This is a genomic window from Cupriavidus sp. CPT47-8839-RL05A (assembly GCF_058792255.1).
On sequence record NZ_JBYTEG010000036.1, the window covers coordinates 1,969 to 45,113 of the forward strand.

34 protein-coding genes are annotated in these 43,145 nt (G+C 67.8%); 8 read left to right on the forward strand and 26 right to left on the reverse strand.

Going from position 1 to position 43,145, the window contains the following annotated elements; genetic code table 11:
* Positions 1 to 270: 270 nt before the first annotated feature.
* The 16 genes from ftsZ to coq7 all read right to left on the reverse strand — a co-directional run bounded on the left by ftsZ (position 271) and on the right by coq7 (position 18,879).
* Positions 271 to 1,464, reverse strand: a complete 1,194-nt coding sequence (ftsZ, locus tag AC3WVS_RS30165; RefSeq protein WP_316151592.1) for a cell division protein FtsZ — start codon at positions 1,462 to 1,464, stop codon at positions 271 to 273.
* A 178-nt stretch (positions 1,465 to 1,642) separates the two neighbouring features.
* Positions 1,643 to 2,875, reverse strand: a complete 1,233-nt coding sequence (gene ftsA / locus AC3WVS_RS30170; RefSeq protein WP_010814765.1) for a cell division protein FtsA — start codon at positions 2,873 to 2,875, stop codon at positions 1,643 to 1,645.
* The gene (locus tag AC3WVS_RS30175) at positions 2,872 to 3,795 is read right to left on the reverse strand and encodes a cell division protein FtsQ/DivIB (protein WP_492321575.1); all 924 of its coding nucleotides are present in this window, start codon (positions 3,793 to 3,795) and stop codon (positions 2,872 to 2,874) included. The genes ftsA and AC3WVS_RS30175 overlap by 4 nt, the downstream gene beginning before the upstream one ends.
* 27 nt (positions 3,796 to 3,822) lie before the next feature.
* A complete protein-coding gene (locus AC3WVS_RS30180) occupies positions 3,823 to 4,806 on the reverse strand; it encodes a D-alanine--D-alanine ligase (RefSeq protein ID WP_492321576.1) in 984 nt (327 codons plus the stop codon).
* Positions 4,803 to 6,236 carry a UDP-N-acetylmuramate--L-alanine ligase gene (gene murC, locus AC3WVS_RS30185; protein WP_492321577.1) on the reverse strand — a complete coding sequence of 478 codons (1,434 nt, stop codon included), beginning with the start codon at positions 6,234 to 6,236 and terminating at the stop codon, positions 4,803 to 4,805. Before murC ends, AC3WVS_RS30180 begins: the two co-directional genes overlap by 4 nt.
* A 22-nt stretch (positions 6,237 to 6,258) precedes the next feature.
* The gene (gene murG / locus AC3WVS_RS30190) at positions 6,259 to 7,329 is read right to left on the reverse strand and encodes an undecaprenyldiphospho-muramoylpentapeptide beta-N-acetylglucosaminyltransferase (protein ID WP_492321578.1); all 1,071 of its coding nucleotides are present in this window, start codon (positions 7,327 to 7,329) and stop codon (positions 6,259 to 6,261) included.
* Positions 7,326 to 8,567 carry a putative lipid II flippase FtsW gene (gene ftsW, locus AC3WVS_RS30195; protein WP_010814770.1) on the reverse strand — a complete coding sequence of 414 codons (1,242 nt, stop codon included), beginning with the start codon at positions 8,565 to 8,567 and terminating at the stop codon, positions 7,326 to 7,328. Before ftsW ends, murG begins: the two co-directional genes overlap by 4 nt.
* Positions 8,564 to 10,075, reverse strand: coding sequence for a UDP-N-acetylmuramoyl-L-alanine--D-glutamate ligase (murD, locus tag AC3WVS_RS30200; RefSeq protein ID WP_492321579.1), 1,512 nt, complete (start codon positions 10,073 to 10,075; stop codon positions 8,564 to 8,566). Before murD ends, ftsW begins: the two co-directional genes overlap by 4 nt.
* A gap of 69 nt (positions 10,076 to 10,144) precedes the next feature.
* On the reverse strand, positions 10,145 to 11,314 hold the full coding sequence (gene mraY, locus AC3WVS_RS30205) for a phospho-N-acetylmuramoyl-pentapeptide-transferase (RefSeq protein ID WP_010814772.1): 1,170 nt from the start codon (positions 11,312 to 11,314) through the stop codon (positions 10,145 to 10,147).
* A 13-nt stretch (positions 11,315 to 11,327) separates the two neighbouring features.
* Entirely contained in the window at positions 11,328 to 12,728 is a 1,401-nt protein-coding gene (locus tag AC3WVS_RS30210) for a UDP-N-acetylmuramoyl-tripeptide--D-alanyl-D-alanine ligase (RefSeq protein ID WP_492321580.1), read from the reverse strand.
* On the reverse strand, positions 12,725 to 14,287 hold the full coding sequence (locus AC3WVS_RS30215) for a UDP-N-acetylmuramoyl-L-alanyl-D-glutamate--2,6-diaminopimelate ligase (protein ID WP_492321599.1): 1,563 nt from the start codon (positions 14,285 to 14,287) through the stop codon (positions 12,725 to 12,727). The genes AC3WVS_RS30210 and AC3WVS_RS30215 overlap by 4 nt, the downstream gene beginning before the upstream one ends.
* Entirely contained in the window at positions 14,284 to 16,089 is a 1,806-nt protein-coding gene (locus AC3WVS_RS30220) for a peptidoglycan D,D-transpeptidase FtsI family protein (protein ID WP_010814775.1), read from the reverse strand. Before AC3WVS_RS30220 ends, AC3WVS_RS30215 begins: the two co-directional genes overlap by 4 nt.
* Positions 16,086 to 16,403, reverse strand: a complete 318-nt coding sequence (gene ftsL / locus AC3WVS_RS30225; RefSeq protein WP_011616092.1) for a cell division protein FtsL — start codon at positions 16,401 to 16,403, stop codon at positions 16,086 to 16,088. Before ftsL ends, AC3WVS_RS30220 begins: the two co-directional genes overlap by 4 nt.
* A complete protein-coding gene (gene rsmH / locus AC3WVS_RS30230; RefSeq protein WP_492321581.1) occupies positions 16,400 to 17,401 on the reverse strand; it encodes a 16S rRNA (cytosine(1402)-N(4))-methyltransferase RsmH in 1,002 nt (333 codons plus the stop codon). Before rsmH ends, ftsL begins: the two co-directional genes overlap by 4 nt.
* 7 nt (positions 17,402 to 17,408) lie before the next feature.
* Positions 17,409 to 17,837 (reverse strand): division/cell wall cluster transcriptional repressor MraZ, encoded by a 429-nt coding sequence (gene mraZ / locus AC3WVS_RS30235; protein WP_010814778.1) that lies wholly within the window; start codon positions 17,835 to 17,837, stop codon positions 17,409 to 17,411.
* A gap of 418 nt (positions 17,838 to 18,255) precedes the next feature.
* Complete coding sequence (coq7, locus tag AC3WVS_RS30240) at positions 18,256 to 18,879, reverse strand: 2-polyprenyl-3-methyl-6-methoxy-1,4-benzoquinone monooxygenase (protein WP_492321582.1); 624 nt, start codon at positions 18,877 to 18,879, stop codon at positions 18,256 to 18,258.
* A gap of 338 nt (positions 18,880 to 19,217) precedes the next feature.
* Between coq7 and AC3WVS_RS30245 the strand changes: the two genes are divergently transcribed.
* The 4 genes from AC3WVS_RS30245 (at position 19,218) to AC3WVS_RS30260 (ending at position 22,610) form a co-directional block, all read left to right on the forward strand.
* Positions 19,218 to 20,357: a porin gene (locus AC3WVS_RS30245; RefSeq protein WP_492321583.1), complete on the forward strand. Its 1,140-nt coding sequence runs from the start codon at positions 19,218 to 19,220 to the stop codon at positions 20,355 to 20,357.
* 174 nt (positions 20,358 to 20,531) lie between these two features.
* Positions 20,532 to 21,533 (forward strand): Bug family tripartite tricarboxylate transporter substrate binding protein, encoded by a 1,002-nt coding sequence (locus AC3WVS_RS30250; RefSeq protein WP_492321584.1) that lies wholly within the window; start codon positions 20,532 to 20,534, stop codon positions 21,531 to 21,533.
* Between the two features lie 130 nt (positions 21,534 to 21,663).
* Positions 21,664 to 22,167, forward strand: coding sequence for a MarR family winged helix-turn-helix transcriptional regulator (locus AC3WVS_RS30255; RefSeq protein ID WP_492321585.1), 504 nt, complete (start codon positions 21,664 to 21,666; stop codon positions 22,165 to 22,167).
* Positions 22,164 to 22,610 carry a hypothetical protein gene (locus AC3WVS_RS30260; protein ID WP_492321586.1) on the forward strand — a complete coding sequence of 149 codons (447 nt, stop codon included), beginning with the start codon at positions 22,164 to 22,166 and terminating at the stop codon, positions 22,608 to 22,610. Before AC3WVS_RS30255 ends, AC3WVS_RS30260 begins: the two co-directional genes overlap by 4 nt.
* Positions 22,611 to 22,682: 72 nt before the next feature.
* On the opposite strand, the gene AC3WVS_RS30265 is transcribed toward AC3WVS_RS30260, so the two are convergent.
* Both AC3WVS_RS30265 and AC3WVS_RS30270 read right to left on the reverse strand, forming a co-directional pair.
* Positions 22,683 to 24,365 (reverse strand): long-chain fatty acid--CoA ligase, encoded by a 1,683-nt coding sequence (locus AC3WVS_RS30265; RefSeq protein ID WP_492321587.1) that lies wholly within the window; start codon positions 24,363 to 24,365, stop codon positions 22,683 to 22,685.
* Between the two features lie 188 nt (positions 24,366 to 24,553).
* On the reverse strand, positions 24,554 to 25,216 hold the full coding sequence (locus tag AC3WVS_RS30270; protein ID WP_492321588.1) for a TetR/AcrR family transcriptional regulator: 663 nt from the start codon (positions 25,214 to 25,216) through the stop codon (positions 24,554 to 24,556).
* A 213-nt stretch (positions 25,217 to 25,429) separates the two neighbouring features.
* Between AC3WVS_RS30270 and AC3WVS_RS30275 the strand changes: the two genes are divergently transcribed.
* Positions 25,430 to 28,738, forward strand: a complete 3,309-nt coding sequence (locus AC3WVS_RS30275) for an acetyl-CoA carboxylase family protein (RefSeq protein WP_492321589.1) — start codon at positions 25,430 to 25,432, stop codon at positions 28,736 to 28,738.
* Between the two features lie 13 nt (positions 28,739 to 28,751).
* On the opposite strand, the gene AC3WVS_RS30280 is transcribed toward AC3WVS_RS30275, so the two are convergent.
* Positions 28,752 to 29,885, reverse strand: coding sequence for an aminopeptidase (locus AC3WVS_RS30280; protein ID WP_492321590.1), 1,134 nt, complete (start codon positions 29,883 to 29,885; stop codon positions 28,752 to 28,754).
* The gene (locus tag AC3WVS_RS30285) at positions 29,882 to 31,990 is read right to left on the reverse strand and encodes a molybdopterin-containing oxidoreductase family protein (protein ID WP_492321591.1); all 2,109 of its coding nucleotides are present in this window, start codon (positions 31,988 to 31,990) and stop codon (positions 29,882 to 29,884) included. The genes AC3WVS_RS30280 and AC3WVS_RS30285 overlap by 4 nt, the downstream gene beginning before the upstream one ends.
* Positions 31,991 to 32,280: 290 nt before the next feature.
* Here AC3WVS_RS30285 and AC3WVS_RS30290 point away from each other — a divergent pair, with 290 nt between their 5' ends.
* On the forward strand, positions 32,281 to 33,483 hold the full coding sequence (locus AC3WVS_RS30290; RefSeq protein ID WP_492321592.1) for an ABC transporter substrate-binding protein: 1,203 nt from the start codon (positions 32,281 to 32,283) through the stop codon (positions 33,481 to 33,483).
* Between the two features lie 47 nt (positions 33,484 to 33,530).
* Here AC3WVS_RS30290 and AC3WVS_RS30295 read toward each other — a convergent pair whose 3' ends face one another.
* The 5 genes from AC3WVS_RS30295 to AC3WVS_RS30315 form a co-directional block, all read right to left on the reverse strand.
* Positions 33,531 to 34,562: an ABC transporter ATP-binding protein gene (locus AC3WVS_RS30295; protein ID WP_167686585.1), complete on the reverse strand. Its 1,032-nt coding sequence runs from the start codon at positions 34,560 to 34,562 to the stop codon at positions 33,531 to 33,533.
* Positions 34,563 to 34,588: 26 nt separating this feature from the next.
* A complete protein-coding gene (locus tag AC3WVS_RS30300) occupies positions 34,589 to 35,587 on the reverse strand; it encodes an ABC transporter ATP-binding protein (protein ID WP_010814791.1) in 999 nt (332 codons plus the stop codon).
* Positions 35,588 to 35,600: 13 nt separating this feature from the next.
* Positions 35,601 to 36,533, reverse strand: a complete 933-nt coding sequence (locus AC3WVS_RS30305; protein WP_492321593.1) for an ABC transporter permease — start codon at positions 36,531 to 36,533, stop codon at positions 35,601 to 35,603.
* Between the two features lie 3 nt (positions 36,534 to 36,536).
* Complete coding sequence (locus AC3WVS_RS30310) at positions 36,537 to 37,514, reverse strand: ABC transporter permease (protein ID WP_492321594.1); 978 nt, start codon at positions 37,512 to 37,514, stop codon at positions 36,537 to 36,539.
* Positions 37,515 to 37,669: 155 nt separating this feature from the next.
* Positions 37,670 to 39,256: an ABC transporter substrate-binding protein gene (locus AC3WVS_RS30315; RefSeq protein ID WP_492321595.1), complete on the reverse strand. Its 1,587-nt coding sequence runs from the start codon at positions 39,254 to 39,256 to the stop codon at positions 37,670 to 37,672.
* Between the two features lie 335 nt (positions 39,257 to 39,591).
* Between AC3WVS_RS30315 and AC3WVS_RS30320 the strand changes: the two genes are divergently transcribed.
* Positions 39,592 to 40,785 carry a M20 aminoacylase family protein gene (locus AC3WVS_RS30320; RefSeq protein WP_492321596.1) on the forward strand — a complete coding sequence of 398 codons (1,194 nt, stop codon included), beginning with the start codon at positions 39,592 to 39,594 and terminating at the stop codon, positions 40,783 to 40,785.
* Positions 40,786 to 40,836: 51 nt separating this feature from the next.
* Positions 40,837 to 41,862: a DUF2891 domain-containing protein gene (locus tag AC3WVS_RS30325; protein WP_492321597.1), complete on the forward strand. Its 1,026-nt coding sequence runs from the start codon at positions 40,837 to 40,839 to the stop codon at positions 41,860 to 41,862.
* A 16-nt stretch (positions 41,863 to 41,878) separates the two neighbouring features.
* Here the strand turns inward: AC3WVS_RS30325 and AC3WVS_RS30330 are convergent, their stop codons facing one another.
* On the reverse strand, positions 41,879 to 42,847 hold the full coding sequence (locus AC3WVS_RS30330) for a DUF3047 domain-containing protein (protein ID WP_492321598.1): 969 nt from the start codon (positions 42,845 to 42,847) through the stop codon (positions 41,879 to 41,881).
* Positions 42,848 to 43,145 lie beyond the last annotated feature (298 nt).

The window sequence follows — 43,145 nt, forward strand, 5'->3', positions numbered from 1 at the left end:
GCGCACCTCTTGGGTGCGCCGCGCGGACGCTGATACATCCCGACCGGGAAGGCGGGAAACCAGTCCGGGGAGGCGGCCAGCGGCACGCCCGTCCCGGCAACGGGATGCGGGTGAAGCCCAGTCCGGCGCAGGCGCGGCGCCGCCAGCAGCCCGGCGGTTCACGTCAATCCATGCAAGGCACGCGCGGATGGGGAGCGCACGTGCATCGCGACAAGGCGACGCGTTCCGTCAGGCGGCCGGTGGAGGCACCGATGCCGCGCCAGGCAGGGCTCAGTCTGCCTGCTTGCGCAGGAAGGCCGGGATGTCGTACGTATCCACACCCTTTTCCTGCAGCGCCGCCACGTGGGCCGACGCCGACTCACGCGAGCTGCGCCACACTGCCGGCGTATCCAGGTTGCTGTAGTCCGGCGAGCTGTGCGTGGCCGCGGCGGCGGTCATGTTGGCCATCATCTGCACCGGCATGTTGTCCGTGCCGGTCTTGAGCAGGGTCATCGGCTGTTGCTTCTTGGCCGAGCGGCCCAGGCCCGTGGCCACCACCGTCACGCGCAGCGCATCGCTCATCGAGTCGTCGTACACCGTACCGAAGATCACGGTCGCATCTTCCGCGGCGTAGCTGCGGATGGTGTTCATGACTTCCTTGGTTTCCGACAGCTTCAGCGAACGGCTGGCGGTGATGTTGACCAGCACGCCGCGCGCGCCGGACAGGTCAACGCCTTCCAGCAGCGGGCTGGCAACGGCCTGCTCGGCCGCCAGGCGGGCGCGGTCCACGCCCGACACGGTGGCCGTCCCCATCATGGCCTTGCCCTGCTCGCCCATCACCGTCTTCACGTCTTCGAAGTCGACGTTCACCAGGCCGTCAACGTTGATGATCTCGGCAATGCCGGCCACCGCGTTGTGCAGCACGTCGTCGGCGCACTGGAAGCACTTGTCCATCTCGGCGTCGTCGCCCATCACTTCGAACAGCTTCTCGTTGAGCACCACGATCAGCGAGTCGACGCTCGATTCCAGCTCGCTGGAACCGTGTTCGGCCACCTTGGCGCGGCGCGCGCCTTCGAAGTCGAACGGCTTGCTGACCACGCCCACGGTCAGGATGCCCATCTCCTTGGCCACTTGCGCGACGATCGGCGCGGCGCCCGTGCCGGTGCCGCCGCCCATGCCGGCAGTGATGAAGACCATGTGCGCGCCGCGCAGCGCGTCGGCAATCTGCTCGCGGGCCTGATCGGCGCAACCGCGACCGACTTCCGGCTTGGCACCGGCGCCCAGGCCCGTATTGCCGAGTTGAAGCACGCGCGAAGCGGTGGAACGCTTGAGCGCCTGGGCGTCGGTATTCATGCAGATGAATTCGACGCCTTGGACGCCGCGGCTGATCATGTGCTGCACGGCATTGCCGCCCGCGCCGCCCACGCCGACCACCTTGATGATGGTGCCGTCCATCACTTCCGTTTCGATCATGTCAAAGTCCATCACTGCCTCCGAGAAGAATCAGTCCCCAGACGATGCAGCCTCCCCGCCGCAACCCCTGGTTTCTGAACAAGAAACCAATAAAAAGAAAACCAGAAAACTTCCATGGCACGCAGGCCTGTCCGGTAGACCGCCCTGCCCGTGCGCCGTTGCATCGTCAGCGCGTCAATTTCCGCATTGATCAGAAATTGCCGACAAACCATTCCTTCATGCGGGTCCACACCTGCTTGACCGAGCCGCTCTGCACGGCCACCTTGCGCCCGCGCATGCGTTGCACGCGGCCTTCCAGCAGCAGGCCCATCACAGTCGCGTAGCGCGGGCTCTTCACCACCTCGTGCAGGTTGCCGCGATACTCCGGTACGCCCACGCGCACAGGCTTGAGGAAGATGTCCTCGCCCAGCTCGACCATGCCCGGCATCATCGCGGTACCACCGGTGATGACCACGCCGGACGACAACAGTTCTTCATAGCCCGACTCGCGCACCACCTGGTGCACCAGCGAGTACAGCTCTTCGATGCGCGGCTCGATCACCGCGGCCAGTGCCTGGCGGCTGAGCGTGCGCGTGCCGCGGTCGCCCACGCCGGGCACCTCGATCATGTCGTCCGGGTCGGCGATCGCCTGCTTGGCGATGCCGTACTGGATCTTGATGTCCTCGGCATCGGGCGTCGGCGTGCGCAACGCCATGGCGATGTCGTTGGTGATCTGGTCGCCGGCGATGGGGATCACGGCCGTATGGCGGATCGCGCCTTCGCTGAAGATGGCGATGTCGGTGGTGCCGCCGCCAATGTCGACCAGCACCACGCCCAGTTCCTTCTCGTCCTCGGTCAGCACCGCCAGGCTGGAGGCCAGCGGCTGCAGGATCAGGTCGTGCACTTCCAGGCCGCAGCGGCGCACGCACTTGACGATGTTCTGCGCGGCGCTGACCGCGCCGGTGACGATATGCACCTTCACTTCCAGGCGGATGCCGCTCATGCCGATGGGCTCGCGCACGTCCTCCTGGCCGTCGATGATGAATTCCTGCGTCAGGATGTGCAGGATCTGCTGGTCGGTCGGGATATTGACCGCCTTGGCGGTCTCGATCACGCGCGCCACATCGGTCTGCGTGACCTCCTTGTCCTTGATCGCCACCATGCCGCTGGAGTTGAAGCTGCGGATGTGGCTGCCGGCAATGCCGGTGAAGACCTCCGAAATCTTGCAGTCGGCCATCAGCTCGGCCTCTTCCAGCGCCTTCTGGATCGACTGCACGGTGGCCTCGATATTGACCACGACCCCTTTCTTCAGACCCTTGGACTCTGACTGGCCCATCCCGATCACCTCGTAGCTGCCGTCGGGGCGCAGTTCTGCGACCACCGCCGCCACCTTCGAGGTGCCGATATCCAGACCGACCAACAGGTCCTTGTATTCCTTGCTCATCGGGTTTTCTCCGCGTTCTTGCTCTTCAGTCGCGTCGGATTGTTGTTGGAAGTACCTGAAACCGCTGCTGCCGCCGGCGCCGGCTTGGCCGCCTTCGCTGCTTTCGCCGCCTTCTCCGCCTTCTCCGCCCTGACCGCCGCTGCGATCTGCGCCTCGGTCAGGAAGCGGGCATTGGCGGCGCGGATTGCAAAGCCGTTGGGATAGCGCAAGTCGGCATACTCGATCTGGCTGCCCCATTGCTGGGTGACCTGCGGCCAGGCCGCGACGAAGCGCCGGACCCGCTGGTCCATCGCCACGCGATCCTCATCGTTCTGCTCGCGGCCCAGTTCGACCTCCATGCCGTTGGACAGCTTCGCGCGCCAGGCATAGCGGCCAGACAGGGCCACCGCCAGCGGCTCGGCCTTGAGCGGCTTGAACCACTGGCGCATGACCTCGAGCTTCTCGATCACATCGCCCTCGCTGTCCGGCGGCCCGTCCAGCGCCAGCAGCTGTGCGTCTTCTTCCGCCTCGGCGGTGTTGGCAACAAAAACCTCGCCATAGGTATTGATCAGGCGCCCGCTGTCGGGCGTACCCCAGGTGCCCAGCGCCTCGTGTTCCTCGACCTCGACCGCCAGGCCGTTGGGCCACTCGCGCCGCACGCTGGCGCGCCGCACCCAGGGCACCGACTCGAACGCCTGCCGGGCCGCGTTCAGGTCCAGCGTGAAGAAATTGCCGGTCAGCTTGCCCAGCGCGCTGGCACGCACGCTGGGCGCGTTCACGTGGCGCAGGGCGCCGCCGTCCAGCGGGCCGATCTCCACATGGGTGATGGCGAACACCGGCCGCTGCGCCAGCCACAGCAGGCCTGCCGCGAGCGCCATCAGCACCACCAGCGCGTACAGCGCGGAGGCGATCAGGTTGAGCAGGCGTGCGTTATGCCACATGGTCCGGTACGGTCCTGTTCGGTTGCGTTATTCGGGTTTCCAATGCTCGTTGGGATGCAGGTCCAGCGTGGCCGCGGCCACCACCTGCATCACGAAGTCCTCGTAGCTGATGCCAACCGCGCGCGCCGCCATCGGCACCAGCGAATGGCCGGTCATGCCGGGCGAGGTATTCATCTCGAGCAGGAAAGGCTTGCCGTCGGCGCGCAGCATCAGGTCGGCGCGCGCCCAGCCGCGGCAGCCCAGCACGCGGTAGGACTGCACCGCCAGTGCCCGGACCTCGCGTTCGACTTCTGGGTCCAGGCCCGACGGGCACAAGTATTGGGTATCGTCAGTAAAGTACTTATTTTGATAGTCGTAGTTGGCTTCGGGCGCGACGATGCGGATCACCGGCAGCGCTTCGGCGCTGTCGCCCTCGCCCACGATCGGGCAGGTCAGCTCGGCGCCGTCGATAAAGGTCTCGGCAATGACGTCGTTGTCCAGCGCCGCGGCCTTGTCGAAGGCCGCGCGCATCTGGTCGGCGGCAGTGACCTTGGTCAGGCCGATCGACGAACCCTCGCGCGCCGGCTTGACGATCAGCGGCAGGCCCAGGTCGGCCGCCACGGCATCAAAATCAGTGTCCGCATGCAGCATGGCAAAGCGCGGCGTGGCCAGGTCATAGGTCATCCACAAGCGCTTGGTGGCCTGCTTGTCCATGGCCATGGCTGATGCCAGCACGCCGCTGCCGGTGTACGGCACGCCCAGCTGCTCGAGCAGGCCCTGGATCGTGCCATCCTCGCCATAGCGGCCATGCAGCGCGATAAAGACGCGGTCAAAGCCGGCAGCGGCCAGCTCGGCCACGCTCTGCAGGCCCGGGTCGAAGCCGTGCGCGTCCACGCCGCGCGACTGCAGCGCGGCCAGCACGCCGTTGCCCGACATCAGCGAGATCTCGCGTTCGGCCGAGCGTCCGCCCAGCAGCACGCCGACCTTGCCCAGCGACTTGGGATCGATATTGGGATGGGCGACGAAGCTCATGCCTGGCCTCCCTGCGTTGATTGCGTCGATTGCTGGTGCGACACCAGCTGCCCCGGCACGGTCCCGATCGAGCCCGCGCCCATCGTCACGACCACATCGCCCGGCCGGACGGCATCCAGGATGGCCTGCGGCATTTCTTCCATCTGCTCCACGAAAACAGGTTCGACCTTGCCGGCCACGCGCAGCGCGCGGGTCAGCGCACGGCCGTCGGCGGCCACGATCGGGGCTTCGCCGGCGGCGTAGACCTCGGCCAGCAGCAGGGCATCGACGGTGCCCAGCACTTTGACGAAGTCCTCAAAGCAATCCCGCGTACGGGTAAAGCGGTGCGGCTGGAACGCCAGCACCAGGCGGCGCCCCGGGAACGCGCCGCGCGCGGCGGCCAGCGTGGCCGCCATCTCCACCGGGTGGTGGCCGTAGTCGTCCACCAGGGTGAAGGTGCCGGCGCCATCGGGCGTGGCCACCTCGCCGTAGCGCTGGAAGCGGCGGCCCACACCGTGGAACTCGCGCAGTGCCTTGACGATGGCGGCATCGGGCACCTCAAGCTCGGTGGCGATGGCGATCGCCGCCAGCGCGTTCTGCACGTTGTGCAGGCCGGGCAGGTTCAGCACGATCTCCAGCGGCGGCTCGGCATGGCCGTCGAGCTGGCGCAGCACGGTGAAGTGCATCTGGCCGTCGACCGCGCGCGCGTCCACGGCGCGGATCTGGGCATCCTCGGCAAAGCCGTAGCGCACCACCGGCTTGGACACGAACGGCAGGATCTCGCGCACGTTGGGGTCATCCACGCACAGCACCGCGATGCCGTAGAACGGCAGCCGCTGGGTGAATTCGATGAACGCCTGCTTGAGCCGGGCAAAGTCATGCCCGTAGGTGTCCATGTGATCGGCATCGATATTGGTAATGACCTCGATCACCGGGAACAGGTTCAGGAACGATGCGTCCGACTCGTCGGCCTCGGCCACGATGAAGTCGCCCGTGCCCAGGCGCGCGTTGGCGCCGGCCGAATTCAGGCGGCCGCCGATGACGAAGGTCGGGTCCAGCCCGCCTTCGGCCAGCACCGAGGCCACCAGGCTGGTGGTGGTGGTCTTGCCGTGCGTGCCGGCAATGGCCACGCCCTGCTTCAGGCGCATCAGTTCGGCCAGCATCACCGCGCGCGGCACCACCGGGATGCGCTTGCTGCGGGCGGCCAGCACTTCGGGGTTGTCGCCGCTGACGGCGGTCGACACCACCACCGCGTTGGCGCCGGTCACGTTGGCCGCGTCATGCCCGTGCATGACCGTGGCGCCCAGCGAAGCCAGGCGCCGCGTGGCGGCATTGTTGCCCACGTCCGAGCCCGAGACCTTGTATCCCAGGTTCAGCAGAACCTCGGCGATGCCGCTCATGCCGGCGCCGCCGATGCCCACGAAGTGGATGTTCTTGACGATATGCTTCATTCGATTGCTGCTTATATAGGCTTCAGTCCCTGGCCAGCTGACTGCAGATCTCGGCGACGCGCCGGGTTGCCTCAGGTTTGGCCAGTCCGCGCGCCAGGCGCGCCATGTCTTTCAGCTGCGGCCGGGTCAGGCTGGCGATGGTTTGCGCCAGCCCCTCGGCCGTCAGGTCTTTCTGCTGCACCAGCAGGGCCGCTCCCTGCTTCGACAAAAATTCCGCGTTGGTGGTCTGGTGGTCGTCCACCGCATGCGGGAACGGCACGAACATCGCCGCCACGCCTGCGGCAGCCACTTCCGACACCGTCATCGCGCCGGCGCGGCAGATCACCAGGTCCGCATCGGCGTAAGCGCGCGCCATGTCGTCGATAAACGGCAGGGTCTGCGCGGGCACCTGCGCGGCCGCGTAGTTGGTGCGCAGCGTGTCGATCTGCTTCGCGCCCGCCTGATGCGTGACCACCGGGCGCTCGCCCTCGGGCAGCCGCGCGATGGCCTTGGGCACCACCTCGTTCAGTGCCGCGGCGCCCAGGCTGCCGCCCACCACCAGGATGCGCAGCGGGCCGCTGCGCTGGTCATAGCGCGCTTCGGGCGCATCCAGGTGCGCCAGTTCCTCGCGCACCGGGTTGCCGGTCCATTCGCCGCCGGGCAGCGTGTCCGGGAACGCGCACAGCACGCGGTCGGCCACCTTGGCCAGCACCTTGTTGGCCAGTCCGGCGATCGAGTTCTGCTCGTGCAGCACCAGCGGGCGCCCCAGCAGCGACGCCATCATGCCGGCCGGGAAGGTGATATAGCCGCCCATGCCCAGCACCACGCTCGGGCGCACCCGGCGCAGCGCGGCTATGCTCTGCCAGAACGCGCGCAGCAGGTTCAGCGGCAGCAGGAACTTGGTCACCAGGCCCTTGCCGCGCAGCCCGCCGAACTGGATGAACTCCATCGGGATGTCGTGCTTGGGCACCAGCGTGGCCTCCATGCCGGTGCGGTTGCCCAGCCAGACCACTTTCCAGCCCTGCTCACGCAGCGCCTGCGCGACCGCCAGCCCCGGGAACACATGTCCCCCGGTGCCGCCGGCCATCACGAGCAAGGTGCGCGGTCCGGTCATACCTTCCCTCCGCGCATCAATACTCGATTTTCATAATCAATGCGCAGCAGGATCGCCAGCGCCACGCAGTTCATCAAGATCCCCGAGCCGCCATAGCTCACCAGCGGCAGCGTCAGCCCCTTGGTCGGCAGCAGGCCCAGGTTCACGCCCATATTGATAAAGGTCTGCCAGCCGATCCACACGCCGATGCCTTTGGCCACCAGGCCGGCAAAGGTGCGGTCCAGCTGCAGCGCGGTGCGGCCGATATTGAAGGCGCGCCGCACCAGCCAGTAGAACAGCACGATCACCACCAGCACGCCGACAAAGCCAAATTCCTCGCCGATCACCGCGAGGATGAAGTCGGTATGGGCCTCGGGCAGGTAGTGCAGCTTCTCGATGCTGCCGCCCAGCCCCACCCCGGTCCATTCGCCGCGGCCGAAGGCGATCAGCGAGTGCGTGAGCTGGTAGGCCTTGCCCAGTGCGTTGCTCTCTTCCCACGGGTTCAGGTAGGCGAAGATCCGCTCGCGCCGCCAGGGCGAAGCCGTGATCAGCAGCGCGAACGCGCCTATTGCCACGCCCACCAGCCCGGCGAACAGCTTGCCGTTGATGCCGCCCAGGAACAGGATGCCCATCGCCACCGCGGCGATCACCAGGAACGCGCCCATGTCGGGCTCGAGCAGCAGCAGCATGCCCACCACCACCACCGCCACGCCCATCGGCAAAAAGCCCTTGGACACGGTCTGCATCCACTCCTGCTTGCGCACGGTGTAGTTGGCCGCGTACAGCACCACCGCCAGCTTCATCAGCTCGGACGGCTGGAAGTTCATCACCCCCAGCGGAATCCAGCGCCGCGCGCCGTTCACGCCCTTGCCGACGAACGGCACCAGCACGATCACCAGCAGGATCAGCGCGAAGATAAAGAGCTTGGGCGCATAGCGGTCCCACACCTTGACCGGGACCTGGAACGACGCCAGCCCGACCGACAGCCCGATCCCAAGCGCGAACGCATGGCGCATCAGGAAGTGGCTCTCGCGGTAGTTGGCGTAGCGCGGCGAGTCCGGCAGCGCGATCGAGGCCGAATAGACCATCACCAGGCCGAGCGCGAGCAGCACGATCGACACCCACAGCATGGGCTGGTCGTACTCCATCATGCGCGAGCGGGTCGGCTTGACGCCCGACACGGCGTCGCGCAGGCCACCCCAGGCATTGCCGATGGTGGCGCCGATAAAGCCGCTGCGCTTGACCTGTGCTTCGCTCATGGCAGGATCCCCCGGGACAGCGCCAGTTCTTCCACCGCGCCGCGGAACACCTCGGCGCGATGCACGTAGTTGCGGAACATGTCGAGGCTGGCGCACGCCGGCGACAGCAGCACCACATCGCCGTTCTCGGCCAGTCGGGCAGCCTTGGTCACGGCCTCTTCCAGCGTGCCGGCGTCGACCAGGCTGGCACCGCTGCCCTGCAATGCATCGCGCAGTTCACCCGCGGCACGGCCGATCAGCACCACCGCGCGCGCGTACTGCGCCACCGGCGCGGCCAGCGGCGAGAAATCCTGGCCCTTGCCTTCGCCGCCGGCGATCAGCACCACGCGCTTGTCCAGCCCAGACAGCGCAGCCACGGTGGCGCCCACGTTGGTGCCCTTGCTGTCGTCGAAATACTCGACATCGTCGATGGTCGCGACCCACTCCACGCGGTGCGGCTCGCCGCGGTATTCGCGCAGGCCGTGCAGCAGTGCGTTCATCGGCAGGTCGATGGCGCGGCACAGCGCCAGCGCGGCCATCGCATTGGTGGCGTTGTGCATGCCGCGGATATGCAGCGCGTCGGCCGGCATCAGGCGCTTGTGGCGCACCGGCACGGCTTCCTGGACCACCTCGGCGGCCTTGCGGCGGCGCGGCTTGCCCTCCCCTTCCGCTTCCGGATCCGGTTCGGCCAGCACCAGCCAGGGCATGCCGCCCTCGCGCAGGATGCCGAAGCTGCCCGGCGTTTCCGGCAGGTCGGTGCCGAAGGTCAGCGGCGTGCTCCCGGGCCGCGCCATGTCCATGGTCAGGCGGTCGTTGCGGTTGAGCACCTGCACGCATTCGCTGCCGGCCGGCCCGAAGATGCGCGCCTTGGACGCGGCATAGGCTTCCATCGAGCCATGCCAGTCCAGGTGGTCCTGGGTGACGTTGAGCACAGTCGCCGCGGCGGGCGCCAGCGTGTGCGTGGTTTCCAGCTGGAAGCTGGACAGCTCAAGCACCCACACCTCCGGCAGCGATGCCGAGGCGATGCAGGCCGACAGCTTGTCCAGCGCCGACGGGCTGATATTGCCCGCCACTGCCACGCTCTTGCCGGCGCGCTCCACCAGCCGGCCGGTCAGCGCGGTGGTGGTGGTCTTGCCGTTGGTGCCGGTGATCGCCAGGATCTTCGGCACGTAGCCGGACTCGGCTTCCAGGTGGCGCAGCGCGCGCACGAACAGCTCGATCTCGCCCCACACCGGGATGCCGCGCGCCTGCGCCGCGGCCAGCAGCGCGCCAGTGGCGGCTTCCAGCGGCGACAGGCCCGGGCTGATCGCCACCAGGCCGATGCCGTCGAGCAGGCTGTCGGCGAACGGGCCGCCGACGAATTCGGCCGAAGTCAGCTCGGCCTGCAGGAAGACAAGGTTGGCGGGCGCCTCGCGCGTGTCTGCCACGCGCACCGCGCAGCCGTTCAGGCCACACCAGCGCGCCATGGCCAGGCCCGACTCACCAAGGCCCAGTACCAGCACATGAGGTTTTTGCAGCTCGCCAAACACTTCGATTTCCTGCCTTTGTTTTCCTGTATCTATATAGAAAGCGCCGTCAGTCCCTGACCCGCGCAACCATTAACGCAACTTCAGCGTCGACAACCCGATCAGCACCAGCAGCATGGTGATGATCCAGAAGCGCACCGTGACCTGGGTTTCCTTCCAGCCGCCCAGCTCGAAATGGTGGTGCAGCGGCGCCATCCGGAATAGCCGCCTGCCTTCGCCATAGCGGCGCTTGGTGATCTTGAACCACGTCACCTGCGCCATCACCGACAGTGTTTCCACCACGAAGATACCGCCCATTACGAACAGCACGATCTCCTGGCGCACGATCACCGCCACCGTGCCGAGCGCGCCGCCCAGCGCCAGCGCGCCCACGTCGCCCATGAAAACCTGCGCCGGGTGCGCGTTGAACCAGAGGAAGGCCAGCCCCGCGCCGGCCAATGCCGAGCAGAAGATCAGCAGTTCGCCCGCGCCCGGGATATGCGGGAACAGCAGGTACTTGCTGTAGACCGAGTTGCCCATCACGTACGCAAACACGCCCAGCCCGCCGCCAACCAGCACCACCGGCATGATCACCAGGCCGTCCAGGCCGTCGGTCAGGTTGACGGCGTTGCTCGAGCCCACGATCACCAGGTAGGTCAGCACGATGAAGCCGGCCACGCCCAGCGGGTAGCTGATCTCCTTGAAGAAGGGCACGATCAGGTTGGACTTGTACGGCATGTCCAGCGACAGCCCGCCCTCGACCCAGTTCAGGAACAGCTCCCACACCCGCACGTTGCTGCTTTCCGATACCGAAAACGCCAGGTAGACCGCGGCCACAAGGCCGATCAGCGTCTGCCAGAAAAATTTCTCGCGGCTCGACATGCCGCGCGGGTCGCGATACACCACCTTGCGGTAGTCGTCGACCCAGCCGATCGCGCCGTAGCCGAAGGTGACCAGCATCACCACCCAGATAAAACGGTTGCCCCAGTCGCACCACAGCAGCGTCGACACCGCGATCGAGACCAGCACCAGCACGCCGCCCATGGTCGGCGTGCCGGCCTTGACCAGGTGGGTCTGCGGGCCGATGGTGCGCACCGCCTGGCCGACCTTCAGCTCGGTCAGCTTGCGGATCACCCACGGACCGAACGCCAGCCCGATCAGAAGCGCGGTGAGGTTGGCCATCACCGCGCGGAAAGTCAGATAGTTGACGACCCGGAGGAAGCTGTAGTCGTTTTGCAGCCACTGGGCCAGAGCCAATAACATCGTGTTGTCTTATTTAATGTGCGGAAGTGTCTGCGACCAGCGCCGCGACCATCCGTTCCATGCGCATGAAGCGCGATCCCTTCACCAGCACGGCGCCCACTTGCGCCACCATGCCCCTGCTGTCTTCCTCCAGCGCCTTTGCCAGGGCTTCCGCGGTGCCGAAATGCCGGCCACCCGCGCCGAATGCCTGCACCGCATGCACGGCCAGTTCACCGGTCGCCCACAGCGTGCCAATGCCGCGCGCCTTGGCGTAGGCACCGATCTCTTGGTGGAATGCGGGGCCCTGGTCGCCCACTTCGCCCATGTCGCCCAGCACCAGCACACGCGGCGCGGCAAAGCCGGCCAGCACGTCGATGGCGGCGCGCATGGAGTCGGGGTTGGCGTTGTATGTGTCGTCGATGACTACCGTCCCACCCGGCGTGTACTTGACCTGCAGCCGGCCCTTGACCGCCTGGAACCCGGCCAGGCCCCGCTGGATCGCCGGCACGTGCACCCCCGCGGCCAGCGCGCAGGCGATGGCCGCCAGCGCGTTGCGCACGTTGTGCTCACCCAGCAGCGCCAGGCGCACGTCGAAGGCATGGCCAGGCGCGCGTACCTGCATCACCTGTGCGCCGTCGACCAGCGTCACGGTGGCGTGCACATCGGCGCGCTGCGAGGTGCCGAACGACAGCGCGCGGCGCGCGCCCGCGGCATTGCGCCACACCGGCGCGTAGGCGCCGCCGCTCTCCGCGTCGAGCGGGTACACCGCCACGCCGTTGGCAGGCAGCGCCGCAATCGCGGCAGCGTGCTCGTGGGCGACGGCTTCCACACTGACCATGAACTCCTGGTGCTCGCGCTGCGCGTTGGTGATCACCGCCACGGTGGGCTGGGCGATGCCGGCCAGGTAGACCGTCTCGCCCGGATGGTTCATGCCGAGCTCCAGCACCGCCAGCTTGTGCGTGGCGCGCAGGCGCAGCGCCGTCAGCGGCAGGCCGATATCGTTGTTCAGATTGCCGCCGGTGGCCAGGCGCTGCTCCTCGCCTACCGCCGCGGCGAAGATGGCCGCGATCATTTCCTTGACCGTGGTCTTGCCGTTGCTGCCGGTCACCGCCACCGCCGGCAGCGTGAACTGGCGGCGCCAGCCGGCGCCAAGCTCGCCCAGCGCAAGGCGCGTGTCCGGCGCGACGATGGCCGGCACGCCGGCATCGACCTCGCGGCTGACCAGCACGGCGACAGCGCCGCGCGCCACCACGTCGGCGATGAAATCATGCGCGTCGAAGCGCTCGCCCTTGAGGGCGATGAACAGGTCGCCGGGCTCGACGCTGCGGCTGTCGCTATGCACGCGCGAAAACTCCACGGCGCCGTCGCCGCAAACGCGCGCGCCGGCGATCCAGCCGGCGGCTTGCTGCAAGGTGGTCATTGGGGTCTGGCTCATGCCGATACTCCACGGGTGGCAAGCGCCAGTCGTACATGTTCGCGATCGGAGAACGGGCGCTTGCGCCCCTGGATCTCCTGGGTGGCCTCATGGCCCTTGCCCGCCACCAGCACCACGTCGGCCGGTGCCGCGTGCCTGACGGCATAGAGGATGGCGGCGGCGCGGTCTTCGATCTGGCGCGCGCGCGCGCGCTCGGCCATGCCGTCGGCAATGGCGTCCAGGATGTCCTGTGGGTCTTCGCTGCGCGGGTTGTCGCTGGTCAGGATGACCTCGTCGGCCTCGCGCTCGGCCACCGCGCCCATCAGCGGGCGCTTGATCGGGTCGCGGTCGCCACCGCAGCCGAACACGCACCACAGGCGGCCGTTGCGCGCCTGCGCCACCGGGCGCAGCGCGGCCAGCGTCTGTGCCAGCGCGTCCGGGGTATGGGCGTAGTCGACCACGGCCAGCGGCGCATCCGGGCCGCCGGCGGCACCGAACAACTCCATGCGCCCTTCGACCGGCGTCAGCGCGCGCAGCGCGGCGATGGCCGCGTCCCACGCCACGCCGTTGGCGAGCGCCGCACCCAGCACCGCCAGCAGGTTGCTGACGTTGAAGGCGCCGATCATCGGCGTGGCCATCTCGGCGCTGCCGAAGCTGCCGTCGATATGGAAGGCGGTGCCGGTGGGCGTGGCGCGCACCTTGGTGGCGCGCAGCCACTCGCCGCGCGGGCGGCGCACCGTGGCCGCGCCGGGGCCGTCGATGCCGTATTCGATCACGTGCGGCGCGCCGATGGCGGCGGCGTCCGCCGCCAGCAGGCGCTGGCCCATGGCGTCGTCGCGGTTGACCACCGCTGTGCGCAGGCCGTCCCAGCGGAACAGGCTCACCTTGGCGGCCTCGTACTCGGCCATCGAGCCGTGGTAGTCGAGGTGGTCCTGGGTCAGGTTGGTCAGCACCGCCACCGAGAAATGCGTGCCGGCCACGCGCTCCTGCTCCAGGCCGTGCGAGGACACCTCCATCGCCACTGCGCGCGCGCCGGCGTCGTGCAGGGACGCCAGGCTGGCCTGCAGCTGCACCGCGTCGGGCGTGGTGAAGCCGGTAGCCTGCAGCGCGCCCGGGAAGCCGGAGCCCAGCGTGCCAATGGTCGCGCAGGGCGTGCCGGCGGCCTGCAGCACCCGTGCCAGCCACTGGCTGCACGAGGTCTTGCCGTTGGTGCCGGTGATGCCGGTCACGGCCAGGCCGCGCACCGGGTTGCCATGCCAGCCGGCGGCGATCGGGCCAGCCAGCTGGTGCAGGCGGCTCACCGCGAGATGCGGCACGACGTCGCCGAAGGGCCAGTCGAAGCCGTCGGCCTCATAGACGATGGCCCCCGCGCCGGCGGCGATCGCCTGGGCGATATAGGGCCGGCCATCGGTGGCCAGGCGCGCGTTGCCGAGCACGTAGGCGAAGAACACATCGCCACGCGCCAGGCGCCGGGTATCTCCGGTCAACTGCGCGGCGGCGGCCACGTTGGTACGCAGCCAGGCCAGCGCGTTGCTGGCCTGGGCGGTGACCTCGAGCGGGAGCAGTGGCTTGGCCGTCATTGGGTCGAGCTCCACGGTTCGCTCTCCTGCACCTTGTCGCTGACCACCAGCTGGCGGATCGGCGAGTCGGGCTGCACATTCAGTGCGCGCAGCGTGCCGCCGGTGATGGCCGCGAACGCCGGGCCGGCCACCAGGCCGCCGTAGTGGCTGCCCGCGGTGGGTTCGTCCACGCTGACGGCCACGATGATGCGCGGATTCGACATCGGCGCCAGGCCGATGAACGAGGCGCGGTACTTGCTGCGGTTGTAGCCGCGGCCTTCATGCTTGTAGGCGGTACCGGTCTTGCCGCCGACGCGGTAGCCCATCACCTGCGCCTCGGGGGCGGTGCCGCCGGGCGCGGTCACGGTCTCCATCATGGCGCGCACGTCGCGCGCCACCTGGGGCGACAGGATGCGCTCGCCGGTGGCGGGGCCGCTGGTGCGGAACATCGACACCGGGATCAGCTCGCCGTCATGCGCGAAGATGGTGTAGGCATGCGCCATCTGGAACAGCGACACCGACAGGCCGTAGCCGTATGACATGGTGGCCTGCTCGATCGGGCGCCAGCTCTTGAACGGGCGCACGCGGCCGGCCACGGCGCCGGGGAAGCCGATCTTGGGCGCCTGGCCGAGGCCGATGCTGGTGTACATGTCCCACATCTCCTGCGGCTTCATCATCATCGCGATCTTGGTCGTGCCGATGTTGCTCGACTTCTGGATCACGCCGCTCACCGTCAGCGCCCCGTAGTTGTGGGTATCGCTGATGGTGGCGCCTTCGAAGTTGTACTTGCCGGTGGTGGTGATCACCGTGGACGGCGTCACGCGCTTGAGCTGCAGCGCCAGGCCGACCGTGATCGGCTTCATCATCGAGCCGGGCTCGAAGGTGTCGGTCAGCACACGGTTGCGCAGCTGCTCGCCGGACAGCCGGGTACGGTCGTTGGGGTTGTAGGTGGGCCAGTTGGCCAGCGCCAGCACTTCGCCGGTCTGGGCGTCGAGCACCACCGCGCTGGCGGCCTTGGCCTTGTGCTTTTCGACCACGGCCTTGAGCTCGTTGTAGGCCAGGTACTGGATCTTGGCGTCGATCGACAGCTGGATGTCCTCGCCGTCGCGCGGGGTCTTCAGCACGCCGACGTCCTCGACCACGCGGCCCAGGCGGTCCTTGATCACCTGGCGCGCGCCGGCCCGGCCGGCCAGGCCTGGCTCGCGCGCCAGCTCCACGCCTTCCTGGCCGCGGTCTTCCACGTTGGTGAAGCCGACGATGTGGGCCATCGCCTCGCCTTCCGGGTAGAAGCGCTTGTATTCGCGGGTCTGGTGGATGCCCTCGATCTTCAGCGCGGCGATCTTGTCGGCGACGTCAGGCAGCACCTGGCGCTTCAGGTAGACGAAGCCCTTGTCCTCGGACAGCTTCTTGCCCAGGTCTTTCTCGGACATGCCGAGCAACTTCGCCAGCTGGCGGATCTTGGCGGCCTCGACCTGGTTGGGCACGTCCTCGGGCACCGCCCAGACGGCCTTGACCGGCAGGCTGGTGGCCAGCACCAGGCCGTTGCGGTCCAGGATCTTGCCGCGCGTGGCCGGCAGCTCCAGCGTGCGCTGGAAGCGCTTCTTGCCCTCGGCCTCGTAGAACTGGTTGCCGGGGCCCTGGATCCAGGCCGCGCGCAGGGCCAGCGCGCCGAAGGCGGCGAACATCAGGAACACCACCAGCTTGGAGCGCCACATCGGCAGGCGCAGGCCCAGCACCGGGCTGGCCGAGAACTGGCCGCTGCGTGGGCGCGAGGCGGTGCCGTTGCGGTCACGGCGGGGCGGGTTGGGACGGGCCATGCTCATCGGCGCGCCTCCGCGGCACTGGCCGACGCCGCCTCGGCAGGCGGCGGCAGCACGATGCCGGACAGGTACTGGGTCTTGCCGGGGTTGACCGGCGCCATCTTCAGCTGCGCGCGCGCCGCGTCGGCGATGCGCGCGCTCTTGCCCAGCGCGCTCTGCTGGTACTGCAGGCGCGACCAGTCGATATCGAGCTGCTTCTCTTCAGCCTGGGCCCGCTCCAGCGCGACGAACAGCGTGCGCGCCTGGTGCTGCGCGCTCACCAGCGACAGCGCGCACAGGATCAGCGCGGCGAGCAGGAAGAAGGTCAGGCGGTTCATGCGCGTGCGCCTCGGCCCGCAGGGGTCGCGGCAGGGGCCAGCTTCTCGGCCACGCGCATCACGGCCGAGCGCGCGCGCGGGTTGGCGGCCACCTCTTCAGTGCCCGGCTTGTAGCGGCCGAGCAGGCGCAGCGTCGGTTGCGGCAGGTCGGCCGCGCGCAGCGGCGCGCGGCGCAGCGCCGGGTCGGCATCCTGCTGGGGACGGGCGTGCGCCGCCATGAACCGCTTGACGATGCGGTCCTCCAGCGAGTGGAAGCTGATCACCACCAGGCGCCCTCCGACCTGCAGCAGTTCATACGCCGCCTTCAGCCCTCTTTCGAGGTCCTCAAGCTCTTGATTGACGTGAATCCGTAGAGCCTGAAAGGTGCGGGTCGCAGGGTCCTGACCCTTCTCGCGTGTTTTGACGGCTTTCGCCACGAGCGCGGCAAGGTCGGCAGTAGTGGCGATGGGTCCGCCATCGCCGGGTTCGCTCCGGCGAGCAACAATCGCCTTTGCAATCTGTACAGCAAACCGTTCTTCCCCATAGTCTCGTATCACCCTGGCAATGTCCTGCTCATCCGCCTGCGCCAGCCACTGCGCGGCAGTGATGCCGCGCGTGGTGTCCATGCGCATGTCCAGCGGGCCCTCGAAACGAAAGGAAAACCCCCTCGCCGCCTCGTCGATCTGGGGCGAGCTGATCCCCAGGTCGAGCAGCACGCCGGCGACGTGGCCGCGCCCCGACAGGCGCTCGGCCATGGCCGCAAAGCTCGCGTGCTCAATGGAGAAGCGGGCATCCTTGATGGTGCCCGCTTCTGCGATTGCTGCTGGGTCCTTGTCGAACGCAACCAGGGCCCCGTCTGGCCCCAGCCGGGCCAGCACCGCCCGGCTGTGCCCTCCCCTGCCGAAGGTGCCGTCGACGTAGACCCCGTCGGGCCGCCAGACCAAGGCGTCGACGGCCTCGTCCAGCAGCACGGTGCGATGGCGCAGGGCGGGGGTTGCCGGCGTTCCGGTTGGACTCATGACCTCGTCAGAAAGAGAAATTCTTCAATGCTTCGGGCATGCCCTGCGCCATCGCCTGCTGTTCCTTGGCGGCGTAGGTCGCGGCATCCCACACTTCGAAATGGCTGCCCATGCCGAGCAGCATGACTTCTTTGTCGAGCATGGCGGCACTGCGCAGCTCCGGGGCGATCAGCACCCGGCCCGCGCCGTCCATTTCCACGTCGGCGGCGTTGCCCAGGAAGATGCGCTTCCACCAGTGCGCATCCATCGGCAGCGCTGCAATGCGCGTGCGGAAGGTTTCCCACTCGGGCCGGGGAAACAGCAACAGGCAGCCATCCGGGTGCTTGGTCAGCGTCACCCGGCCCTCGGCCTGCTGTTGCAGCGCCTCGCGGTGCCGGGACGGAATGGACATCCGCCCCTTGGCATCCAGCGAGAGTGCCGATGCTCCCTGAAACAAGCTTGCTCCCGGTCCATGCCGGCCGGTAGTCGGCCAGCATGCGCGTGAATCCCTTCTGTTCCGACTATGGCGACATCATCCCACGGCCGGGGCCCAATTTCACACAAAAATACACTTCCTCACACTATTTCCCACTTTAGAGGAAGCGATATGGCGGGTCAAGGCTGGTTGCAGGGCAGCAAACGAGTTTTTTTGAATCAGAACAATGACTTAGCGCGCACACCTCACGCACCGAAAAAGTGAATCCTTAATGAAATGAAGATCTTAGGGAGGAAAGCCGAGAAACCACCTGAGAACCACTTGCGGAGGAACTGCCGGCGGCACGGGAAAGACCTGCCCCGTTGCGCGAAGGAAGGATACAACAATTGCCCGCCAGCCCCGCCGGAACCAGGGCCGGCGGGGGGCAGGCAGGGCCGGCTCAGATCCGGTAGGCGGCGGTGGTCATCACGCGCGAGGCGCCGCGCATCAGCGCCCGCACCGGGGCGGGCAACGGGATCCCGCCGGCATCGCGCGCGGCATCGCCGTGGCGGATCTCATCGTCGCGCATCTGCTCGAGGATGGCGCGCGAGCGGCCGTCGGCCTCGGGCAGGCGGTCCAGGTGCCCGCCCAGGTGGTGCTCGACCTGGCGCTCGGTCTCGGCGACAAAGCCCAGGCTGACGCGGTCGCCGGCGCGGCCGGCCATCCAGCCGATGGCGAAGGCGCCGGCGTACCACAACGGGTTGAGCAGGCTCGGGCGCGAGCCCAGCTCGCGCAGGCGCTCGGCGCACCAGGCCAGGTGGTCTTCCTCTTCGCGCGCCGCGGCATCCATCTGCGCGCGCACCGCGCCGTCGTGCGCGGTGAGCTTCTGGGCCTGGTACAGGGCCTGCGCGCAGACCTCGCCGACATGGTTGATGCGCATCAGCCCGGCCACGTGGCGGCGTTCATCGGCGCTCATCTGTTCGGTGTCCGGCGCCAACCGGTCGGCCGGGTTGGCGCGCGCGGTGCGCGTAGCGCCGGCAATGGCGCGCAATGCCACGTCGAATTCTTTGATCAGGGTGTCCATGTCGCAGAGGCAGTTGGTCTTCGTTCCCGGCAGTCCCAGCGATCGTGGGGTGCACAGCTGCGGCTGCGGTTCGCGCAGGGGGCCATCGGGATTACCCGCATTGTAGCTTGCCTCTAATCGGCGCCAACCCGCATCCCGCCTTGCATTGATGCGCCCGGCTACTCAGAAACCCTGAGTTGTTAAAAGAAGACAAGGGGGATTGGCCTGAGTAGTGAATTAAGGGTTGTTTGTTACAGTACTTCGCAACTTCCAAGGAAGTTTGACGCACGGGGGATGGAGACCAACAGGAGGTTCTCCCGGGCCGTCACCAATAATTCTTACAGTGGAGATCAACGAGCATGAAGAAATCGCTTCTGGCGCTGGCAGCGCTTGGCGCATTTGCTGGGGCGGCGCAGGCCCAATCGAGCGTCACGCTCTACGGTGTGGTGGATGCCAACATCGAGTACGTGAGCAATATGTCGAGCGTCACGCCGTCGGCGGCCAACGGATTTGCGACCGGCCCGTCGGAGAACCTCTTCCGCATGTCGTCCGGCGGCCTGTCCGGTTCGCGTTGGGGTCTGCGCGGCGTTGAGGACCTGGGCAGCGGCCTGAAGGCACTGTTCGTGATGGAAAGCGGTTTCGGCCTGGATGACGGGCGCTCGCAGCAAGGCGGCCGCCTGTTCGGTCGTCAGGCTTATGTCGGCCTGGAAAGCGCCCAGGTGGGCCGCGTGACCTTCGGTCGCCAGTACACCTCGCTGTTCGACATGATGGCCAACTTCTCGCCGACCGGCTATGCCACCCAGTACGAGCCGGTGGTCGCTCAACTGGGCCTGAACTTCCGCTCGGACAACACTGCCAAGTACACCGGCAAGTTCGGCCCGGTGACCGCGGTCGCGCACTGGTCGTTCGGCAACGGCGTTGCAGGCGGTGGCGAAGTCGCCGGCCAGTTCCGCCGCGACACCGGCTACGGTGCCGGCGTGTCGTGGGCAGCCGGCCCGTTCGGCATCAGCGGCGCCTATGACCAGTACAACCCGACCCTGAACGCCGCCGGCGGCACCGGCGAATTCAAGAAGGCCGCAGTCGCTGCCAGCTATGCCTTCGGTCCGGCCAAGCTGATGGCTGGCTATCGCTGGGGCATGAGCAAGCATGTGAACGACAATACGATCCTGAAGGACAACTACTACTGGGTCGGCGCCAACTACCAGGTCACGCCGGCACTGGGCCTGACGCTCGCGTACTACTACGACGACGTCAAGAACTTCAACCCGGCCGCTGCCACCGTCAACACCACCAACAACATCAAGAACCCCTGGCAGATCTCGTTCGTGGCCGACTACAACCTGTCCAAGCGCACCGACGTGTACCTGACCACGGCTTTCTCGAAGAACGCCGGCCTGAACTTCGACACCTCGGCAATCAGCTTCGCCAATGGTTACTTCCTGGGTACCGGCGAAGACAAGATGATTGGCGCCGCCATCGGCATCCGCCACAAGTTCTGATCGCCAGTCGCAAGACTGAGATTGAAAGGCACCTTCGGGTGCCTTTTTCCATTGGCGCGGCGCTGCGGCCCCATAGGGCATTACCTCATCGGCGCCACTGCGGGTGCCGACTAGAATGCACTGACCATAGCCGCCCCCAGGACACCGGGAGCGGGCCACACCAGGAGACCACCCATGCAACCCACTCGCCGGCGCGTCGTCGTGCTGCTGCTGTCCGCCAGCCTTGCCGCGTTCGCCAGCCAGCCGGCGCTGGCCGCCGACCCGTACCCGGCCAAGCCGATCCGGCTGGTGGTGCCCTTTGCCGCCGGCGGCACCACCGACATCCTGGCCCGCGCCGTGGCCGCAGAGCTGGCCAGGCTGCCGGGCTGGAACGTGGTGGTCGACAACAAACCCGGTGCCGGCGGCAATATCGGCGCGGACATCGTCGCCAAGGCCGCGCCGGACGGCTACACGCTGCTGATGGGCACCGTGGGCACCCATGGCATCAACCAGTCGCTGTACGGCAAGCTGCCGTTCGATCCGATCAAGGACTTCGCCCCGGTCACCGAGGTGGCGGCCGTGCCCAACGTGCTGGTGCTGAACCCGGCGTTTGCACAGCAGAACAAGATCGACAGCGTCAAAGACCTGATCACTTACGCGCGCGCCAACCCCGGCAAGATCAACATGGCCTCCAGCGGCAACGGCACCTCGATCCACCTGGCCGGGGAGCTGTTCAAGACGCAGACCAGGACCTATATGGTCCACTTCCCGTACAAGGGCAGCGGGCCGGCGCTGACGGACCTGGCCGGGGGCACCATGCAGGTGATGTTCGACAACCTGCCGTCGTCGATGGCGCTGATCAAGAGCGGCAAGCTCAAGGCGCTGGCGGTGACCAGCGCCAGGCCGTCGCCGGCGTTGCCGGGCGTGCCGACCATCGCCCAGGCCGCGGGCCTGCCGCAGTATGAAGCCAGCTCCTGGTTCGGCATGCTGGCGCCGGCCGGCACGCCGCCTGACGTCATCCACCGCATCCAGCAGGAAGTGGCCAAGGCGCTGAACGCCCCGGCCGTGCGCGAACGCCTGCAGGCGCAGGGCGCCGAGCCTGTCGGCAATACGCCGGAGCAGTTCGCCACATTCATCCGCGCCGAGACCGCCAAGTGGGCCAAGGTGGTCAAGGATTCCGGCGCCAAAGTGGATTGACGCCGATTTGATCGCCGGCAGGGCGGCGGCGCGTATCGCGCATATACTTGAGGCATCAAATGTTGGCTGCCCGCCTCGTGGGCGGCCCCTGGCGGCTGCGGCCGCACACCTGCGCACCGATGCACTGAAGATGCCAAACCCCTCCCCTGCCGCCGGCGCCGAAAGCGGGCCGGTCGACCTTGAAACCCGTGCCGACCAGACCGAGCACGAAGCCCTGCGGCTGTGGTTGCGGCTGTTGACCTGCACCACCCTGATCGAGAGCGATATCCGTTCGCGGCTGCGCCAGGATTTTGCCTGCACGCTGCCGCGCTTCGACCTGATGGCACAGCTCGACCGCCATCCGGAAGGCCTGAAGATGGGCGAGCTGTCGCGCCGCATGATGGTGACCGGCGGCAACGTCACCGGCATCACCGACCAGCTGCAGCAGGAAGGCCTGGTCTCGCGCGAGGCCCTGCCCGCTGACCGCCGGGCCTACCTGATCCGCCTGACCCCGGCCGGGCGCGCCGCGTTCTCGCGCATGGCGCGCGCGCATGAGGACTGGATCGGGCAACTGTTCTCCGGCCTGGCCGAGACCGACCGGCGCGCCCTGTTCCGACTGCTTGGCCGGCTCAAGACCGGCCTGATCTCGCCATGAAACCGCTTGCCCTCCTTACCCTGTGCGGCCTGCTGCCGGTGCTGGCTGCCTGCAGCAGCACGCCGCAGCCGCCGCAGGTCACGCCGGTGAACGCCACCATCAAGCTTGGCCGTGTCACCGAGAGGACGTTCCTGACTCGCCTGGACGTGGCCCAGGTGCCCCCGTACTACGGCGGCGGCACCAGCGTCGGCGTGGGCGCCGCGGGTGGCGGCGGGGGTGGCGGGGTGGGCGTGGGCTTTGCCTTCGACCTGAGCCGGCTGTTCAACAAGCCCGCGCCGGTGCAGCAGGTGGACCTGTTCCAGTACAAGGTGCGAACCATGGATGGCGCGATCGTGTCGGCCAACGCGCCGGCGGTGCCAGGGCTGGAGCCTGGCGCGTGCGTGCGGGTGATCTACCCCGACGGCAGCCAGGAACCCCGCCTGGCGCCATCGAACGAGTGCTGAACCGCCGCGGCGCAGCCTGAAAGCACAACGGCCTCCACTCGGGAGGCCGTTGTCGTTGGCAGCGGCGGCCGCTCAGGCGGCCTTGCGGCTGTCGCGCAGTTCGCGGCGCAGGATCTTGCCGACGTTGGTCTTGGGCAGCTCGGTGCGGAACTCGACGTACTTGGGCCGCTTGTAGCCGGTCAGGCGCTCCTTGCAGAACTCGATCACATCGGCCTCGGTCAGCCCCGGATCCTTCTTCACCACGAACAGCTTGACCACCTCGCCCGAGTGCGTGTCAGGCACGCCCACGGCCGCCACCTCCAGCACGCCCGGGCACTCGGCCACCACGCCTTCGACTTCGTTCGGATACACGTTGAAGCCCGACACCAGGATCATGTCCTTCTTGCGGTCGACGATCTTGGTGTAGCCGCGCTCGTCCATCACGCCGATGTCGCCGGTCTTGAAGAAGCCGTCCGGGGTCATGACCTTGGCGGTCTCGTCCGGGCGGTTCCAGTAGCCGGCCATCACCTGCGGGCCGCGGATGCAGATCTCGCCCGGCTGGCCGAGCGGCACGTCCTTGCCGTCATCGTCGCGGATCACCACTTCGGTCGACGGCAGCGGCATGCCGATGGTGCCGGAGAACACATTGGTGTCGGTCGGGTTGCAGGTGGCCGAGGGCGAGGTCTCGGACAGGCCATAGCCTTCGATGATCGGGCAGCCGGTCTTGGCCAGCCACTGCTTGGCCACCGCCTCCTGCACCGCCATGCCGCCGCCGTTGGCCACGCGCAGGCCGGAGAAATCGACCTTGCTGATTTCCGGATTGTTGATCAGTGCGTTGTACAGCGTGTTGACGGCCGGGAACATGTTGAACTTGTACTTCTGCAGTTCCTTGATGAAGCCCGGGATGTCGCGCGGATTCGGGATCAGCACGCTGGTGCCGCCGCTGCGCATGCCCAGCAGGCAGCAGACCGTCAGCGCAAAGATGTGGTACAGCGGCAGCGCGGTGATGGTGATGGGCTGGTCGATATGTGCGCCCTTGTTCAGCGCCGGCTGCATCCACGCCTCGGACTGCAGCACGTTGGCCACCACGTTACGGTGCAGCAGCACCGCCCCCTTGGAGATGCCGGTAGTGCCGCCCGTGTACTGCAGGAAGGCGATGTCATCCGGGCCGGTGGTGGCCGGCTGCAGCGTCAGCTTGCGGCCTTCGGCCAGCACGCTGTTGAAGCGCACGCAGGTGGGCAGCTCCCACGCCGGCACCATCTTCTTGACGTTGCGCACCACGAAATTGACGATCGCTCCCTTCAGCCCGCCCAGCATGTCGCCCATGCTGGCCACCACCACGTGCTTGACCGGGGTCTTGGCCAGCACCTGCTGCAGCGTGGAGGCAAAGTTCTCCAGGATCACGATGGCCTCGGCGCCGCTGTCCTTGAGCTGGTGCTCGAGCTCGCGCGGGGTGTAGAGCGGGTTGACGTTGACCACCACGAAGCCCGCGCGCAGCACCGCCGCCAGCACCACCGGGTACTGCAGCACGTTCGGCATCATGATCGCCACCCGTGCGCCGGGACGCAGCCCGCGCGACTGCAGCCAGGCGGCAAAGTGCGTCGAGAGCTGGTCCAGTTCGCCGTAGGTGATGGCCTTGTCCATGCAGATGAAGGCCTTGCGGTCGGCATAGGTGCGGAAAGACGCCTCGAGCAGCGCGGCAAGCGAGCGGAACTGGCTGGCATCGATCTCGGCGGGGACGCCGGCCGGGTAGTGTTTCAGCCAAATTCTTTCCATAGCACCGTCTCCTGATTTCTGAATGGTCGTTCGATTTTGCCGAGATGCTAAACGTGCGCCCCGGTTAAAACAACAACTTAGACGAAGTCCTCAGGGCCACCGGACAGGCCTTGGTGCCCCTGACGGGCATTATGCGCCACCGATCGGGCGCAAGTAGGGGGATAACCCCTAGTGAGGCAAATCCGCACTCAGCCGCCGCTGGGCAGCGCCAGTTTCATCATGCTGGCGGCAAGCTCCTGCGCCAGCGTCTCCGGGTCCATGCGGCCGGGTTCATGCCAGGTGTAGAGGAACCCCACCACGCTGCCGATCGCATGGGCCGTCACGCGTGCGTCGCCGAAGGCGAACACGCCATCGCGCTTGCCCTCTTCCAGCAGCGCATAGAGATCGCGATAGAAGTCCCGCGCCATGCTGTCGAGCCACGCCACGGTGTCAGGGCGCAGGTACTGGTTGTCGCGAAAGCTCAGCGTGGCCGGCACATGGCAGGCGACGCAGCGCCGCGCCATCTCGAGCAGGCACGCCTGCAGGCGCTCGCGCACCGGCAGCGCCGGGTCCGCGGTCTCGCGGATCACGGGCAGGCAGGTCTGGGCCGACTCGCGGCACAGGATGTCGAAGATCTCGTACTTGTCAGTAAAGTAGTAGTAGACCGCCGGCTTGGTCACGCCCAGCGCGCGGCACAGGTCGTTCATGGTCATGCCGGGATAGCCCTTGCTGTAGAAGAGCTGCGCGGCGGTATCGAGGATCTGGCGGCGGCGGGCCTCCTGGCGCTCGGCAATATGCGGGCGGGCCGGCTGCGGCTCTGGCAGGGTGCTCAACGGCGGGTTCAGCGGTGCGGATCTGGGTGCAATCGACATGATGCAATTCTCGCATGGCGGGCTCGCTACGCCAGTCCTGTCGAGCCCTTGCCTGGCGCCGCGGTCTGCGGCGCCAAAGGGAAAAGGGAAAACGGCCCGATTGACGCGAATACCCGATCACCCCAGAATCTTACCCAACGGTAAATAAATGTACCAACGAGTACATACCCGCACTGCGCCCTGCACAACAGACGCCATCAACGCTCCCGCATCATGACGACCCACAAGCTCCTGATCGCCAATCGCGGCGAAATCGCCATCCGGATCGCGCGGGCCGCCGCGGCCATGGGCATCCCCAGCGTCGCGCTGTACAGCGAAGACGACCGCGACGCGCTGCACGTGCGCAAGACCGACACTGCGGTGGCGCTGCCCGGCACTGGTCCGCGCGCCTACCTCGACATTGCCGCCGTGGTGGACGCCGCGCGGCGGGCGGGCTGCGGCATGGTGCACCCCGGTTACGGCTTCCTGTCCGAGAACGCCGACTTTGCGCAGGCCTGCCTGGACGCCGGGCTGGTCTTCGCCGGTCCTGCGCCCGACGTGCTGCGCCTGTTCGGCGACAAGGCCCGCGCCCGCGCGCTGGCGCGCGAGCATGGCGTGCCGGTCGTGCCCGGCACCGCTGGCCCGACCTCGCTGGAGCAGGCGCGGGCCTTCTTCGCCAGCCCCGACGGGCAAGCGGGCATGATGATCAAGGCGCTCGCCGGCGGCGGCGGGCGCGGCATGCGCGCCGTGCATCGCGCTGCCGCGATCGACGAGGCCTATGCACGCTGCGTCTCGGAAGCGAGCGGCGCATTCGGCAATGGCGCGGTCTATGTGGAGCGCATCGTCGCCGCACCGCGCCATATCGAGATCCAGGTGGTTGCAGACGCCGAGGGCCGCGTGCTGACGCTGGGCGAGCGCGAATGCAGCCTGCAGCGCCGCCACCAGAAGCTGGTGGAGATCGCCCCCAGCCCGTCATTGGATGACGCACTGCGCGCAAGGCTGGCCGATGCCGCCGCCACACTGGCGCGCGCCGCCGCCTATCGCGGCATCGGCACGTTCGAATTCCTGGTGGCAGACGGCGGCGCTGGCGGCCCATCGTTCTGGTTCATGGAGGCCAACCCGCGCCTGCAGGTCGAGCACACGGTGACCGAGATGGTGACCGGCGTCGACCTCGTGCAAACCCAGCTGGCCATCGCCGCCGGCGCACGCCTGGCCGACCTGGGCCTGGAGCAGGCACCCGCGCCGCGCGGCATCGCGGTGCAGTTGCGCATCAATGCCGAGCACCTCGACGCGCAGGGCCAGCTGCGCCCGGCCAGCGGCACGCTGACGGCGTTCGAGCCGCCCAATGGGCCAGGCGTGCGCGTGGACAGCGCGGGCTTTGCCGGCATGACGGCGAATCCGCGCTTCGATTCGCTGCTGGCCAAGCTGATCGTGCACGAACCCGGGGGCGACTACGCGCGTGCGCTGGCGGTCGCCTACCGCGCGCTGTGCGAGTTCCGCATCGAAGGCATCGATACCAACCGCCGCTTGCTGCAGGACCTGCTGCAGCTGGACGACGTGCGCCGCAATGCCGTGCACACGCAGTACCTGGACCAGGCGCTGGCTGCACTGGCGACTGCCGAGGCCGACCACCCGGTGCTGCACGCGCCGCCCGCCCTCGCCGACGGCGCGCTGGCCGATGCGGACCAGGCGCTGGCCGACCTCCCCGACGACGCCATCGCCGTGCCGGCGCCCATGGACGGCGCGCTCGCCGCCATCCACGTGTGCGAAGGCGACACGGTCAGGCGCGGCCAGCCGCTGGCCATCATCGAAGCGATGAAGATGGAGCATCCGCTGGAGGCGCCCGCCGCCGGCACGGTGCTGCGCGTGCTGGCCGTTGCAGGTGCCACGCTGCGCGCCGGGGCCGCGGTGATCGTGCTGGCGCCCGGCGACGATGCCGGCCATGCCGCCGAGACCGCCGCAGCGGCCGACCTCGGCCATGTGCGCGCGGACCTTCGCGAAACGCTGGAGCGCCACGCCCTTGGCCACGACGCCGCACGCGCCCAGGCCGTCACCAGGCGCCACGCCCAGGGTGGCCGCACGGCGCGCGAGAACATCGCCCAGCTGTGCGACGACAACTCCTTCATCGAGTACGGCGCGCTCGCCATCGCCGCGCAACGGCAGCGCCGCAGCGTCGAGGACCTGGTCAGCGCCACGCCCGCCGACGGCATCGTCACCGGTATCGGCACCGTCAACGCGGCGCGCTTTCCCGGTGCCGATGCGCGCTGCATGGTGCTGGCCTACGACTACACCGTGCTGGCCGGCACGCAGGGCTTCTATGGCCACAAGAAGCTGGACCGGATGCTGGCGCTGGCGCGCCAGTGGCAGGTGCCGGTGGTGCTGTTTGCCGAGGGCGGCGGCGGCCGGCCGGGCGATACCGACATGCCGGTGGTGGCCGGGCTGGACTGCACCTCGTTCATCCAGTTCGCGCGGCTGTCGGGCCAGGTGCCGCTGGTGGGCATCGTGTCCGGCCGCTGCTTTGCCGGCAACGCCGCGCTGCTGGGCTGCGCCGACGTCATCATCGCCACGCGCAGCGCCACCATCGGCATGGGCGGGCCGGCCATGATTGAAGGCGGCGGGCTGGGCGTGTTCGCGCCCGAGGAAGTGGGCCCGGTCAGCGTGCAGGGGCCCAACGGCGTGATCGACGTGCTGGTCGATGACGAAGCGGCCGCGGTCGATGCCGCGCAACGCTACCTGTCCTACTTCCAGGGCGACGTCCATGACTGGCAGGCGGATGACCCGCGCCACCTGCGCCACGCCATCCCCGAGAACCGCCTGCGCAGCTACGACATGCGCGCGGTGATCGCCGCCATGGCGGACAGCGGCTCGGTGCTGGAGCTGCGCGCGGCGTTCGGCACCGGCATCATCACCGCACTGATCCGCATCGAAGGCCGCGCCTTCGGCTGCATCGCCAACAACCCGCGCCACCTCGGCGGCGCCATCGACAGCGCCGCCGCCGACAAGGCCGCGCGCTTCATGCAGCTGTGCGACGCGCACGGGCTGCCGATGGTGTCGCTGTGCGACACCCCGGGCTTCATGGTCGGGCCGCAGGCCGAGAAAACCGCCACGGTGCGGCACGTGTCGCGCCTCTTTGTCACCGCTGGCGCGCTGCGCGTGCCGTTCTTCACGGTGGTGCTGCGCAAGGGCTACGGGCTGGGCGCGCAGGCCATGGCCGGCGGCAGCTTTGCCGCGCCCTTCTTCACCGCGGCCTGGCCCAGCGGCGAGTTCGGCGCAATGGGCATCGAGGGCTCGATCCGGCTGGGCTTTCGCAAGGAGCTGGAGGCCGTGGCCGACCCCGACGAGCGCGCGGCGTTGTTCGCGCGCATGGTCGACGGCGCCTACCAGCGCGGCCGCGCGCTCAACATGGCCAGCCACCTGGAGATCGATGCGGTGATCGACCCTGCCGACACGCGGCGCTGGCTGCTGCGCGGGCTGGCCTCGGTGCCGCCGGGGAGCCTCGGCCGCCTGGCCAACGCACCGAGACGTTTCATCGATACCTGGTAAGCGGCGCGTCAGCTTAGTTGGCCGCGGTCTTGCCGCCCGCGGTCAGCGTGCCGGTGCGCGTGGCCGGCGGCACCAGCCGCTGCAGCGCGGCCTCGCGCTCGGCGGCGGGCAGCGCGCCGATACGGGCGGCCTCGTCATAGAAGCGCTGCCAGTCGCCGTTGCACTGCGCCAGCAACGCGGTGAAGGCCGGCACCCACTGCTGGTAGGTGGCCACCGCGGCCAGGTGGGCGTTGGTCAGCGGCTGGTCGAACCAGCGGTCATAGCCGCTGAAGCCGCCCCACTCCGTGCGCAGCCGCGCGTACTCGGTGCGCAGGTCGGCGAAGATTTTGGCCTTGCCCTCTCGCTTGGCGCCGTCATCGAGCGGGGTCTGGTACAGCGCCACCAGCCGGTCGCGCGTGCCCAGCAACAGCGCGCGGAACTGCTGGCGCCGGGCATCGTACTGCCGATAGCTGGCGCGCGCGTCCTCCGACGCATCCTCGGCCAGCCAGCGCTCCACGCCCGCGGCTTCCACCGCGGTGGCGAAGGACTCGTTGAAGGCGGTGTCGTTGCGCACGTACACCACCTGGTGCGCCAGTTCGTGGAAGATCAGCCGCGCCAGTTCGCCCTCGGGCAGATAGACGAAGGTATTGAGCAGCGGGTCGTCGAAATAGCCCAGCGTCGAATAGGCGGGGATGCCAGCCACGTACGTCTCAAACCCGTCGCGGCGCAATCCCTGCGCATACTGCTCGGCATCGGACTGGGCGTAGTAGCCGCGGTAGCTGATGCAGCCGACGATGGGGAAGCACCACTTGCGCAGGTCCATCGACAGCTCGGGCGTGGCGAACACGCTCCACACCACATAGGGCCGGTGCAGGTTGGCGTAGCGGCGGTAGCTGCCGTTCTCGGGCAGCTTCAGTTCGCGCGAGGCGAAGTCGCGCATGCGGCCGGCCAGCGCCAGCCGCTGCGCCAGGCGCGCATCGTTGGCGTCGCGCGCGCTGGCGATGGCGTCGGTCAGCGGTTGTGCCTGGGCCATCACGCCCAAGTGGCCGCCGATCGACTGCGCGTAGTAGCCGACGGCCTCACACCCGGCCGTCACCAGGACCACCGCGGTGAGGCCGGTCGCCGCCAGGAGTGCCGCCCAGCGCCGGCGGCCAGGCTGCGGCGTCATGCCGGCCGGACTGCCCCTTCCGTGCAGGCCTCGACCTGCACCAGGCAGTCATAGAACACCGGCGCGCGGCCCAGGTCGGTCAGGCGCTGGCTGGTCAGCTCATTGGCGTTCTTGCCGTCCGAAGCCAGCTTCTTCCACCAGATCGACAGGCCCACCACCAGCCCGCGCCGGGCGCGGTCGGTGACGCGGGCGCGCGCCACCATGCTGCCGCGGTCGTTGAAGACGCGCACCATGGCGCCGTGCACGATGCCGCGCTCGGCGGCGTCAGCCGGGTGGATGTCCAGGTGCGGCTCGCCCTCGGTGGCGCGCAGGCTGTCGACGTTGACGAAGGAGCTGTTGAGGAAGTTGCGCGCCGGCGGCGAGATCATCGCCAGCGGATAGCGCGCCGCAAGTTCGGGCGCGGTCAGCGGCGCCTCGTACTGCGGCACGTAGTCAGGCAGCGGGTCGAGGCCGTCGCGCGCCATCGGCTCCGAATAGAACTGGCACTTGCCCGATACGGTCGGGAAGCCACCCTCGGCGAACGGCGCCGCCGGCAGCGCCAGCTTCTGCCAGCCCTGCTCCTTCAATGATTCCCAGCTGATGCCGGCCGCGCGCGCATCGCCCGGAATGATGGCCTGCGCGGCGATGGCCTCGTCGCTGTCGGCAAAGCACGCTTCAGTGAAGCCCAGGCGCTGCGCCAGCCGGCGGAAGATCTCGGTATTGGGCAGGGCCTCGCCCATCGGCGCGATGGCGGCGTTGTTGGCCAGGAAATAGGTGTGGCCGTAGGCCTTGTGCACGTCGGTGTGCTCAAGCTGCGTGGTCGCCGGCAGCAGGATGTCGGCATAGTCGGCGGTGTCGGTGCGGAAGTGCTCCAGCACCACCGTGAACAGGTCCTCGCGAGCGAAGCCCGCGGCGACCTTGCCGGATTCCGGCGCCACCGCGACCGGGTTGCTGTTGTAGACCACCACGGCCTCGATGCGCGGCGCGCCGGGCGCCGGCTCGGCCAGCAGCGCGTCGCCGATGGTGCTCATGTTGACGATGCGCGGCAGCTGCTGCGGCCAGCCAGGCAGCAGGTCGGGGCGCTGCAGGGCGGCTTCGTTGATCGGGAAGAAGCCCGAGGTCGACAGCTGCAGCCCGCCCGCGGGCTGGCGCCAGGCGCCCACCAGCGACGGCAGGCACGCCACCGCGCGCACCGCCTGGCCGCCGCCGTGCACGCGCTGCATGCCGTAGTTCAGGCGGATCGCCACCGGCTGACGCTCGCGCACCGCCAGCTGGCCGTAGAGGCCGGCCAGCCATTCGATGTCCTCGGCCGGGATGGCGCAGATCTCGGCCGCGCGTGCCGGGGTGTAGGCCTGCGCGCGCTCGCGCAGCGCCTCGAAGCCGACGGTGTGGCGTTCGATGTAGTCGTGGTCGAGCAGGTCGTCGCGGATCAGCACATGGATCAGCGCCAGCGCCAGCGCGCCGTCGGTGCCGGGCATCGGCGCGATATGGCGGAGGCACTTCTCGGCGCTCAGCGAGCGGTACGGGTCGATCGCGACCAGCGTGGCGCCGCGCCGCTTGGCTTCCTGCGCGCGGGTCCAGAAATGCAGGTTGGAGGCAATCGGGTTGCCGCCCCAGATGATCACCAGCCTGGCATCGACCACGTGCTCCATGTCCATGCCCACGCTGGCGCCGTAGGTGTAGCGCAGCGCGGTGGCGCCGGCGCTGGCGCAGATGGTGCGGTCCAGCCGCGACGCGCCCAGCTTGTTGAAGAAGCGCGCGGCCATGCTCTCGCCCTGCACCAGCCCCATGGTGCCGGCGTAGCTGTACGGCACGATCGCCTGCGGATCGCGCGCCGCGATCGCCTGCAGGCGGGTGGCGATGGTGTCGAGCGCCTCGTCCCAGGAGATCGGCGCGAACTTCCCTTCGCCCTTCCTGCCGATGCGCTTCATCGGTGTCAGCAGCCGGTCCGGGTGGTAGGTGCGCTCGGTGTAGCGCGACACCTTGGTGCACAGCACGCCCTGCGTGCCGGGATGGTCGGGATCGCCCGCTACCTTGACGGCACGGCCGTCCTCGACGGTGACGAGCAAAGCACAAGTGTCGGGGCAGTCATGCGGGCAGGCGGCGCGGACGATGCGGGAAGCCATGGGGTCTCCGGGCGGGGTGTGTTGTTTTTTCGTTCGGTCGTACGGAACTGGAGATGCCGGCGCAGGCGCGCTGGTAGCGGCGCCCGAGCCGCGCCGGCGGGCGGCGCTTTCCCGGCCGTGCGGGGGGATGGCGGGGAGTATCTCGATCCGATTGTATTCGATTATGATGTGCCGGCGCGCTGCCGGCACAGACCGGTACGCGCACCATGCCGCACGACGTGAGCAATTCGCCGGCGAGAGACCGGCCGACGCGGCAAACGGGTAATCGAACCACATTTCGCGGGGGGTTTATGTCGTTCCGATCCGGGGTCAATGGCCGGCTTGCCGGCCTGCTGGTGGCGTGCGCCATCGGCACGGGTGGCGCATCCTGCGCTGCCTTCGCGGCCAACACGGCGGGCATCCCCGCCACATCCGAAAACGGCGTCACCGCCGACACCATCCTGCTGGGCCAGTCCGCCGCGCTGACCGGCCCGACCGCCGTGCTCGGCAAGCAGATGAACTCGGGCGCACGGCTGTATTTCGACCATATCAACCAGCAGGGCGGCATCCACGGCCGCAAGATCCGGTTGGAGGCGCTAGACGACTACTACGAACCCGAGCCCGCCGCCAGGAACACCAGGAAGCTGATCGAGGAAGACCGCGTCTTCGCCCTCTTCGGCTATGTCGGCACGCCCACCAGCCAGGCCGCGCTGCCGCTGGCAATCCAGGCCAGGGTGCCGTTCTTTGGCCCGTACACCGGGGCGCAGTCGCTGCGCGAGCCGCGCAGCCGCTACGTCTTCCATGTGCGCGCCGGCTACAACGAGGAAACCGCGGCCATCCTGCGCCAGATCCAGACCACCGGGCTCAGGCGCGTGGCCGTGGTCTACAACGAGGACGCCTACGGCAAGGCCGGACTGGATGGTCTGGAGCGCGCGCTCAAGGCCGCGCCCGACAGCGGCGTGCAGATCGTCGCGCGCGAACCCGTGGTCCGCAACACCACGGAAATCGGCGACGCCATCCAGGGTTCGATGAAGGCCAGGCCCGACGCCGTGGTGATGATCAGTGCCTACCGCACCGCCGGCGCCTTCGTGAAGGAAGCGCTGCGCCGCGGCTACAACGGCCAGTTCTACAACGTCTCCTTCGTCGGCACGCAGGCGCTGGCCAACGAGGTCGGCGCGCAGGGCAGCGGCGTGATCATCTCGCAGGTGATGCCGCACCCGGGCAACGCCACGCTGCCGATCGTGCGGGAGTACCTGCGCCTGCTGCAGGCCGCCGGCAAGCCCAGTGAATTCGACTACGCCAGCATCGAAGGCTTTATCGCCGCCAAGGCGTTCACCGAGGGCCTGCGCCGCGCGGGCAAGGACCTGACGCGCGAAAAGCTGGTGACCGCCCTCGAGTCAATGCGCAGCTATGACCTCGGCGGGTTTATCGTCAACTTCACGCCGGAGAATCACGTGGGCTCGAAGTTCGTGGAGATGACGATCATCAATTCGAAGGGGCAGGTGATCCGCTGAGACTCAAGGTTTTCTCCTCCCTCGCGCAGGGAGGAGAAAACCAGGCCCTACTCCATGTCGTTCAGGTGACACGCCGAGAACCGCATCGGCGCAATCTCCTTCAGCAGCGGCTGCTCTTCCCGGCAACGCGGCATCGCATGCGGGCAGCGCGGGTGGAAATGGCAGCCTGGCGGCGGGTTCAGCGGCGACGGGATCTCGCCGCGGATCGCCACATAGGTCTTGCGGGCCACCTCCAGCTTGGGCGCCTCGGCCAGCAGGGCCTGGGTATAGGGATGGTTGGGCGCGGCGAACACGTCTTCTGTCGGCGCGGATTCCACCACCCGCCCCAGGTACATGATCACCACGCGGTCGCTGATGTGCTTGACCACGCCCAGGTCATGGCTGATGAACAGGTAGGTCAGGTTCAGGTCTTCACGCAGGCGCATGAACAGGTTCAGCACCTGGGCCTGGATCGACACGTCCAGCGCCGCCACCGACTCGTCGCACACCAGGAACTCGGGCTTCACCGCCAGCGCCCGGGCAATGCCGATGCGCGCGCGCTGCCCGCCGGAAAACTGGTGCGGAAAGCGCCGCAGCACGGTCGGGTCCATGCCCACGCGCACCAGCATGTCTTCCACATAGCCCTTCTGCGCGCCGCGCTCGACCATGCCGTGCACCACCGGCGCCTCGCCCACGATATCCAGCACGCGCAGCCGCGGATTGAGCGAGGCGTACGGGTCCTGGAAGATCATCTGGATTGCCAGCTGCTTCTCGCGGCGCTTGTCGGGCGGCAGGTGGTCCAGGTTGATGCCGCGCCACAGGCGCTCGCCCTCGGTCAGCGAGTGCAGGCCCACGGCCATGCGCCCGAGCGTGGACTTGCCGCAGCCGGACTCGCCGACCAGGCCCACCACTTCGCCGGCGCGGATGCTCAGGTCGACGCGGTCGACCGCGTGCACCACCTCGTCGTGCGCATGGGCGCCGAACAGGTTGGCGATGCGCGCGGCGGTGTCGAGCGACTTGACGAAGCGCTTGGACACGCCGCGCAGCTCCAGGATCGGCGCGCTCGGCGTGCCCCCCTCTTCCGCTGCAGGATTCGTCATCGGTCGGGATTGCAGTTCAGTTGCGCTCATGCTGCCTCCTGGTTGGCCAGCACCGGATGGAAGCAGCGCAGGCGGCGGCCGTCGGCGGCGGTCTCCAGCGGCGGCTCGGTCTTGCAGGCAGCGGTGGCGTAGGGACAGCGTTCGCGGAACGCACAGCCGCCCGGCAGGTTCAGCAGCGACGGCGTCATGCCCGGGATCTGCCGCAGCGGCGTGCCGCGCGGATTGCGCGACGGCGCCGAGCTGATCAGCCCGTGGGTGTAGGGGTGTTCGGGGTGTTCCAGCACCTGGCGCACGTCGCCGGCCTCGACGATCTTGCCGGCGTACATCACGCACACGGTATCGGCCAGCCCCGCCACCACCGACAGGTCGTGCGTGATCCAGATCAGCGCCGTACCCGATTCGCGGCACAGGGTCTGCATCTCGTACAGGATCTGGCCCTGGATGGTGACGTCCAGCGCGGTGGTCGGTTCGTCGGCAATGATCAGGTCGGGCTTGTTCAACAGCGCGATCGCGATCGCCACGCGCTGGCGCATGCCGCCCGAGAACTGGTGCGGATAGGCCTGCAGGCGCTCGTCCGGCGACGGGATGCCGACCCGCGCGAGCGCATTGCGCGCGCGTTCGCGCGCCACCGCCTTGCCCACCTTTTCATGCGCCAGGACCGCCTCGATCATCTGCGTGTCGATGCGCAGGACCGGGTTCAGCGTCATCATCGGGTCCTGGAAGATCATCGCGATGCGGTTGCCGCGCACGTCGCGCTGCTGCGCGGGCGTGAGCGCGCGCAGGTCGCGGGTGATGCCGTCGCGGCTGGTCAGCGCGATGCGGCCGTCGACGATCTTCCCGGGCGGGTCGATCAGGCCCATGATCGAATAGCCGGTCATGGACTTGCCCGAGCCGGACTCGCCCACCAGCCCCATGATCTCGCCGCGGCCCACGGTAAAGGACACGTCGTCGACGGCCTTGGCGATGCCGCCGCGCGTGTGGAATTGCGTCTTCAGGTGTTCAACCACCAACGTCGGTTGTGCCATGTTCCGCTCCTGGTTATTGCGTCTGCAGGCGCGGGTTGAGGACATCGCGCAGCTGGTCGGCCACCAGGTTCATCGCCACGATGGTGACCACCAGCGCGATGCCCGGGAAGAAGCTGATCCAGTACTTGCCCGACAGCATGTACTGCTGCCCGTTGGAGATCAGCGATCCCAGCGAGGGCTCGGTGACCGGCACGCCCAGCCCGAGGAAGGACAGCGTCGCTTCCAGCGTGATCGCCGAGGCCACCTGCAGCGCCGCGATCACGATCAGCGGCGGCAGGCAGTTGGGCAGCAGGTGGCGGAACATGATGCGCATCGGCGGCAGGCCCAGGCAGGTGGCGGCCTCGATATATTCCTTGCGGCGCTCCACCAGCGCGGCGCTGCGCGTGGTGCGGGCGTAGTAGGCCCACTGCACCGCCACCAGCGCGATCACGATATTGCCCAGGCCCGGGCGCAGGAAGGCCAGCAGGATCAGCGCCAGCAGGATCGGCGGGAACGACAGCTGCAGGTCGGCCACGCGCATGATGAAGGCCTCGGTGCGCCCGCCCAGGAAGCCGGCCAGCAGGCCGAGCGTGGCGCCCAGCAGCAGCGCGATCACGGTGCTGACCACGCCCACGCCGATGCTGATGCGCAGGCCGTACATCACCGCCGACAGGATGTCGCGGCCCTGCTCGTCCGAACCCAGCAGGAAGGTCATGCCGGTGCCGGCCTGCTCGCCCGGCGCCAGGCGCGCGTCGAGCACGTCCAGCGTGGCCAGGTCATAGGGGTTCTGCGGCGCCAGCCACGGCGCGAAGATGGCGATCAGGATGATGATGACCAGCGTGGCCAGTCCGGCCACGGCAATCTTGCTGGAGAAGAACTCCGCGGCAAAGCGCCGCCACGGCGACTGTTCGCGCGCCGCGGCGGGCGGCGGGGTCTTGTCCTCTTGTTCTACAGATACGGCACTCATGGCTCAGCCCTTGTTGTCGGCAATGCGCACGCGCGGATCGAGCATGCTGTAGATGATGTCCACCACCAGGTTGATCAGGATGAACAGCGTCACGATCACCATCAGGTAGGCGACGATCACCGGCCGGTCCAGCAGCTGGATCGAGTCGATGATGAGCTTGCCCATGCCGGGCCAGGCGAAGATGGTCTCGGTCACGATCGCAAACGCGATGATCGAGCCGAACTGCAGCGCGATCACCGTGACGATCGGGATCAGGATGTTCTTCAGCACATGCACGCCGACAATGCGCGTGTTCGACAGGCCCTTGGCGCGCGCGAACTTGACGTAGTCCTGCATCATCGCCTCCTGCGTGCCGGCGCGCGTGAGCCGGATCACCATGGCGATATTCAGGAGCGACAGCGTTACCGCCGGCAGGATCAGGTGGCGGATGCCGTCGGCAGTCAGGAAGCTGAGCGGGATGCCGAGCACGCGCACGGTCTCGCCGCGCCCGTTGGAGGGCAGCCAGCCGAGCTGCACCGCGAACACCATGATCAGCATCAGCCCGACCCAGAAGGTGGGCAGCGAGAAGCCCAGGATCGACACCGCCATGATCGACTTGCCGGCCATGCCCTTGGGCCGCAGCCCGGCCCACAGGCCCAGCGGGATGCCCAGCACGATCGCCAGCAGGATCGCGCAGATGGCCAGCTCCATGGTGGCGGGCATGCGCTCGAAGATCAGCTTGAGCGCCGGCGTGCCGTGCGCGAACGAGGTGCCCAGGTTGCCTTGCAGCGCATTCTGCAGGAACACCCAGTACTGCTCCCACAGCGGCTTGTCCAGGCCCAGCGCCGCGATGGTGCGCTTGATGTCCTCCTGGTCGGCCTGCGGGTTGATCAGGATGTCGACGGGATTGCCGATGGCAAAGACGCCGAGGAAAACCAGCAGCGACATGACGAAGAGCACGACCACGCTCTGCATCAGGCGCCGGATGATAAAGACCAGCATGTTCGAACCACTTTCCTTTCGCGCGCGAATGCACGCCACGCCCGGGCCGCGCCGTGGCGCTCCCGGGTGTGGCGCGGCAGCCATGCGCGGCACCGCAAACTCGGCCAGCAGACCATCCGCCGGCCGAGGCTCCTGTTGTCTGGGCTGACCGGAGCTTACTGGGGCTTGAAGTTATGCGCGTAGGTGCGCTCGTCGGTACGCGGCACGTAGACGATGCCCTTTTGCGTGGCCCAGGTGGTCACCTGCTGGTGGATCGGGATGATACCGCCATCGTTGATCGCGATCGCGGTGGCCTCCTGCAGCAGCTTGGAGCGCTCGTTGTCGTCCACGGTGGACAGCGCCTTCTCCAGCACCACGTCCATCTTGGGGTTGCAGTACTCGCCCCAGTTGGTGGTGCCGAAGCCCTTCTTGCTGTCCTCGCACGCCAGCAGCGCGCGCAGCGGCGAGCTGACCTCGCCGGTCTGCGCGCCCCATCCCAGCAGCCCGAACGACCACTCGTGCTTGATGCCCTTGGACGAGTACGTCGCCATCGGCATGCCTTCGACCTTGGTGGCGATGCCGATCCGGGTCAGGTTCTGCGCAATGGTCTGCGCGATCTTCTCGTCGTTGACGTAGCGGTTGTTGGGCGTGTGCAGCGTCACGCCGAAGCCGTTCGGGAAGCCGGCCTCGGCCAGCAGCTTCTTGGCGGCCTCGGGGTCGTACTTGACCGTCTTCAGGTTGGGGTTGTAGCCGAACAGCGTCGGCGGCACCAGGTTGTTGGTCGGCTCGGACAGGCCTTCCATCAGTCGGTCCTTGATGCCCTGCCGGTTGATCGCCATGCTGATGGCATTGCGCACGCGCGCGTCCTTCAGCGGGTTCTTGTCCAGCGGTGCGCCTTCCTTCGTCGTGACATAGGGCGACTTGTCGCGCTTGGCATCGAAATACAGGTAGATCACGCGGTGCGAGATCTTGGAGAAGAACGACAGCTTGGGATCCTGGCGCACCTTGGGCAGGTCAGGCGTGGGCACGTTCTCGATCGCCTGCACGTCGCCCGACAGCAGCGCCGCCAGGCGCGTCGCCGGATTGGGGATGAAGCGCAGCGTGACCTTGTCCCAGGCCGGCTTGGCGCCCCAGTAGTCGTTGTTGCGCACCAGCTCGACCCGGTCGTCGCGGGCATAGCTGACGAACTTGAACGGCCCGGTGCCGACCATGCCCTTGCCCTGCGCGAAGTCATCCGAGCTCAGCCCCTGCGTCGCCTTCTTCTGCACGATGAAGATCGACGTGAGGTCGTTCAGCATCAGCGGATAAGGCTGGCTGGTGGTCAGCTGGATGGTGTGCTTGTCGATGATCTTCTTGTTGACGATCGCCTTGGTGTAGACATCGAACTTGCCCGGGCTGTTCTGGATGGTGGCCGGGCGGTCCAGCGACCAGATCACGTCTTCGGCGGTCAGCTCGGAGCCGTCGTGGAACTTCACGCCCTTGCGGATCTTGAATTCCCAGGTGAGGTTGTTGACCAGCTTCCACGACTCGGCCAGGCCCGGGATGATGCGGCTGTCCGGGTCCATCTTGGTCAGCGAGTCAAAGATATGCTCGGAGACGTTGATGTTGGAGAACAGGTTGTAGAAGTGCGGATCCATCGAGGTTGGCGGCGAACTCATGGCCAGTTTGAGGTCCGCGGCCTGGGCGGTGCCGGCGAGCGCCAGGCCAAGGGCCCCGGCTACCGCCACCACACCAATTGCCTTCTTGAAAGTGCGAAGGGACATCGCGCAATTCTCCCTGTAGGAAGTGAAGCAGACGTTTTAGGATCGGCAATGCGCCGCGCCGCGGGTCACGCGGCGGCGCTGCGTTTTGGTGCGGTTTGGGGTGCGGTTGCGCATCACAAAGCGACGAATTTGCCGGCCGGGCACTTCAAGCATGAACTGTTCCAGCAGTGCGCATGTCGCGGCAATGCGGGGAAACCCACCCGCGCTGGCATATTGCACTGCGCCAACCTGGCAAGCGCGCAGGAAATCGCCGCATTTTGGCGCTTTGCGGAGAGGCATCGTATGATCGGGGTATCCAACGCTAACGCCCCTAACGTCCAGGGCAGCCAGGCATCATGAAGCTCATCCCCGAAATCCTGCAGGCACAAGCCGAAATCCGCGCGATCCGGCGCGACATCCACGCCCACCCGGAACTCTGCTTCGAAGAACAGCGCACTGCCGACGTGGTCGCGCAGAACCTGGAATCGTGGGGCATCGAAGTGCATCGCGGCCTGGGCACCACAGGCCTGGTGGGCGTGATCCGCAACGGCAACAGCCCGCGCACCATCGGCCTGCGCGCCGACATGGACGCGCTGCCGCTGCAGGAAGCGAACACCTTTGATCACCGCTCGCAGCACACCGGCAAGATGCACGCCTGCGGCCACGACGGCCACACCGCCATGCTGCTCGGCGCGGCGCGCTACCTGGCGCAGCATAAGCCCTTCGACGGCACCGTGCACCTGATTTTCCAGCCGGCCGAGGAAGGCGGCGGCGGCGCCCGCGAAATGATCAAGGACGGGCTGTTCGAGCGCTTTCCGTGCGACGCGGTGTTCGGCGTGCACAACTGGCCGGGCATGCCGGTCGGCTCGTTCGGCACGCGCGCGGGCCCGCTGATGGCATCGAGCAACGAGTTCCGCATCGTGGTGCGCGGCAAGGGTGCGCATGCGGCCATGCCCAACAACGGCAACGACCCGGTCTTCACCGCTGCGCAGATCGTGTCGGCGCTGCAGGGCATCATCACGCGCAACAAGCGCCCGATCGATACCGCGGTGATCTCGGTCACGCAGTTCCACGCAGGCGACGCCACCAATATCGTGCCGGACCAGGCCTGGATCGGCGGCACGGTGCGCACGTTCACGGTGCCGGTGCTGGACCTGATCGAACGGCGCATGGAAGAAGTGGCGCGCGCGGTGGCGGCGGCATTCGACTGCACCATCGGATACGAATTCCACCGCAACTATCCGCCGACCATCAACAGCGAGGCCGAGACCGGCTTTGCGGCCACGGTCGCCGCGGAACTGGTCGGTGCGGACAACGTCGACAGCAATATCGAGCCCACCATGGGCGCCGAGGACTTCTCGTTCATGCTGCAGCACAAGCCGGGCTGCTACCTGTTCCTGGGCAACGGCGACGGCGGCCATCGCGACGCCGGCCATGGCATCGGGCCCTGCATGCTGCACAACCCGAGCTACGATTTCAACGACGAACTGCTGCCGGTCGGCTCGACGTTCTTCGTGCGGCTGGTGGAAAAGTGGCTGGCGCCTGCGTGACGTTACGTACCTGAGCACAGCACAACGATAAAAAACTGGGGAGCATCCGCGATGGGCCGCCTGGCGCTGGATCGCGAGACAGCGCGCAGCTTCGCGCGCGTGGCGCTGGACAATATCCTGCGCCGCTATCCGTACAAGCTGGACCACATGATGGCCAGTGCCGGTGACCTGGCCGAACCGTCGGCCTGGCATCCGGTCTTCTGCGGCAGCTACGACTGGCACTCCAGCGTGCACATGCACTGGTTGCTGGCGCGGCTGCTGGCGCTGTCGCCGGACCTGGAGGAGGCGCCCCGCATCCGCGCAACGCTGGACGCCCAACTGCGTCCAGAGCACATCGCGGTCGAACTGGCCTACTTCCAGCAGCCCCTTTCGCGCACCTTCGAACGCCCCTATGGCTGGGGCTGGATGCTGAAACTGCAGGCGGAGTTGCTGGCGCTGGCGCGGCAGGACGCCCAGGCAGCCACCTGGGCCGAGGCATGCGCGCCGCTGGCATCGCACCTGTCACGGCAACTGGCGGATTTCCTGGATGCAGCGGTATTCCCGGTGCGCACCGGCACCCATTACAACAGCGCCTTCGCCCTGGTGATGGCCATGGCCTATGCGCGCGCACACCAGGACTTCACCTTGCGGCGCGCCATCGTGCGGCGCGCCCACCGCTGGTTCGGACATGATCAGAAATACCCGGCGCGATATGAGCCCGGCGGCGATGAATTCCTGTCCGGCGGGCTGACCGAAGCCGTGCTGATGCACGCCGTGATGGACGGCTGCGCGTTTTCAGAATGGTGGGATTTGTTCGTGCCGGGGCAGGCGGAACTGGCCAACTGGCTGACGCCGGTGGAAGTGACCAATCGCAGCGACCCCAAGACCTCGCACCTGGACGGGCTCAACCTTTCGCGCGCCTGGTGCTGGCGCATGCTGGAGCCCGCCCTGCCCGAGCCGCTGCGGCCGCTGGCCATCCGGGCATGGTCCGATCATCTCGAGGCATCGCTGCCGCAGGCGGTCGAGGGCGAGTATGTGTCCACGCACTGGCTGGCCTCGTTCGCGGTGCTCGCGCTGGCCGAGCCTATCGGCGGCTGAAGGCGCCGCGGGGGCTTCAGTCCAGCGCGATGTCGCCGTACCAGGACTCGGCCTTGCTCTTGGTGTTGTCGGTATCGGTCATGATGCCCACGGCGATGACCGGGCCGGGGTCGGTCCCGAAGGCCTTGCGGTAGTCGGCGCGCAGGTCGCGCTCATGGCAACGCCACTCATTGGCGTGCTTCATGCCGCTATCCACCACGATCATGCGTACCCGGTCGGTGTGCGGATTCCTCACCAACGAGCCTTCCGCGCGCCGTCCGCCCCAGATGTACATCAGCGTGGCGTAGGGCATTTCGCGGCCGGTAGTCAGCCGCGCCATCTCGTACATCAGCTGGTCTTTCAAGGGCAGTGCACCCTTGTCGCCGTCGAAGGCGACGAACAGGCGCAACGGCGAATCCTCGCGCGGGCCGTGGCTGTTGTCGGCGTTGCGGATAATGCCGCTGGTCTTCCAGGTCCAGCGCAGCATGCCGGCATCGCGATCGCGCAGCGGGACATACAGGCCGGAGGCCGAACTCTCGGCCTGCGCATGGACGACCACGCGCTGGTCGACCTCTGCCATCGAATAACGGGTGGGCGTCTTGTTGCGGTTGATGGTCCAAGGCTGCCAGCCGATCGGCAACTGGTCGCGATGCGGTGACACCGAGAACAACGGCAGCGTGGCCAGGGTCAGCGGCGGCGCGGCATCGGCGGCTTCGCCGTCGTCGCCCGCCTCGGCTTCGGCCGCACTGGTGTTGGCGGCAGCCAGCGGATCGGCGGCAGCCAGCGGATCGGGCGACGACACCGCAGTCACCGCCGGGTCCGTCTGCGCTGCCGCGTACCCGGCCATGCGCCTGGCGAATGCCTGGCAATCGATCGCGGAAGTGTCGGCCATAGTGGCCGTGTCACCCGGGGGAACCGTGGAAACAGGGGGAGTGGATGCGCATCCTGCCAGCAGCAGCGCGCCGGCGGCGCCAGTCAAAACCAGCCGAAACACCTTGGCCGTCATGTAACCCCTCGAAACCCGAATCCGGACCTGCTCTGTTGGCAAGGGTCCGGCTATTGCTCACTACTTGCTGCAAACACGCGTTGCAACCGCCTTCGTGCCGCATGTGGGCACTTGGGTGTCGACCATAGCAGAAGGCGGACAGTCCCGGAATGCTCGGCGACCCGCGATGCGGCATGAAAACAACGAGGACATGCGTGCCTGCGCCGGCCCCCGGGCGTTTGCGCCGCGCCAAAGCAAAAACCCCCAGCCTTTTGGGGCTGGGGGTTCTGCAGTATAAGAGCCTGGCGATGACCTACTT

Bases quoted from the DNA above. Each gene is read 5' to 3' on its own strand.
- ftsZ (WP_316151592.1), bottom strand. From the start codon at position 1,464: ATGGACTTTGACATGATCGAAACGGAAGTGATGGACGGCACCATCATC.
- ftsA (WP_010814765.1), bottom strand. From the start codon at position 2,875: ATGAGCAAGGAATACAAGGACCTGTTGGTCGGTCTGGATATCGGCACC.
- AC3WVS_RS30175 (WP_492321575.1), bottom strand. From the start codon at position 3,795: ATGTGGCATAACGCACGCCTGCTCAACCTGATCGCCTCCGCGCTGTAC.
- AC3WVS_RS30180 (WP_492321576.1), bottom strand. From the start codon at position 4,806: ATGAGCTTCGTCGCCCATCCCAATATCGATCCCAAGTCGCTGGGCAAG.
- murC (WP_492321577.1), bottom strand. From the start codon at position 6,236: ATGAAGCATATCGTCAAGAACATCCACTTCGTGGGCATCGGCGGCGCC.
- murG (WP_492321578.1), bottom strand. From the start codon at position 7,329: ATGACCGGACCGCGCACCTTGCTCGTGATGGCCGGCGGCACCGGGGGA.
- ftsW (WP_010814770.1), bottom strand. From the start codon at position 8,567: ATGAGCGAAGCACAGGTCAAGCGCAGCGGCTTTATCGGCGCCACCATC.
- mraY (WP_010814772.1), bottom strand. From the start codon at position 11,314: ATGTTATTGGCTCTGGCCCAGTGGCTGCAAAACGACTACAGCTTCCTC.
- AC3WVS_RS30210 (WP_492321580.1), bottom strand. From the start codon at position 12,728: ATGAGCCAGACCCCAATGACCACCTTGCAGCAAGCCGCCGGCTGGATC.
- AC3WVS_RS30215 (WP_492321599.1), bottom strand. From the start codon at position 14,287: ATGACGGCCAAGCCACTGCTCCCGCTCGAGGTCACCGCCCAGGCCAGC.
- AC3WVS_RS30220 (WP_010814775.1), bottom strand. From the start codon at position 16,089: ATGAGCATGGCCCGTCCCAACCCGCCCCGCCGTGACCGCAACGGCACC.
- ftsL (WP_011616092.1), bottom strand. From the start codon at position 16,403: ATGAACCGCCTGACCTTCTTCCTGCTCGCCGCGCTGATCCTGTGCGCG.
- rsmH (WP_492321581.1), bottom strand. From the start codon at position 17,401: ATGAGTCCAACCGGAACGCCGGCAACCCCCGCCCTGCGCCATCGCACC.
- coq7 (WP_492321582.1), bottom strand. From the start codon at position 18,879: ATGGACACCCTGATCAAAGAATTCGACGTGGCATTGCGCGCCATTGCC.
- AC3WVS_RS30245 (WP_492321583.1), top strand. From the start codon at position 19,218: ATGAAGAAATCGCTTCTGGCGCTGGCAGCGCTTGGCGCATTTGCTGGG.
- AC3WVS_RS30250 (WP_492321584.1), top strand. From the start codon at position 20,532: ATGCAACCCACTCGCCGGCGCGTCGTCGTGCTGCTGCTGTCCGCCAGC.
- AC3WVS_RS30255 (WP_492321585.1), top strand. From the start codon at position 21,664: ATGCCAAACCCCTCCCCTGCCGCCGGCGCCGAAAGCGGGCCGGTCGAC.
- AC3WVS_RS30260 (WP_492321586.1), top strand. From the start codon at position 22,164: ATGAAACCGCTTGCCCTCCTTACCCTGTGCGGCCTGCTGCCGGTGCTG.
- AC3WVS_RS30265 (WP_492321587.1), bottom strand. From the start codon at position 24,365: ATGGAAAGAATTTGGCTGAAACACTACCCGGCCGGCGTCCCCGCCGAG.
- AC3WVS_RS30270 (WP_492321588.1), bottom strand. From the start codon at position 25,216: ATGTCGATTGCACCCAGATCCGCACCGCTGAACCCGCCGTTGAGCACC.
- AC3WVS_RS30275 (WP_492321589.1), top strand. From the start codon at position 25,430: ATGACGACCCACAAGCTCCTGATCGCCAATCGCGGCGAAATCGCCATC.
- AC3WVS_RS30280 (WP_492321590.1), bottom strand. From the start codon at position 29,885: ATGACGCCGCAGCCTGGCCGCCGGCGCTGGGCGGCACTCCTGGCGGCG.
- AC3WVS_RS30285 (WP_492321591.1), bottom strand. From the start codon at position 31,990: ATGGCTTCCCGCATCGTCCGCGCCGCCTGCCCGCATGACTGCCCCGAC.
- AC3WVS_RS30290 (WP_492321592.1), top strand. From the start codon at position 32,281: ATGTCGTTCCGATCCGGGGTCAATGGCCGGCTTGCCGGCCTGCTGGTG.
- AC3WVS_RS30295 (WP_167686585.1), bottom strand. From the start codon at position 34,562: ATGACGAATCCTGCAGCGGAAGAGGGGGGCACGCCGAGCGCGCCGATC.
- AC3WVS_RS30300 (WP_010814791.1), bottom strand. From the start codon at position 35,587: ATGGCACAACCGACGTTGGTGGTTGAACACCTGAAGACGCAATTCCAC.
- AC3WVS_RS30305 (WP_492321593.1), bottom strand. From the start codon at position 36,533: ATGAGTGCCGTATCTGTAGAACAAGAGGACAAGACCCCGCCGCCCGCC.
- AC3WVS_RS30310 (WP_492321594.1), bottom strand. From the start codon at position 37,514: ATGCTGGTCTTTATCATCCGGCGCCTGATGCAGAGCGTGGTCGTGCTC.
- AC3WVS_RS30315 (WP_492321595.1), bottom strand. From the start codon at position 39,256: ATGTCCCTTCGCACTTTCAAGAAGGCAATTGGTGTGGTGGCGGTAGCC.
- AC3WVS_RS30320 (WP_492321596.1), top strand. From the start codon at position 39,592: ATGAAGCTCATCCCCGAAATCCTGCAGGCACAAGCCGAAATCCGCGCG.
- AC3WVS_RS30325 (WP_492321597.1), top strand. From the start codon at position 40,837: ATGGGCCGCCTGGCGCTGGATCGCGAGACAGCGCGCAGCTTCGCGCGC.
- AC3WVS_RS30330 (WP_492321598.1), bottom strand. From the start codon at position 42,847: ATGACGGCCAAGGTGTTTCGGCTGGTTTTGACTGGCGCCGCCGGCGCG.